Origin of the sequence: Brachybacterium sp. 107, assembly GCF_052379725.1 — a bacterium.
In the GTDB taxonomy this organism is placed as follows: Bacteria; Actinomycetota; Actinomycetes; order Actinomycetales; family Dermabacteraceae; genus Brachybacterium.
Window position 1 is genome coordinate 57,672 of sequence record NZ_JBQSYW010000004.1, and the last position, 55,915, is coordinate 113,586.

A 55,915-nucleotide genomic window follows, 5' to 3' on the forward strand; every position below is an offset into this window, starting at 1 on the left:
GTCCGCGAGGGACTCGCCCTCGGCGAGGGTCGGCTGCGCGAGCTCGTCGATGCCGGAGTACGACAGCGCCTCCTGGACCTCCGAGTCCTGACGGAACGCGAGGGCGCGCTCCTTGAGCATCAGGTACATCTCCATGTTGGCCGCGGCCGAGTCGTACTGGCCCGTCTCGTGCTCGGTGCGCGAGGGCTTGAAGTCGAAGTGACGGGCACCCTCGTAGGCGCCGGGCTTGGACGGGAAGCCGTTCTCGAGCAGGTCCACGGTGAAGAAGGCGCTGATCAGGTCGCCGTGACCGAACACGAGGTCCTGGTCGTACATCGGGCCGTGCTGGCCGTTGAGGTCGATGTGGAAGAGCTTCTCGCTCCACAGCGCCTGGGCGAGGCCATGGGTGTAGTTCAGGGTCGCCATCTGCTCGTGGCCGGTCTCGGGGTTGATGCCCACGATGTCGCCGTGCTCGAGCTGCTCGATGAAGGCCAGCGCGTGGCCCACGGTGGGCAGGAAGATGTTGCCGCGGGGCTCGTTCGGCTTCGGCTCGAGGCCGATGCGCATGTCGTAGCCCTTGTCCTTGATGTAGCCGGCCACGGTGTCCAGGCCCTCGCGGTAGCGCTCGAGCGCGGCGAAGAGATCCTTCGACCCGTCGTACTCCGCGCCCTCACGGCCGCCCCACATGACGAAGGTGCTCGCACCGAGCTCGGCGGCGAGGTCCACGTTGGCCAGGACCTTGCGCAGGCCGAAGCGGCGCACGTCGCGGTCGTTGGAGGTGAACGCGCCGTCCTTGAACACGGGGTGGGCGAAGGTGTCGGTGGTGACCATCTCGATGACCAGGCCGGTCTCGTCGGTGACGGACTTCAGCTGGTCGATGATCGTCTGGCGCTCCGCGGGGGTCGCGTCGAAGGGGATCACGTCGTTGTCGTGGAAGGTGAAGCCCCAGGCGCCGAGCTCGGAGAGCTTGCGGATGTGGGCGCTCAGCTCGAGCGGCGGGCGGGTGGCGGCGCCGAACTGGTCCTGGGCCTGCCAGCCGGTGGTCCACAGGCCGAAGGAGAACTTGTCGTCGCGGGTGGGGGTGGGTGCAGTCATGGTCGAACTCCTCTGTACGGACAGCAGTCTGGGATCCCTCACGGCGCGAGGTGTCGCACTACGATGCCCTGAGCCGATCCAGCAGTTCTGCGGAACGGGCATCCTCGAGCCGCTTAGTATGTTTGAGTTACTAACATACGACGATTCGTCGCCGGATCACAAGACGGCGCCGCGGGTTCGTACGACGGAAGGGCCTCCCCCATGCAATCGACGCACCTCCGAGAGCACAACCTCTCGCTCGTCATGCGCGCCGTCGTGAACGCGGCCGACCCCGTCTCCCGCGCCACGCTCGCCCGCTCCACCCAGCTCACCAAGCCCACCGTCTCCAAGCTCATCGAAGAGCTGATCACGGCAGGTCTCGTGGAGGAGCACGCCCCGGTCTCCCAGGGCAGCGGCCGGCCGATGGTGCCCCTGCAGCCCGCCCAGCACACGGTGCTCGGCATCGGGCTCGAGATCGCCGCCGAGCACATCTCCTGCCTCGGCATCGATCTGGCCGGCGGAGAGCTCAGCTCCCACACCGAATACCTCGAGGTCACGGCGAGCAACGTCCCGGAGGCCGTCCAGGCCTGCGCGCGACTGCTCGAACAGGTCCGGGCCGAGGCGGGCCCCGCCACACTGGTCGGGGTCTGCGTCGCCGTACCCGGGCGCATCTCGCCCGACGGGGAGAGCGTGCTGTCCGCCCCGAATCTCGACTGGGCCGACGTCCCCCTCATGCGCGAGCTCCAGACCATCCCCGCCCTGGTGGGCGTGCCGGTCCTGGTGCAGAACGACATCCGGCTGTCGGTCCTCACCGAGATCGCCCGTCGGCCCGACGAATCGTTCATGTACGTGCGCGGCAGCACCGGAGTGGGCGGGGCGATCGTGCTGGATGGCAAGGTGCTCGAGGGCGTCCACGGCTGGGCCGGGGAGTTCGGGCACACCGTGGTCGAGCCGGGCGGCGCACTCTGCCGCTGCGGCCGCCGCGGCTGCCTCGAGGCGTACGTGTCCTACCACGCGCTGCGCGAGCGCGCCGGGCTGCGACGGGACGTGCTCATCGACGAGCTGGTCGAGGAGCTATCCCGCAGCACCGACCGGGCAGAGGTGATCGGCACGATCGGCCGCTCCCTGGGCCTGGCCGTCGCGAACGCGCTGAACATCCTGGATCTCTCCACCGTGATGCTCTCGGGCTACCTGGGCCCGATCGCCGAGGAGATCGCCCCGTTCATCCGCGAGACCGTGGACCTCCACGCCCTGGCCGCCGAGGTCGACGAGATCGTCATCGAACGCTCGGACGACCTCGCCGCGCCCGCGCTGTGGGGCGCGGCGCGAGCGGCGATCTCCCCGCTCCTGGATCACCCCGGCGACTGGATCGCCCGGTCGACGAACCTGGCCGGCTGACCTCCCCCGGCCGGCGGTCCCGGTCGGCCCGTCGACCCTCCTCCCGCCGACACGGATATCGATTGCGCATCCCGTCTTGACCGCACGCCCCCCGGTTTGTAAGTTAGCGACACTTACCCCGGTGAGTCCCGTCACACCCACTGGCCGCTGCACCCCGTCACCGTCGACATCAGGAGTAGGTCATGAAGAACATCCAGCTTTCTCGCCGGTCCGCCTTGGGCGCCGCCGCAGGGCTCTCCGCACTCAGCCTCGCCGCCTGCGGGACCTCGGGCCCCGGGGGCTCCGGGGGCGGTGGTGGCGGCGACTCCGCCGGCTACTGGGCCCTCAGCGGCGAGCCGAACGAGACCATCACCAAGGACACCGTCACCGCGTTCAACGAGCTCGACAAGGGCACGATCGAGCTGACGTTCTTCCAGAACGACGCCTACAAGCAGAAGATCCGCACCGCGATCGGTGCCGGTGAGGCGCCCACCGTCATCACCGGCTGGGGCGGCGGCGGCCTGCGCACCTATGCCGAGGAGGAGCAGGTCGACGATCTCACCGACTGGCTCGGCGAGAACACCGACGTCAAAGACAGGTTCATCGAGTCGGTCTGGGCCGCGGCCACCGTCGACGAGCAGGTCTACGCGATGCCCACGGGCGCCGCCCAGCCGATCATCCTGTTCCACAACAAGACCGTGCTCGAGGACATCGGCGCCGAGGCCCCCGAGAGCTGGGAGGATCTCCTGGGCGCCATCGAGAAGGCGCACTCCGCAGGCGTCGCCCCCATCTCGCTCGCCGGCCAGTCGCGGTGGACCTCGATGATGTGGATCGAGTACCTCCTGGATCGCGTGGGCGGCCCGGACGTGTTCGCGAAGATCGCCGCCGGGGAGCCGGATTCCTGGCTCGACGACGCCGTGGTCGAGATGGGCAAGAAGGTCGAGGAGCTCCTGGAGGCGAAGGCCTTCGTGGAGGGCTTCGAGTCCATGGCCGCCGACTCCAACACCGACCAGGCGCTCATGTGGTCCGACAAGGCCGCGCTGATGCTCCACGGCGGTTGGACCTACGGCGGCATGAAGTCCGGGGGCGGCTCGTTCGTCCAGGACGGCCGTCTCGGCTACGGGCCCTTCCCCACGATCGAGGGCGGCAAGGGCGAGCTCACGAACCTCGTGGGCAACCCCGCCGGCTACGTCTCGCTGTCCTCCACGGCGACCGACGAGCAGAAAACGGTCGCGAAGGCCTTCTTCGCCGAGGGGCTCATGACCGACGCCGTCTCGGAGGCGCTCATCGAGTCCGGCTCGGTCCCCGTCGTGAAGGGCCAGGACGAGGCCCTCGCCGCGAGCGACGACGCCGACTACCTGCAGTGGGTCTACACCTCGATGCAGGACGCCCCCTCCTTCACCCAGTCCTGGGACCAGGCGCTGCAGCCCACCGCGGCCGAGGAGCTCCTGGTCAACACCGAGCAGCTGTTCCTCGGGAAGCTCTCTCCCGAGCAATTCGCCGAGAACATGAACGCCACCCTGGAGGCCTGAGCATGGTGTCCTCCGCCGATCCGACGGCGGTCACGTCGATGCCCGGGCGCCGCCGCGCGCCCGGGCAGGGCGCCGCCGAGAGTCCGTCGACGGCCTGGCGAACGCGGCGGGAGCGACTGATGACCTCCCACGTGCTCTTCGCCCTCCCCGCCCTGCTCTTCTTCCTGGTCTTCGCGGTGCTGCCGCTGCTCGGCGTGGTGGTGCTGTCCTTCACGTCATGGAACGGCATCGGCGCGATCGAGTTCACGGGGCTCGTCAGCTGGAAGGACGCGCTGACGCGCGAGACCACCTGGCACGGTCTGCTGCTGGTGCTCTTCATGATCGCGGCCACCTGGCTGCTGCAGACCCCGCTGAGCATCCTGCTGGGCACCTTCCTCGCCGGGCAGCAGAAGTACCGCAACGTCCTCGCGGTGCTGTACTTCCTGCCGATGCTGCTCTCCTCCGCGGCCATCGCGATCACCTTCAAGTCGCTGCTGGACCCGAACTTCGGCATCCCCAGCGGGCTGAACCTGGGCTTCCTCAAGCAGAACTGGCTCGGGGACTCCACGCTCGTGTGGATCGTGCTGCTGGCGATCATCGCGTGGCAGTTCATCCCCTTCCACACGCTGATCTACCAGGGAGCCGTGCGGCAGATCCCGCAGACGATGTACGAGGCGGCACAGATCGACGGGGCCGGGCGGGTGCGGCAGTTCTTCTCGATCACCCTGCCCCAGCTCAAGTACACGCTGATCACCAGCTCGACGCTGATGGTGGTGGGCGCCCTGACCTACTTCGACATCATCTTCGTGCTCACCCAGGGCGGGCCCGGCAAGTCCACCCGGATCCTGCCGCTGGACATGTACCTCACCGGATTCCGCGGCAACGAGATGGGCGTCGCGAGCAGCCTGGCCGTGATCCTCGTGGTCATCGGACTGGGCCTGGCGCTCGCGGTGCAGCGGCTCGGCGGCAAGGATGCCTCCGCCAGCCAGATGGAAGGAGCGTGAGATGAGAAGGAACTGGATCGGAGGCACTTTCGGCTGGCTCTGGCTGGTCATCGCCATCCTGCCTCTCTACTTCGTCGTGATCACGAGCCTGAAGTCGATCAACACCTACTTCGGATCGAACCCGGTGATGCCCTCGCCGAAGCTCGCGGTCGAGAACTTCACCGCGGTGCTCGAAGCGGACTTCACGATGTACCTGCTCAACAGCGTGCTCGTGGCGCTCGGGACGGTGATCCCCCTGGTCGGGATGGCCTTCATGGCGTCGTTCTCGATCGTGCGCAGCGGCCATCGCTTCTTCGGCCCCGTGCGGAGCCTGTTCCTGCTGGGCCTGGCTATCCCGGTGCAGGCCACGATCGTCCCGATCTACCTGTTGATCATCCGGATGCACATGTACGACTCCCTCGTCGCGCTCATGCTGCCGGGCATCGCCTTCGGCCTGCCGCTGAGCGTCCTGATCATCTCCAACGCGCTGCGGGACGTGCCGCGCGAGCTGTTCGAGGCGATGGACATCGACGGCTGCACCGAGTGGCAGAAGATGTGGCGCCTCGCGCTGCCCATCTGCCAGCCGGCGATCGTCACGGTGGCCGTCTACCAGGCGCTCATGTCATGGAACGGCTTCCTGTTCCCGCTGATCCTCACCCAGAGCCCGGACAAGCGCACGCTGCCCCTGGCGCTGTGGAGCTTCCAGGGCGAGTACGCCACGAACGTCCCGGTGGTCATGGCCGCCGTGATCCTCTCGTCCATCCCGATCATCCTGCTCTACGCCTTCGGTCGCCGGTACCTGGTCAGCGGCATGACGGCCGGCTCCAGCAAATGACCTGACTCCCGCCGACGACGGGCCCGGTCCCGGCCGCGCCATGGCGCGAGCCGCTCTTGACCCGCCGCCGTTCCCTTTATAAGTTAAAGACCCTTACCAGGGCCGGTCCGCCTCGCCCCGAGGCCTCTCCGAGTCACCGTCGACACCGTCGACACCGAGCGCAGACCACCACCACGACCCTGCGCCACCTGCTCGTCGGCCGCCAGGAGTGTCCGGAGCACCCGTTCCGGACGGCCCCGGTCCCGCCCCACCATCCGCTCTTCGAGGAGTCGTGACACCAGCAGTGACCGCCCCATCCCCTTCCCCCCGACCGCTGCGCGTCGGCATGGTCGGCTACGGCTTCATGGGTGCCGCCCATTCCCACGCCTGGCGCACCGCCCACCGTTTCTTCGACCTCCCGCTGACCCCCGTGCTGCGCACCCTCGCCGGGCGCACCGAGAGCGCCCTGGTCGCGGCCGCCGAGCGCTACGGCTTCGAGCAGACCACCACCCGGTGGCAGGACCTCGTCGAGGATCCCGAGATCGACGTCATCGACATCTGCACCCCTGGTGACACACACTTCGAGATCGCGATGGCCGCCCTCGCCGCCGGCAAGCACGTGCTGTGCGAGAAGCCGCTCGCCAACTCGGTCGAGGAATCGGCGGAGATGGCCGCCGCAGCGACCGAGGCGAGCAGCCGCGGCATCCGCAGCATCTGCGGCTTCTCCTACCGCCGCACCCCGGCGCTGGCCTACGCGCGCCAGCTCGTCGCCGAGGGGGCGGTGGGCGAGATCCGCCAGGTCCGTGCTCAGTACCTGCAGGACTGGCTCTCCGACGCCGACGCCCCGATGACCTGGCGCCTGGACAAGGACAAGGCCGGCTCCGGCGCGCTCGGCGACATCGGCGCCCACATCATCGACCTCGCCCAGTGGATCTCCGGCCAGGACATCACCGCGGTCTCCGGCATCCTCGAGACCGTCGTCCCCACCCGTCCCGCGGCCGGGGACATGCAGGGTCTCGGCGGCAAGGGCGACCTCTCCGGCGAGCGCCAGCAGGTCACCGTCGACGACGTCGCCCTGTTCACCGCCCGCTTCGACAGCGGGGTGCTCGGCTCCTTCGAGGCGACCCGCATGGCGCAGGGCCGCAAGAACGCCATGCGCGTGGAGATCAACGGCTCGACGGGATCGATCGCCTTCGACTTCGAGCGCATGAACGAGCTGGAGATCTACGACGCCACGGCCGACGCCGGCCGGCAGGGCTTCACCCGCGTGCTCACCACCGAGCCGGAGCATCCCTATGCCGCGGCCTGGTGGCCCACGGGCCACGGCCTGGGCTACGAGCACACCTTCACGCACGAGATCGCGGACCTGGTGCGGGCGATCGGCGAGGGCACCGACCCCTCCCCCTCCTTCGAGGAGGCGCTGCAGGTGCAGCGCGTCCTCGCCGCCGTCGAGGCCAGTTCGGCCGACGGCTCCCGCTGGCGGGGTGTCGACCCGTCGGCCCCCGACACCACCGCACAGACCTCACAGACCACCACGTCGCAGGAGCGCACCCGATGACAGACCCCCAGACGACCGCCTCGACCAGCACCTTCGTCGTCGCCCCGCCGAGCGACCGCACGGCCCTCGTGGTCCGCGGCGGCTGGGACGGGCACCAGCCGGTCGAGGCGACCGACCTGTTCATCCCCTTCCTCGAGGAGAACGGCTTCACGGTACGGATCGAGGACTCTCCCGCGGTCTATGCCGACGCCGAGTACATGGCCACGGTCGATCTCATCCTCCAGTGCAACACCATGAACACCATCGAGAAGGAGGAGTTCGAGGGGCTGCGCGCGGCCGTCGAGGCGGGCACCGGTCTGGCCGGCTGGCACGGCGGCATCGCCGACAGCTACCGCAACAACTCCGACTACCTCACCCTGATCGGCGGCCAGTTCGGCTGCCACCCCGGCAAGCACCCCGATGAGCGCACGGGCGAGCAGGCCGACAACTACGTGCCCTACACGGTGAACATGCTGCCGGCCGCCGCCGAGCACCCGATCACCCGGGGCATCAGCGACTTCGACCTGGTCACCGAGCAGTACTGGGTGCTCAGCGACGACTACATCGACGTGCTCGCGACCACCACGCAGAAGGTGCGCGAGTGGGACCCGTGGGACCGCCCGCTCACCTCCCCGGCGCTCTGGACGCGCCAGTGGGGCGAGGGCCGGATCTTCGTCTCCACCCCCGGGCACCGGGTCGAGGTGCTCGAGGACGAGAACGTGCGCACGGTGATCGAGCGCGGCCTGCTGTGGGCGGCGCGCGGCAGCGAGCAGCCCTACGGCGAGCACCGCACCGGCGGACACGCCGCGACCGCACAGGGCGTCGAGCGCTCGGACGATGCGCACGGAGCCACCCGATGAGCGCGGCGGCAGCGCCGATGCGGATCGGCATGATCGGCTGCGGGGTCATCTCGCGGCAGTACCTGGCGAGCTTCGACGAGCTGCCGGACGTGCAGCTCGTCGCGGTCGCGGATCTCGATCCCGCCCGCGCCGAGGCCGCCGCCGAGGGGCGGGAGGGTGTGCGCGTGCTGAGCGTCGACGAGCTCCTCGCCGACCCCGAGGTGGACACGGTCCTGAACCTCACCATCCCCGCGGCGCACGCCGACGTGGACCTGCGGGCGATCGCCGGCGGGAAGAACGTCTACTCGGAGAAGCCGTTCGCGGTGACCACCGAGGAGGGCGCCGAGGTTCTCGCTGCGGCGCGCCAGGCCGGGGTGCTCACCGGGAGCGCGCCGGACACCGTGCTCGGCACCGGCACCCAGACCGCCCGGGTCGCGATCGACGCCGGCGAGATCGGCACCCCGATCGCGGCCGTGGCCACCATGGTCACGCCGGGCCACGAGCGCTGGCACCCTCAGCCGGACTTCTACTACGTGCCCGGCGGCGGCCCCCTGCTGGACATGGGTCCGTACTACATCCACTCCCTGGTCACCCTGCTGGGTCCGGTCGCCGAGGTGATCGGGGCGGGCAGCCGCCTGCGCACCGAGCGCACCATCGGCTCGGGCCCCCGCGAGGGCGAGATCATCCCCGTCACCACGGAAACGCACGTCACCGGCGTGCTGGTCCATGAGAGCGGCGCGCTCACCACGCTCATCATGAGCTTCGACGGCGTCGCGACCGCGGCCCATCCGATCGAGGTCCATGGCACCACCGGCTCGCTCGCCGTGCCGGATCCCAACCGCTTCGACGGCGACGTCGAGGTCAAGCGGCTGGGCGGCGAGGACTGGGAGACCCTGCCCGTGACCGGCGGCTACGAGGGCGTCGCGCGCGGCATCGGGTTGCAGGACATGGCCGTGCGCGGCGAGGCGCTGCGAGCCAGCGGCGAGCTCGGCCAGCACGTGCTCGAGGTGATGAACGCGGTGCTCGAATCGGCGCGCAGCGGCGCCCGCGTCGAGGTCGCCAGCACCGTGGCCCGTCCCGAGGCGGTCGAGCTGCAGGACGTCCGCGTCACCGCCTGAGCATCTGGTCCGTCAGCGGCACGGTCTATGTGCCAGGCCGTGCCGCTGCGACCGCTCAGAGGTTCCAGATGACCGGGACCAGCACGATCTTCACGACGATGGAGAAGGCGAAGAGCGTGGCGTAGGCGGTCTCGATGCGCTCGTCGGCCTTCTTGGAGTTCGCGGCATCCAGCACCGCGGGCTGTCCGAGGAACCCGGCGACGGCGCCGGCCGCGCGCGGGGCGGAGAGGTCCAGGATCCAGCGGGCGGCGACCAGCAGCACGACACAGCTCAGCACGGCGATGATCGCCGAGAGCGCGGCGGCCCGCCACGCGTCGGGCGAGGTGAGCACCGCGGCGACATCCGGCCCTGCGGTCAGGCCCAGGCCGGCGAGGAAGAGCAGCAGGCCCAGCTGGCGCAGCGTGATGTTGGCGCTGCCGGGCAGGGCCCACACCACGGGACCGGTGCGGCGCAGGGCGCCCAGCACCATGCCCACCAGGAGCGGCCCGGCGGCAGGCCCCAGGGAGAAGCTGCCGCCGCCGGGCATCGGCAGGGTGACCAGGCCCAGTGCGAAGCCGAGCACCAGCCCGAGGCCCAGGGAGAGCACGTCGAGCTCGCTGGCCTTGCGGTCGGAGTCTCCGAGCAGCGCATGGACGTCGTCGAGCTTGGAGCGGTCCACGACCACGGCGATGCGGTCCCCGGGCTCGAGCACCAGGTCGTCGCGGGCCAGCAGCTCGAGGTCGCCGCGCCGCACGCGGGTGACCACGGCCCCGAAGCGCACCGGCAGGTTCAGCTCGGCGATCGACCGCGAGGCCAGATCGGGGTTGGACACGGTGAGGCGGGTGAACTCCACGAGCGAGCGGTCATGGGCGACGTGGCGGTCGCTGCGCTCCCCGAGCACCTCGGTGACGGCATCGACCGCCTCGGGCATGCCCACGGCGACCACCTCGTCACCTGCCAGGAGGTCCTCCCCCGGCACGATCACGCGCACGCGGCCGTCGCGGCGCAGGTAGGAGAAGCGCACCTGCTGCTCGTGCCACTGCGGGACGTCGCGCAGGTTCACCGGATGCAGCACCCGCACGGTGGTGGAGTCCAGGCTGGTCCCGGCGAGCGCCGGGGTGTCCTTGCGGCCGGGCCAGCTGCGGGAGACCACGGTGGAAACCAGCACGATCCCCACGATCACGCCGATCGGATACCCGAAGGCGTAGCCGACCGACGGGGCCGACGTGCCGGTCACGCGACCGGCGGCATCCAGGGCCGGGGCGGCGGTGAGCGCACCGGTGAACAGGCCCAGCGAGAGGTCCTGCGCGAGGCCGAGCAGGCGGCTCAGCACGATCGTGGCGACGGCGGCGAGGACGGTGCTCGCTGTGGCGGCGGCCAGCAGCGGCAGCTGCTTGCTCAGAGAGCTGAAGAACGCGGCGCCGGCGGAGATCCCGACGGTGTACACGAACAGGGCCAGGCCCAGGGACTGCACGATGTCCATCCCGGCGCCGAGATGCGGGGCGGCCGCCGAGAGGGCGAGGCCGGTGAACAGGGCGCCGGCGGCGCCGAAGCGCACGCGGCCGAAGGGGATCGCTCCGAGCACGGCTCCCGAGGCGACGACCAGGAACAGCGTGAGGAGCGGGCTCCCCTCGAGGACGTCGATCACGGTGAACCTTTCCAGGGCCCGGCAGGGCGCACCGGGCCGGTGCGCGTGGAGCGCGGGCACCGCAGTGTGGAGTGGCCCTCCACGATAGTCGCGGCCCGCCCGCCCGGGAATCGGAGATGTCCGAGGTCACGACGGGAAGAGGTCACGGCAGGACGAGGCGACGACGAGACGACGGGACGACGGCACGGCAGAACGAGGCGACGACGGGACGGCCGACGGTGCGCGCTCAGCCGAACGACAGCGGCAGCATCTGGCCTCTCGCACCGAGCGCGTCCAGCTCGGCGCGCTCCTCGGCGGTGGCGGGCCGCCGTCCGGTCGCGACGCGGAGCGCGTCGGCGTCCTCCCAGCGCGCGGGCAGCCGGACCCGCAGGCGGCGCTCGACCATCTCGCGGGCCGCCGCCAGGCTCTCCGTGCTCGGGAGGCCGACGGACGGGAGATGCGCGGCCAGGTCCAGGTGGTGCAGCACCGCCTCCAGGACGTACGCCCCGAGGTAGTCCCGCACGGTGAGCGTCATCCCCTGGGTGGCCACCGGCAGCTCGGGATGGGCGAGCTGCGCGGCCCGGCCTGCGGCGGCGCCGAGGTCGTCGAGATGTGCGCGCAGCAGGGCAGGGTCCTCGTATGCCGCGGCGAGCCGTACGACGAGCGCATCTCCGGGGGCGGTGCCGTCCGGCGGGGTGGCCGAGGGCGTCCAGTAGCTGAGGGCGTCGTGGCTGGGGGCCGTGTCCGCCGGGGTGGAGAGGGTGATCAGCAGATCCTGCGCGTCGATCACCAGGTGGGAGACGAGGTCGCGCACCCGCCAGCCGCGACAGCCGGAGGGCTCGTCGAACGCCTCGTCCGGGAGGGCGGCGACCGCGGTGCACAGGGCCGACCAGGTCTGGGAGAAGATGTCCACGTCAGAACGGTAGCAAGCGCGTTCCCCAGAGCGCCCGGGTCCCTGGCAACATCCGGCACATGCCTGCCGCACGGGGCGTGGTGCAGGACACTTCACAGCATGCCCCCTGCTGGAAAGGCATCACCCATGCTCAATGTCGCTGTCATCGGTACTGGCTCCATCGCCGACGCCCACCTCCGCGCCTATCTCGACGCCGCCGACCAGGTGCGCGTCGTGGCGCTGGCCGATCTCACGGTCGAGAAGGCGGAGGAGGCGCGCGAGCGCTTCGGTCTCACCGACGCCCGCACCTACGCCGATGTCGGCGAACTGCTCGCGGCCGAGGATCTCGACCTCGTCTCCGTGACGACTCCCCCGTCGGCCCATCGACCCGTGACGGTGCAGGCGCTCGAGGCCGGCGTGCACGTGATCGTCGAGAAACCGATGGCGCCCTCGCTCGAGGACTGCGATGCGATGCTCGAGGCGCAGCGACGCAGCGGGAAGCTGCTCTCGGCCATCGCGCAGAACCGGTTCCGCACCGAGATGATGCGGCTGAAGGCGGTGCTCGACAGCGGGAAGATCGGCCCCGTCGCCCACACCCGGATCGCCTCGGAGTGGTGGCGCGGCACCTCCTACTACGACCTGTGGTGGCGGGGCACCTGGGCCTCCGAGGGCGGCGGCTGCACCCTGAACCACGCGATCCACCACATCGACCTCGCCCTGTGGCTGCTGGGGACCCCGCAGGCGGTGGTCGCGATGATGACCAACGCCGCCCACGCCAACGCCGAGGTCGAGGACCTCTCCGTCGCGATCCTGCAGTACGAGCGCGGCCTGGCGGAGCTGACCAGCTCGGTCGTGCACCACGGCCAGCGCCAGGAGATCGTGGTCCAGGGCGAGCGGGCGCGTGTCTCCCAGCCGTGGGAGGTGGTCGCCGAGACCGCCCAGCCCAACGGCTTCCCCACGCCGGACGGGAATCCCCCGCTCACCGATGAGCTCGAGGCTTTCGCGGCCTCGGTCCCGCCGCTCGAGCACACCGGGCACGCCGCCCAGCTGCGCGACGTGATCACCGCGATCGAGGCCGGCACGGAGTCGATGATCACCGGCGAGGACGGCCGAAGGGCGGTCGAGCTGGTCACCGCGATCTACGCCTCCGCCATCGAGCGCCGCACCATCGACCTGCCGCTCGCCCCGGAGGACCCCTACTACCGCTCCGGCACCCTCGTGGAGCGGGCCCCGCACTTCTTCGAGAAGAGCGCCTCGGTGGGTGCGCTGGACGGCGCCATCACCGTGGGCGGCTCCTCCTAACAGCGGCTCCCGACCCCGCCACCACTCTTCCTGACCACCCCGTTGAAAGGACCCCCATGGCTGTCTCCGAAGGAGCCAACTACGCCCCCGCTGCGATGCCGAAGCCTGTCGTCGAGCCCGGCGAGTTCGTCTTCGCCGTCATGCATCTCGACCACGGCCACATCGGAGGGATGACGCAGGGCCTGATCGGCGCCGGCGGCACCCCGAAGTGGGTCTACGACCCCCAGCCCGAACGGGCCGACGCCTTCGCCGAGCAGTTCCCCGGGGTGCAGATCGCCGGCAGCGAAGAGGAGATCTTCACTGATGACGAGGTGCTGCTGGTCGCCGCCGCGGCCGTGCCCGCGGACCGCGCCGCGCTGGGCATCCGCGTCATGGAGGCCGGCAAGGACTACTTCACCGACAAGACCCCGCTGACCACCCTCGACCAGCTGGCCGAGGCCAAGGCCGCCGTGGAGCGCACCGGCAAGAAGTACATGGTGTATTACTCCGAGCGCCTGCACGTCGAGGCCGCGGTGCTCGCCGGCCAGTACATCGACCGCGGGGCGATCGGTGAGGTCATCCAGGTCCAGGGCATGGGCCCGCACCGCATGGGCGACCCCTCCACCCGCCCGGACTGGTTCTTCGAGCGTGCTCGCTACGGCGGCATCCTCACCGATATCGGCTCGCACAACTTCGAGCAGATGCTCACCTTCACCGGTTCGGACGACGCCGAGATCCTCTCGAGCTCGATCGGCAACTTCGGCCACCCGGACCATCCGGAGCTCGACGACTACGGCGATGCCCACATCGCCCTGTCCTCCGGCGCCTCCGGCTTCGTGCGCGTGGACTGGTTCACCCCGGCCGGGCTGCGCACCTGGGGCGACGGCCGTACGTTCATCCTCGGCACCGAGGGCTACATGGAGCTGCGCAAGTACGTCGACGTCACCACCGACAACGGCGGCGGCCAGGTGATCCTGGTCGACGGCGAGGGCGAGCATCGCATCGATGCCACCGGCAAGGTGGGCTACCCGTTCTTCGGCGAGCTCATCCTCGACGTCCTGCACCGCACTGAGAACGCCATGACCCAGGACCACGCCTTCAAGGCCGTGGAGCTGGCGCTGAAGGCCCAGGAACAGGCCCGCGTGCTGCGGGCGCCCGGCGCCTGACCCCGCGCGGCCCCGCGCCGCACACAGCACCTGCCGACGGTCGTCGCCCCCTCCGGGACAGCGACCGTCGGCTTTTTCATGCCGTCAACATCTCGACGTGTTTTCATTCAGCTTTCGGTGTTCGATTGGTGCCTGGTACTGGCTTGACCTGACAGTGCGGCCGGGCACACCGTGACACTCTCGACAGAAGTTTCCGAAATCTTTTCGGCGTTGTCGCCGAACTTGCGAACTGGAGCAACAATGAAGCCTGTCACCCGCCGTGCGACTCTCGCCGGCCTCGGGATCGCCGTACCCGCCCTGGTCACCCTCAGCGCGTGCAGCGGCGGCAAGAAGCCCGCCGGTGGCGGCGGCTCGCCATCGAGCCTGTCCGTCTGGGCCCTGACCGGCGCCAAGCAGGACACCTACCAGGGGTCCTTCGACGCCTGGGACAAGGCGAACCCCGACGACCCGTTCTCCGTGGAGTTCTTCGCGAACGACTCCTACAAGGAGAAGATCCGCACCTCGATCGGCTCCGGCAACGCGCCGACCCTGATCTTCAACTGGGCCGGAGGCACGCTCGAGGACTACGTCGCCAACGAGTCGGTCGTGGACCTCACCGGCAAGGTCGACGACATCCTCTCGCGCTCGATCGACTCGATCGCCAAGGTCGGCGAGGTCGACGGGAAGCAGTTCGGCGTCCCGAACAACGACACCCAGCCGGTGGTCCTGTACTACAGCACCGAGCTCTTCGACAAGCACGGCGTCACCCCTCCCACCACCTGGGCCGAGCTGATGACCGCCGTGGAGACCTTCGTCGCGGCGGACGTCATCCCGATCGCCCTGGCCGGCCAGAGCGTGTGGCCCGAGCTCATGTACATCCAGTACCTCACCGACCGCATCGGCGGCGAAGGGGTCTTCGAGAAGGTGCTCGCCGGCGAGGCCGACGCCTGGTCCGACCCCGCGATCACCTCCGCCCTGGAGTCGATCGTGCAGCTGGTGGACGCCGGCGCCTTCGGCTCGAGCTTCGGATCCGTCGCCGCGGACGCGGGCGCCGATGCGGCCCTGGTCCACACCGGCCAGGCCGCGATGCTCCTGCAGGGCAGCTGGGTCTACGGGACGTTCAAGCAGGACGCCCCCGACTTCGTCGCCGGCGACAAGCTCGGCTTCCTCAACTTCCCCGCGGCCGACGGCGGCACCGGCGACCCGGCCAACGTGGTCGGCAACCCCGCCAACTTCTGGTCCGTCTCCGCCGACGCGGACCCGGAGGTGCAGGAGCTCGCCATCAAGTACCTCAACGAGTTCAACCTCAACGAGGACATGGTGGACAGCTTCCTGGGCATGGGCGCGATCCCGGCTGTCAAGGATCTCGAGGACAAGCTCCCCGACCTCGACGACGGGAAGTTCCTGTCCTTCGCCTACGACATGGTGACCAACGCTCCGCACTTCCAGCTGTCGTGGGACCAGGCGCTGCCCGCGGCCCCGGCCCAGGAGCTGCTCACGAACCTCTCGCAGATCTTCCTCGGTGAGAAGAAGCCGGCCGACTTCGTGAGCGCGATGAACGCGACCCTGGACTCATGACCGCGGCGCAGTCCCCAGCACCACGGCCCGCCGCCTCGAAGCCCGCTGCACCGTCCGCTCCCGGAGAGGGCCGCGCGCCCTCCCCGGGGGCGTCCCCCCGTTCCTCCGCTCGGAAGAGCCTGCGCACCGCGCCGAGCAACTGGATGCTGGCGCCGGCCCTGGCGTTCTTCGGCGTCTTCGCCCTGCTGCCGCTCGCGGGCGTGGTCGTGCTGTCGTTCTTCGCATGGGACGGCCTGGGCACCCCGTCGTTCGCCGGCTTCGACGCCTGGTTCTCGGTCTTCCAGAACCCGGTCACCCTGAACGCGATGAAGCTGACCTTCCTGATGACGGCCCTGAGCTTCGTCGTGCAGTTCCCCCTGAGCCTGCTGCTGGGGGCCTTCATGGCCGGTCACCAGCGCTACCGCGAAGCGTTCTCGGTGCTCTATTTCCTGCCCCTGCTGTTCTCGGCAGCGGCGACCGGCATCGCCTTCAAGGCCCTGCTGGACCCGAACTTCGGCCTGTCCCGAGCGTTCAACGCCGACTTCCTGAAGCAGGACTGGCTGGGCTCGCCGAACCTGGCGTTCTACACGCTGATCATGGTCATCTCCTGGTCCTTCGTGCCCTTCCACTCCCTGCTCTACCAGGCCGGGGTGCGACAGATCCCGACGTCGATGTACGAGGCGGCCACGCTCGACGGCGCCGGGCGCACCCGGCAGTTCTTCACCGTGACCCTGCCCCAGCTGAAGTACACGATCGTCACCAGCTCCACGCTGATGCTGGTGGGTTCGCTGACCTACTTCGACCTGATCTTCATCCTCACCGGCGGCGGTCCCGGCAATGCGACGCGGGTGCTCCCGCTGGACATGTACCTGACCGGCTTCCGCTCGTACCAGATGGGACCCGCGAGCGTCATCGCCGTGATCCTCATCGTCGTGGGGCTGCTGCTCTCCCTCGGGCTGAACAAGGTCTCGGGCGCGGACAAGATGGAAAGCCAGATGGAGGGCGCCTGAGATGAGAACCCGTAATCCGAACGTCCTCGGCGGCGTCCTGGGCTTCGCCTGGCTCCTGGTCATCATGGTGCCGATCTACTACATCGTGATCACCAGCATCCGCCCGCGCGAGGACTACTTCAGCTCCAACCCGCTGTCGCTGCCCAGCGAGTTCACCCTCGAACCGTTCCGCTACGTGCTCGAGAACGACTTCCTGCGCTACTTCACCAACAGCGTCATCGTGACCGTGGTGACCGTCGTGGCGGTGGTCGTGTCCTCCCTGATGGCCAGCTATGTGATCGTGCGCAGCCGCACCCGGATGGCCCGCTTCAGCCAGCGCCTGTTCCTCATGGGCATCGCGATCCCGCTGCAGGCGACCATCATCCCGATCTACTACCTGATCGTGCAGCTGGGGCTCTACGACACCCTCTGGGCGCTGATCCTGCCCAGCGTCGCGTTCGCCATCCCGATCACCGTGCTGATCCTGACGAACTTCCTGCGCGATGTGCCCAAGGAGCTGTACGAGTCCATGACCGTCGACGGCGCCTCGGACATGCAGATGTTCCGCCGCCTGGTGCTGCCGCTCGCGAAGCCCGCGATCGTCACCGTCGGCATCTACGACGCCCTGCAGGTGTGGAACGGCTTTCTGTTCCCGCTGGTGCTCACGCAGAGCTCCGAGATGCGGGTGCTGCCGCTGTCGCTGTGGGCCTACCAGGGCGAGTTCACCACGAACATCCCGGCCGTGCTCGCGGCCGTGATGCTCTCGGCGCTGCCGATCCTGGTGCTCTACATCGCCGGCCGACGCCAGCTGATCAGCGGGCTCACCGCCGGCTTCAGCAAGTAGGACTCGTGGCCGGCTCCCGTGGACGTGCGTCCGGGAGCCGGCCACGTCGTGCGGGGGAGGCCGACGGCGATCGCCGTCGGCCCCTCGCGTGTCCGTCGGCCCCCGCGCGCGCGGTCGGCCTCCGTGCGTGCCGTCGGTCGTCGTGCGTGCCGTCGGCCGTCGGCCGTCGGCCGTCAGAACAGGCTCGCCACCCCGTAGATGACCAGCACCAGGGCGAAGGCGACCACGGATTCGATCGCCTGCTGGACGGTCCAGACCCGCAGCGTGGTCTTCACGTCCATGTCCAGCAGTCGGCCCACCAGCCAGAAGCCCGAGTCGTTGACGTGGCCGGCGAACACCGAGCCCGCCGCGAGGGCGAGCACCATGCAGGCGGTCTCGAAGGGGCTGAACCCGCCGGCGATGATCCCCGGCGCGACGAGCGCCGCAGCGGTGGTCAGCGCGACGGTGGCCGAACCCTGCGCGAGGCGCAGCGCGACGGCGATGAGGTAGGCGGCCAGGATCAGCGGGATGCCGAGCTCGGAGAGCGACGCGGCGAGCGCATCGCCGATTCCGGTGGCCTGCAGGACGCCGCCGAACATGCCGCCGGCGCCGGTGATGAGGATGACCGCGCAGACCGGGCCGAGGGCGTTGTCCATCGTCTTCTCGATGGTGGTGCCGCTCTTGCCACGGCGGAAGCCGAGCACGATCACGGTGAACAGCGCCGTGATGAGCAGCGCGATCGGCGTCTCGCCGAGCATCCGCATCGCCTGCACGACCACCGAGTCCGGATCGACGGCTCCGACGCTGCCGAGGGCGTCGAAGCCGGTGTTCAGCAGGATGAGGATCAGCGGCAGGATGAGGATCAGCATGATCGTCCACGGGGCGGGCGGGTTCTCGACCTCCTCCTCGTCACCGGTGAGCCCGGCGAAGGCGGCGTCCGGCACGTTGATGCGGAAGCGGTTCGCGACGACCTTCCCCCACAGGTGACCGGAGATGTACCAGGTGGGGAAGGCCAGCACGAGGCCCAGGAGCAGCACGTACCCCAGGTTCGCCTCGAGGAACGCGGTGGCGGCGACCGGCCCCGGGTGAGGCGGCAGGTACACATGCATCACGGACAGCGCCGCGGCCACCGGGATGCCGAAGGCCAGCAGGTTCCCGCCGAGGCGGCGCGCCACGGCGTAGACGATCGGCACCATCAGCACGAAGGCCGCATCCATGAAGATCGGGAAGCCGATGAAGAGCGCCGCGACGCCCAGGGCGAAGGGAGCGCGCTTCTCGCCGAACAGCCTGATCATCCACTCCGCGAGCGCTCGCGCGCCGCCCGAGGTCTCGACCATCGCGCCGAGCATCGCGCCGATCGCGACCAGGAGGGCGACGTTGGAGAGGGTGTTGCCGAAGCCGAAGAGCATGGTCGGGACGACCTGGCCGGCAGGGATCCCGGCCACCACCGCGGTGAGCAGGCTGACGATGATCAGCGCGAGGAACGCGTGGATCTTCAGCTTCATCACCATGACGAGCAGGAGCGCGACGGCGACGACGGCGACGGTGATCAGGCCGCCGGCGCCGAGCCAGCTCTCCCATCCGGTCTCTTCTATCCAGTCCAGTTCCACGGGAAGGTCCTCTCGGCTCGATGGGGGTCGTCGGATCGATCGGGATGGTCAGATCGATCGAGGTCGTCGGTGCGGTTCTCTCCGCACGGGCGGTCGTCAGCGCGGGCGGTCAACGCAGCGGGCAGTACGGGCGGTCGGCGCAGGGATCAGCACTGGCAGTCCGCGCAGGCGGTCCTCGGCACAGGGTCAATGCCAGCGGTCAGTGCCAGCGGTCGGGAGCAGGGGTGCGGCTGGGTCGGCTCACCATTCGGCGAGCGAGCCGTCGCGGTGGCGCCAGATGGGGTTGCGCCAGCGGTGGCCGATCTCAGCGCGCTCACGCACGTAGTCCTCATCGATCTCGATGCCGAGACCCGGGCCCGTCGGGATGCGCACCATGCCGTCCTCGTAGGCGAAGACGGAGCGGTCCTTCACGTAGTCGAGCAGGTCGTTGGCCTCGTTGTAGTGGATGCCGAGGCTCTGCTCCTGGATGAAGGCGTTGTAGGCGCCGGCGTCGATCTGCAGGCAGGTGGCCAGGGCGATCGGGCCGAGCGGGCAGTGCAGGGCGAGGGCGACGTCGTAGGCCTCGGCCATCGCTGCGATCTTGCGGGTCTCGGTGATGCCGCCGCTGTGGGACGGGTCGGGCTGGATGATGTCGACGGCGCCGCTGGCCAGCACGCGCTTGAAGTCCCAGCGGGTGAACAGCCGCTCCCCCAGCGCGATGGGCGTCGGGGTGGCGCGCAGGGCGTCGAGCACCGAGTCGAGGTTCTCGCTGAGCACGGGCTCCTCGATGAACAGCGGATGGAACGGTTCGAGCTCGCGCAGCAGCACCTTCGCCATCGGAGCGTGCACACGGCCGTGGAAGTCGACGGCCACCCCGATGTCGTCCCCGACGGCCTCGCGGATCGTGGCGACGTTCTCGACGGCTCGGGTCACCGTGTCCCAGCTGTCGATGAACTGCATCTCCTCGGTGCCGTTCATCTTCACCGCGCTGAAGCCCCGCTCCACCGCGTTCTTGGCCTGACGGGCGGTGTCCGAGGGGCGGTCGCCGCCGATCCAGGAGTAGACGCCGATGCGGTCGCGGACCCGACCGCCCAGCAGCTGGTGGACGGGCATGTCGTGCGCGCGGCCCTTGATGTCCCACAGCGCCTGGTCGATGCCGGCGATCGCGCTCATGAGGATCGGGCCGCCGCGGTAGAAGCCGCCGCGATACATGACAGTCCAGAGGTCCTCGATGTTCTCCGGGTCCTTGCCCACGAGATAGTCGCTGAGCTCCTCGACCGCCGCGCACACCGTCGCGGCACGCCCTTCGACGACCGGCTCGCCCCAGCCGACCACGCCCTCGTCGGTATCGATCCGCACGAACGCCCAGCGCGGTGGGACCTGATAGGTGGTGACCGTGCGGATCTTCATCGTCGATGCTCCTCGGACGTGCAGTGCGGGCGGGCCGTTCAGGCGGGCCGTTCGGGGGCAGGACATGCCGAGCCGTCCGACGGACGGACCCGCCCGTCGGGCGGCCACGGTCGGCCAGGGTGCCATATCCGCAGGCCGTCGTGTGCGACCGTCTTCCGCACGGCGTCCCGGCGGCGGGCCAGATCGCAAGGACCGTCGGCTCGGGTCACGGGCCTCAGGTGCGGATCGCAGCCCGGCCCGTCACCTCGCCAGTGCGGCGTAGTCCTCGCTGAGGCTCATGTAGCGGGTGTCCCAGACCTCCATGCCCGGGATGTCTCCGCCGGTCACCGTGCCGACGAGCCGATCGAGGTACCACTCCCAACCCGGACCCACGTGCTGGATCATGTCGATCGGCACGTCATGGTGGCGCAGCCGCACCTGGGTGACCGGCTCGGTCCCCGCGTCCGCCGCAACATGATCCTCGTCGGCTCCGACCGCGTCGTCGAGCTCGACGGAGAGCCGCCAGGTGCCCTCGCCCATCGAGGAGCTGACGGTGAGCAGCTCTCCCGCGTCGCAGGCGTGGATCGTGTACTCGCTCGCCGAGGCCTCGCCGGGCTCGGCGTTCATCAGGACCTGCACCCGGCCCGTCGTCGGATCGCCGGCGAAGGTGCCGAACCAGGTCGCCAGCAGGTCGGAGCGGGTGAGGTGGTCCCAGATCCGGGCGCGTGGGGCGAGCACGGAGCGGGTGAGGACGAGGTCGTGACCGTCTCGATCGAGGCTTCCGGTGATCGCCATCTGTCTGCTCTCCTGATCGTCGGTGCGGACAACTCCGCGGAGGCTGCCCACGGTAGTCGGCGCGCGACAGGACAGCAGCGAGGTGAGCAGGGACCGCCTTGATAGGATGTTACGAGTCCCGAAACCATCGTTCCGCATGTCGAAACGCAGTGTCGGGAGCCGTGCATGACAACGACCAGGAGGAACCCGTGCCGTCCTCGGACAGCCTTCCCACCCTCGGCCGGGCGAGCGCCCGCAGCCTGCCCCTGCTCGGCGCCTCGGCCCCTCAGGACCCCGCTCGGGCCGGCATCATTCACCTGGGACTCGGCGCCTTCCATCGCGCCCACGGCGCGGTGCACACCGCCCGTGCCCTCGAGGCCGTGGAGGGCGACTGGGGCATCATCGGCTTCGCGAACCGCTCCCGCGCCGTGGTCGACCCGATGGCCGCGCAGGACGGCCTGTACAGCGTGCTCGAGCTCGCGGATACCGGCACCCGCGCCGACGTGGTCGATGTGCACCGCGGTTTCGGTGTGATGGCCGAGGATCCCGGCGCTGTGGTGGCCGAGATCGCGACCGCCGCCCGCCGCATCCTCACCCTGACCGTGTCCGAGGGCGGCTACTCCGTCTCCCCGCGCACCGGCCGCCTCGACGTCGAGGCCGCCGGGATCCGCGCGGACCTCACGGATCCCACCGCCCCCCGCACCGTGATCGGCCTGCTCGCCCGAGGCCTCACCGAGCGAGCGCCCAGCGGTGAGCCGTTCACCGTGCTGCCCTGCGACAACGTGTCCTCCGCGGGGCAGACGGCCCGGCGCATGGTCACCGAGTTCCTCGAGCACTCCGGTGCCACCGAGGACGTCCTGACCTACGTGCGCGAGCAGGTCGCCTTCCCCGACGCGATGGTGGACCGCATCGTCCCGGCCACGACCCCGGGCACCTCCGATCAGGTCGCCGAGCTGCTGGGCGTGCGCGACGGCGCCCCGGTGCGCGCCGAGAAGTTCTCCATGTGGGTGATGGAGGACCACTTCCCGGCAGGCCGCCCCGCCTGGGACCTGGGCGGCGCGATCATGTCGGACGAGGTGGGCAAGTACGAGCAGGTCAAGCTGCGGATCCTCAACGGTCCGCACTCACTGATCGCCTACCTCGGTGCGCTCGACGGCCGCGCCACGATCCCCGCGAGCTTCGAGCAGGACTGGATCGCGGAGTCCACGCTCGCGCTGATCCGGGGCGAGAACCTGCCCACGATCGACCTCCCCTCGGGCTTCGACGTCGAGGAGTACATCGAGGACCTCACGCACCGCTGGCACAACCACGACCTGGGCCATCGCACCCGCCAGGTGGGATCCGACGGGTCGATGCGGCTGCCGCAGCGGGTCCCGACCCCGGCGCTGTTCCATCTCGAACAGGGACGGATGCCGGCGCTGCTCGCGCTCACCGTCGCCGCCTGGTTCGCCTGCGTCGTCCCGCCGCGCGGGTTCGAGCCCGGCGAGCAGGCCCGGGCGATGAGCGATCCGGATCAGGACCGTCTGCAGGAGGTCGCGGCGCGCGCCACCACCCCGGCCGAGCACGCCCGCGCCCTGCTCGAGAGCGGATGCCTGTCCGAGCAGCTCGCCGAGCGCGAGGACTTCGTCGTCGCCGTCGGCGAGCTGCTCACCACGATCGTCACGTCGGGACCGCGCGCCGCGGCCGCCGACGCCCTCGCCGCTTCCCTGAAGGAGAACCGCTGATGAAGGCCCTGACCATCCATGCTGCCGAGGACATCCGCTGGGAGGACGCCCCCGACGTCGAACCGAGCGGGGACGAGGTGCGACTGCGGATCGCGTACGTCGGCATCTGCGGCTCCGACCTGCACTATTACTTCCACGGCGCGAACGGCGCGTTCGTCATCACGGAGCCCCTGATCCCGGGCCATGAGCTCTCGGCCGTGGTCGACCTCGACCCCCGCGGCGAGTTCGCCCCGGGCACCCCGGTGACCGTGCACCCGGCCCGGTACGGAGCCAGCGCGCCGGGCATCGAGGACCGCCCGCATCTGTGGCCCGGCGGCGATTACCTGGGCAGCGCGAGCGTCACCCCGCACCGCCAGGGCGCCGCGGCCCAGTACATGGTCATCGACCGCGCGAACCTGCGCCGGCTCCCGGAGTCGCTGCCCCTGCGTCGGGGCGCGCTCGCGGAGCCGCTCGCCGTCGCCCTGCACGCCGTGACCGTCGCCGGCGACGTGACGGGCAAGAAGTGCCTGGTCCTGGGCTCCGGCCCGATCGGTCTGCTGGCCGTCGCGTCCCTCCTGCACCGCGGCGCGGCCTCCGTCGACGTGACCGACGTGCGCCCCGAGCCGCTCGAGCGGGCGAGCGCCCTGGGCGCCTCGCGGACGATCCTGGTCACCGAGGAGAGCCCCGAGGACAACGCCTACGACGTGGTGCTCGAGTGCTCCTCGGCCCCCGTGTCGCTGTCCTCGGGCGTGCGCGCCGTGCGCCCCGCCGGGATCATCGTGCAGGTCGCGATCCTCCCGAACACGGACATCCCCGTGAACCTCGCCGCGCTCGTGGCCAAGGAGGTCCAGCTGCGCGGCACCCAGCGCTTCGACACCGAGATCGACGAGGCCATCGAGGTGCTCGCGGCCGACGACCGCTTCGACGCCGTGGTCACCCAGGTCATCCCCGCCGCGGACGCCGTGGAGGCGTTCGCGACCGCGAAGGATGCCTCCCGCTCCGCCAAGGTGCTGCTCGAGCTGTGAGGATCCAGGGCCGGCGCTGTGCGCGTCGGCCCTCCTTCCCCACCGCATCCGCCGCCCACGGCGGGTAGCCTCCGTCGTCCACGTCGCGCCCGCCGCCCACCCCGTCCGTACCGACCTCCCCGAGGAGCCCGCCATGACCCGCACCGAACGCCCCACGCTTCCCGAGCGCACCGCGGCCGCCCGCCTGATCGTCGTGATCCGCGGCGAGCGCGCCGACCAGTACGCACCCGTGCTGGAGACCCTCGCCGGCGCCGGCATCCGCTCCGTCGAGCTGACGCTCTCCACCCCGGGCACCCTCGACGAGCTGCCCGACCTGCTGGAGCGGTTCGGCGACCAGCTCGACATCGGCATCGGCACCGTCACCGACCCCGCCGACCTGCGGCGGGCGGCCGAGCTCGGCGCGCACTACATCGTCACCCCCATCACCCGGGCAGACCTCCTCGACGCGGCCGCCGAGTCCGGTATCGCGATCGTGCCCGGCGGCCTCACCCCGAGCGAGCTGCACACGGGCTGGGCCGCCGGCGCGGCAGCGGTCAAGGTGTTCCCGGCGAGCGTCGTGGGTCCCGGCTACCTCAAGGACCTGCGCGGACCCTTCCCGGGCATCCGCGTGATCCCTTCCGGCGGCGTGGACCTCGAGGCGGCGGGCGCCTGGCTGCAGGCCGGGGCCGACGCCGTCTCCGTGGGCGGCCCGCTGCTCGGCGATGCCCTCAAGGGCGGGGACCTCGGCGCCCTCGCCGACCGCGCCGCCCAGTTCGTGGGCGTGACCACCCGCGAGGCCGGGGCATGAGCGGCGCCCCGTCGGCCGCGTCGGCATCTGCCGCGTTGGCCGCCCCATCAGCCGCACCGTCGCCCGCCCCGTCGGCCGCGCGCGTGGTCGCCGTCGGCGAGACCATGGCGATGATGCGCAGCGGCACGATCGGCTCGCTCGCCCACCTGCCCTCGGTGGACATCTCCCTGGGCGGCGCCGAGTCGAACCTCGCGATCGGCCTGCGCCGCCTCGACATCCCCGTCGCCTGGGTGAGCCGGGTGGGCGATGACCCGCTGGGCACGCGGGTGATGCGGGAGATCCGCGCCGAGGGCGTCGAGGTGCACTGCACCGTCGATCCGGAGCGGTCGACGGGCCTGATGCTCAAGTCCCGACCCAGCGGCACCACAACGCGCGTGGACTACTACCGCGCCGGGTCCGCCGCCTCCGCGCTCACGCCGGACGACATCCCCGACGGCCTCATCGAGCAGGCGGACATCCTGCACCTCAGCGGCATCACCCCGCTGCTGTCGGAGACCGCGCATGCCACCAATGTCGCGGCCGTGCATCGGGCCGTCGCGGCGGGAGTGCAGGTCAGCCTCGACGTGAACTACCGCTCCCGCCTCGGATCGCGGGAACTGCTCGCGGAGCGTCTGGGCGAGATCCTCGAGCACGTCGACATCGTGTTCGGCGGGCCGGAGGAGCTGTCGATCATCGCCCCCGCCTCAGGCGGTGCAGGTGTCGGCACCGCTGCCGCTGCCGCTGCCGACGAGTCCGACCACCAGGCCCTGCTGCGGGCGCTGGAGGCCGACGGCCGCCAGGTGGTCGTGAAGCTCGGGGCCGACGGGGGCGCCACGCTCGCGGACGGTGAGATCCAGGAGGCTCCCGGGCATCGGGTCGACGTGGTCGACACCGTCGGCGCGGGGGACGCCTTCGTAGCCGGGTACCTCAGCGCCCAGCTCGACGGGCTCGACGTGGCCGCGCGGCTGGCCCGCGCGAACGCCTGCGGGGCGCTGGCCTGCACCACTCCCGGGGACTGGGAAGGGGCGCCGCGACGGCGCGACCTCGACGCCCTGCTCGCCGGCGGCGCCGGAGATCCCGTGATCCGCTGAGGCTCGAACGCCGGCCCTGGCGCATCGACCTCGGCGTCGGCGTCGGCGTCGGCGTCGGCGTCGGCGCGGTCTACCGAGTGTGACCTTTCCGCGCAATGGAACGTCAGACAACAGCTCCAAGGTCGCACTGGGCGCCGGGCGCCGGGCGTCGTGAGACGCACACAACCAGTTCGCATCCCTCACTTGTTTTAGTTCGCATTGCAAACTACTCTGACTCGTCGTGATGACTTCCGATGACGCTCCTGGCGAGCTCCCCCAGCACCTCGCCCTGGTGTGCAGCCAGTTCTCCCGGCTCGCCGCACGCCGCTCCGAGGTGGGCGTCGGCACGGTGTCCTGGCGCGTGGTCGCCACGATCGAGCGTCACGGGCCGCTGCGCCTGAGCGAGATCGCCGACCGCGAACGGGTCTCCCGCCCCACGGCGACCACCGTCATCAAGCGGCTCGAGGAGGAGGGGCTGGTGCGCCGGGAACCCGACCCGACGGACTCCCGCTCCTCCCTCGTCAGCACCACGGAGCAGGGCGCCCGACAGCTCACCGCCTGGCGCTCCCAGCTCGCGACAGGCGTCGGCGCACTCCTGGAGCCGCTTCCCGCCGAGGACATCGCGACCCTCGAGCGCGCCGCCGAGATCCTCGCCGGGCTCGTCGACTCGCACGACGGGTGACCCCGACCGGAGCCCGTCCCCGCTCCACGCCGCAGCTCATCCCGCCCCCTTCACGTCGACCCGCTCCCCCGGACCATCTCCGGGCTCGACCCGTCGTCCCCCTCCGACCGAAGGACCTCACCGCATGACCGTGCACACCACCGGTTCGACCGCTCCGCAGGGCACGACCCCGCCGCCCCCGCCGCGGAAGCCGGCCGCCCAGAACGCCGCCCCCACCCTGCGCGAGGCGTTCCGCCAGCCCAAGTCCGTGTGGGCGATCGCCTTCGCCGCGACCGTGTCCTTCATGGGCATCGGCCTGGTGGACCCGATCCTCCCCGCGATCAGCACCCAGCTGAAGGCCACCCCGTCGCAGGCGATGCTGCTGTTCACCAGCTACCTCTTCATCACCGCGATCGCCATGTTCTTCACCAGCTGGTTCGCCTCGAAGATCGGGGTGAAGCGCACGCTGCTCATCGGCCTCGTGCTGGTGGTGCTGTTCGCGGCACTCGCCGCGGGCGCAGGCGGCGTCTGGGAGATCATCGGCCTGCGCGCCGGCTGGGGCCTCGGCAACGCCCTGTTCATCTCCACGGCCCTGGCCGCGATCGTCGGTGCCACCGCCGGCCCCAGTGCCGGCGCGATCATCCTCTACGAGACCGCGCTCGGCATCGGCATGGCGCTCGGCCCGCTGCTCGGCGGACTGCTCGGCAACGTCTCCTGGCGCGCCCCCTTCGCCGGCACCGCCGTGCTGATGGGCGTCGGCTTCCTCGCGATCATGGTGCTGCTGAAGAAAGAGGCCAAGCCCGCGCACGTCGCGCCGCTGGCCTCGCTGCGCGCCCTGTCCCACCCGGCGCTGCGCACGCTCGCCCTCACCGCGATCTTCTACAACTTCGCGTTCTTCACGCTGCTGGCCTACTCGCCCTTCCCGCTCGAGGCGGCCGCCGCCGCGCACGGGATGGAGTTCGGCGCCCTCGGCATCGGCGGCGTGTTCTTCGGCTGGGGCCTCGGCCTCGCGATCACCTCGGTGTTCGTCGCCCCGGTCCTCACCCGGAAGCTCGGGCTGATCCCCACGCTGCTGACCGTGCTCGGCCTGCTCGCGGTACTGATGCTGATCATGAGCATCTTCCACACCTCGATGACCGGACTGATCGTGCTCATCGTGATCGGCGGACTGCTGCTGGGCATCATGAACACGGCGCTGACCGAGACCGTCATGGAGGCGACCGACCTGCCCCGCGGCGTCGCGAGCTCCGCCTACTCCGGCGTGCGCTTCCTCGGCGGCGCGATCGCTCCCGCCATCGCCGGGCCGCTCGCCGCCGCGACCGCCGCCGGCGCTCCGTACCTGCTCGCCGCCGGGGCGCTCGTGGTCTCGATGCTCATGCTCGTGATCGGCCGACGCCACCTCGCCGCCGTCGGCACCCACCACCAGCTCACCCCGGTCGAGGAGGCCGAGGCGATCACCGTCGGCGACGAGGTGTGAGCGCCCGGCCCTGACCCGGGCCGAAGCGTCCCGATCCACCGGCCCGGGTCGGGAGCGAGCGCGCAGGCCCGCCGGCCCGGGTCGGGAGCGAGCGCGCCGGCCCGCCAGTACCGAGGCGCGCGGACCCCACCGGCACCAGGTCGCGACACGCCCGCCGAATCCCTCGATCCGTACCGCTGGCGGTACAGATCGAGGGATTCGGTGTGCGTGTCACACTCTTCGCGGCGAGGACCCGCCCCACGAGAGCGTGAGTGGGCCCCGCCAGACGGGAACGTGAGTGGGCCTCGCGCGGCGGGAGCGCGACGGGTCGGGCCGTCAGAGGCCCAGCACGGCCGTGGCGATCGTGAAGTAGATGATCAGGCCGGTGGCGTCGCAGAAGGTGGAGATGAAGGGGTTGGAGAACACTGCCGGATCGGCCCCGACCCGCTTCGCGACGAGCGGCATCAGGCCGCCGACGATCGCGGCCATGGTGCAGATCGACAGCAGGGTCAGCCCCATCACCGTGCCGATCGGCCAGCCGTAGACCAGGCCGGAGACCACGAACCCCAGGGTGCCCAGCACAGCGCCCAGCGTCGCGCCCACGCGCAGCTCCTGCCAGACCACACGTGGCAGGTCCCGCACCCTCACCTCGCCCACGGCGAGCGCACGGGTCACGGTGGTCGCCGCCTGGTTGCCGGTGTTGCCGCCGGTGCCGGTCAGCAGCGGGATGAACAGCGCCAGGATCACCACCTGGTCCAGCCGGTCCTCGAAGACCTCGAGCACCTGGACGGTGAGGATCGCGGAGATGGCCAGCACGAGCAACCAGACGATGCGGCTGCGCACGATCCCCACGATCGGGGTGGACAGGTAGGCGCGGGGCAGCGGTTCGGAGCCGCTGGTGCGGGCGGAGTCCTCGGTGTTCTCCTGCTCGATGATGTCCACGGCATCGTCGACGGTCACGATCCCCACCAGGCGGTTCTCGCTGTCCACGATGGGCATGGCCAGGAGCTTCGCGCTGAAGAAGCGTCGGGCGGCGTCCTCGCGGTCGTCGGTGGCGGTCGCGCGGACGGCGTCGTGCGCGATGTCGCCCACGAGCGCGTCCTCGTCGGCGAGCAGCAGCCGGCGCAGCCCCACCACGCCCAGCAGAGTCCGGGTCCTGTCGACCACCGGCAGCAGGTAGATGGTCTCGGGCTCCTCCGCGTGGGTCCGCACGTGGGCCAGCGCCTCCCGGACCGTGAGCGAGGGGTGCAGGGTGAGCACCTCGGGGGACATGTACCGCCCGATGGCGTGGCGCGGGTAGCCCAGCACCGTGGTGGTCATGGCCCGTTCGTCCGCATCGAGCCCGTGCATGAGCCGCTCGGCGACCGAGGCCGGCAGCTCGTCCAGCAGGGCGGCACGGTCGTCGGGGTCGAGGTCCCCGATGATCTCGGCGACCTGCGGGGTGCGCAGGGCGGAGATCAGCTCGGCCTGGTGATGGGAGGGCAGCGACTCGAAGACGCTCAGCGCGGTGTCCTTGTCGAGCACCCGGAACAGCACGGCCGCTTCGGTCTCGGGACGGGACTCGAGCAGATAGAGCAGTTCGCCGGCAGGCAGCAGATGCGCCTCGCGGGCGAGCTGCTCGAGCTGTTCCTCGTCGTGCGGCTGCGCGCGCAGCATCGAGAGGACGGATTCGACGGTCGCCTGGGTCTCTGTCACCGTCTCATTGTGTCCGAGTCGGACGGGCCGAGGGGAATCGTGTCCGGTGGCGCGGGATCACAGGGTCGGCCGACGGGGCGCGGGATCAGAGGGTCGGCCGACGGGGCACGGCCTCTCGACCTCCCGGGATCAGTGCCCGCTGAACCAGAAACCGTCGAAGGAGTCCTTGTAGACCCGGTAGCCATGGCTGGCGGAGTCGTAGCGGTAGGTGGCCAGGATCTTCCCGTCGGCCGACCGTTCGGAGAACTCGTTCGCACGGCCGGAGTTCGCGACCATCGGCTGGTCGATCCCGCCGTCACCGAGGCGGAACACGTTGGAGACCACCGAGGAGTACGGCAGCTCGACGGCGTCGTCCTGCCGGTAGGTGCCGGCGTTCTCGTCGACGAGATAGCGCAGGGCGTGGCTGACCCCGTCGTGCTCATCGGTGGTGGCGTCCTCCGGGCCGACGTCCTGCCAGTCCGCGTCGTCGCGCGTGCCCACCCGCCAATAGTTGTTGTTGAACATCTCCAGGTAGAACTGGCCCGCCTCCAGGGCGTCGTCGTCGAGGCGTCGCACGCTGTGCTGGCCGGCATTGCCGATCACGGTGCCCTCGGGGGCGAGGAAGTGCTCCTCGTAGCCGGTGCCCTCCCAGAGCGCGGCCACACCGATCATCCAGCGCACGGTGGGGTCGGCTCCCGGGTCGAGGGCGTCGTCCAGGGCGATGATCGTGGAGGTCTCGCGGGCCGAGAGGTACATGACGCCCTCGCGGACGTCGATCGAGTTGACGTGGATCCAGTCCTTGCCCTGGACCGCGGACCCGCCGGCTTCGCCCTCCTGCGCGTGGGCGAGCTTCTCGTACTCGGGGAGGATCGCCTGCAGGTCGACCACCTGGGCGACGTCCCCGGAGGCGAGATCCACCCGGATCACCCGGTCCTCGACCCGCTCCGAGGTCGAGTCCGACGTGAGGACATAGGCGACGCCGTCGACCACGACGAGATCGTGGTGGACGCTGTGGTCCCCCAGGTCGATGAGGGTGTGGGCGTGCCCGAGCGGATCGAGCATGCCGACCTGGCGGGACCCGGTGGTGATCACGAGGTCCCCGTCGGTCACGACGACGTGGTGCGCGGCGGTGTCGCCGGAGCTCACCTCGGCGCGCATCGTGCCGGCGTTGTCGACGAGGTAGGTGTTGTTGCTCTGGGCGGTGACGCCGCTGAGCGCGAAGAGCCCCGGGGTGAGGGCATCCGGATCGGCGATCTCGGCGGTCACGGCCGTGCCATATCCGGACTCCGTGGCGGGGGCCTTGATCCGCAGTTCGCCGCTGGTCCTGCCGCTGGCCTCGCCACCGGCCTCGCCACCGGCCTCGGGCGTCCAGGTCAGCGACAGGGTGTTGTGGGCGCCGGGGACCAGGCCGATGACCAGGCCCTCGAAGCCGGTCCGGCCATGGTTGGCGGCCGTGCGGGCGAAGTCCTCGGTGGCCGCGGCCCGGGAGAGGACGTCGAGCTGCCCGCTGGCCGCGTCCTCGAAGTAGACGTACAGACCGGTGCGGGTGCTGCCGTAGGGGTCGAGCACCAGCAAGGGGTCCTCGCGGGTCCAGTCCTTCTCCGCCTTCTTGGCCTGCAGCGCCTCGTGCCGCGCCTGCTGGGTGGTGGCGTCGTACAGCGGCGGGGCGTCCTGGTCCTCCGCGAGGTCGTAGCCGACGGTCCAGACCATCCAGTCGCCGCGCGAGGCAGGGTCCTCGCGGTAGACGACGCTCAGCTCGGCGACCTCCTCCACGTCGGGCTCCTGCGGCCCGGGCCCGGTGTCCTCGTCGCTGCAGGCGGCCAGCGCGAGCAGGGCCAGCGAGCTGCCGGCGCCGGCCAGGGCCGTCCGACGCCGGATCGGGACGCTGTCCCGGGACGGATCCGTGCGTGAGGCATCACCACCGGCATCGGCACCGGCACGGGCACCGGCACCGGACGTGGCAGGGAGATCGGGGGCAGGATCGACGAGCATGCCCCTCACCCTGGGCATGCCGTGCCCGGAAGTCCGCCGGAAGGTCGGCGCACCTCAGCTCACCAGTCGTGCACGGACCCGTCGCGCAGGCGGTTCACCGGCAGGTAGGCGGGCACGTACTCGTGGGCGGCCGCCGCCTCCTCGTCGAGCTCGACGCCGAGGCCCGGGGTCTCGCCCGGGTGCAGCAGACCGTTCTCGAAGCGGTAGCTGGTGCGGAACACCGACAGGGTGGTCTCGGAGTGCGGCATGTACTCCTGGATGCCGAAGTTGTGGATCGCGAGGCCCAGGTGGAGGTTCGCGGCCATCCCCACCGGCGAGACGTCCGTGGGCCCGTGGAACCCGGAACGGATCCCGTAGACCGCGGCGAAGGCCATGATCTGGCGCAGGCCGGTGATGCCGCCGGCGTGGGTGGCCGAGGATCGCACGTAGTCGATCAGGCGCTCGGTGATGAGGGTCTGGTAGTCGTACACCGAGTTGAAGACCTCGCCGATGGCCAGCGGCGTCACCGAGTGCTGGCGCACCAGGCGCAGCACGGCCTGGTCCTCGCCGGGCGTGCAGTCCTCGAGCCAGAACGGGTCGTAGGGCTCCAGCGACTTCGCGAGCTTCGCGGCCTCGATAGGGCTCATGCGGTGGTGGCCGTCGTGCAGGAGGCGCAGCTCGGGGCCGAACTCCTCGCGCACGCCCGCGAACACGGTGGGCAGGTGGCGCAGGTAGGCGCGGGTATCCCAGGTCTCCTCCGTCGGCCGCAGCGGGGCTCCCTCCTCCGGGCGGCCCGCGGGCTCGTACTCGTACTTCCCGCCCGGCTCGGAGTCGTGCACGCCGTAGATCTGGTCCAGCCCCGGCACTCCCGCCTGGATCCGCACCGCGCCGAAGCCCTGCTCGACGTAGCCGTGGATGGCCTCGTTGAGCTTCTCGATGGTGGTGCCCGACGCGTGCGCATAGGTGAGCAGCCCGGTGCGGGAGGCGCCGCCGAGCAGCTTGTACAGGGGCTCGCCAGCCTTCTTCGCGGCGATGTCCCACAGCGCCATGTCGATCGCGGCGACGGCGGCCATGGTGACCGGGCCGCGGCGCCAGTAGGGGCTGCGGTAGAGGTACTGCCAGGTCTGCTCGATGGCCGATTCGTCGCGGCCGATCAGGGTGGGCGCCACGTGATCGCGCAGGTAGGAGACGACCGCGAGCTCGCGGCCGTTGACCGTGCCGTCGCCGAGGCCCACGATGCCGTCGCTCGTGGTGACCTTGACGGTCACGAAGTTGCGGCCGGGGCTGGTGACGTTGACGTCGATGCGTTCGATGCTCATCGGGTGCTCTCCTGGGTGGCGTGGCGGGTATCAGTGTGGTCGATGGAGGGGAGGCAAGCGCGGGCGGGCGCTGTCACATGGCGGGGTTGGGGTCGGTGAGGTCGCGCCCGGCGACCTCCTTCATCCAGATCGCGGCGAACAGGGCGCAGCCGCTGAAGAACATGATGATCACGGCGACGGGGATCCAGGAGCCGGTGGCGCTGACGATCGCGGCGGCGATCACGGGGGTCGCGCCGGTGGCGACGATGGCGGCGACCTCGCGCACCACGCCGGTCGCCTGGTAGCGGTTCTTCGCACCGAAGATCTCGGGGAGGGTCAGGTTCTCCATGGACGCCAGGGACATCACGCCGAGGTTGTGCAGGACGACGTAGCCGACGATGACCTGCCAGGTCTGCCCGGAGACGATCAGGAGCACGCACGGCAGGGCGGCGACCAGGCCGGCGGCGCTCATGATCGTGTACATCGTCTTGCGCCCGTACTTGTCGCCGAGCAGGCCGACCACGGGAACGGTCACGAACGCGACCAGCGAGGAGATGATGACGACCTCGGTGGAGAGCTGCTTGTCCAGCAGCAGGAACACCGTCATGAAGGTGATGAGGTAGGTCTGGATCATTCCGGAGTTGCCGGCCTGGCCGAAGCGCAGCAGGAACGCGACCGCGACGGACTTGACCGTCAGCGATGGGGCCTGCTTGAACTCCGCGGCCTCGGAGGGCGCCTCACCGGCGGCGATCTCCTCGTGGCCCACGGCCTCACCATCGACCACATCGCCGCGGGCCTCGAAGACGGGGCTCTCCTTGAGGTTCAGGCGCACCCACACGGCGAAGACCATCACCAGGGCGCTGGCGATGAAGGGGATCCGCCAGGCCCAGTCGAGCAGCTGCTGCTCGGTGACGACCACCAGCAGCACCGCCCAGATCGCCGAGGCGAACAGGGTGCCGCAGTTGGTGCCGAGCGCGACCAGGGAGGCGACCAGCCCGCGGCGTTTGACCGGGGCGTACTCGGAGAGCATCACGCCGGCGCCGGAGATCTCGGCGCCCGCTCCGAACCCCTGCAGCAGGCGCAGCAGCACCAGCAGCGCCGGGGCGAGCAGTCCGACCTGGCCGTAGGTGGGCAGCACGCCGATCAGGGTGGTCGCGGTGCCCATGAGCACGATCGTGTAGAAGAGGACCTTGCGTCGGCCGATCCGGTCGCCCATGCGCCCGAAGTACCAGGCGCCGACGGGGCGGGCGACGTAGCCGACGCCGTAGGTGGCCATCGCGCCGATCACGGCCATGCCCGGATCCGCGGAGGCGAAGAACACCTGGCTGAACACCAGGGCCGCGGCCAGGGAGTACAGCTGGAAGTCCATGAACTCCAGGGCGGTGCCGAGCCAGCCGGAGATGGCGGCGCGCACAAGATCGCCCACCGAGCGGACGGGCTGGGTCGCCTCGACGGTCGGGTCACCGGGGGTGACGGATGGGGCGGCCGAGGCGTCGGTCGGACTGGTGCTCATCGTGCTCCTTCGCGCGGCCCGCGCAGTGCGGGCGAGCCGGGCCGACGGGCTGAAATACCTCGTCGGACCCTGTATCGTTTCGGTATGCAAAACGTCTGTTTCGAGATGCGCGATAAGCATAGGGCTCCCGACCGGGGTCAGCAACGCCGTCCCAGCACCGCCGGACGAGGGGACAATGAGACCCATGACGTCGACCTCTGAGCCCACCGCGAGCACCGGGACCCCTGTGGGCACTGCGACCCCTGCAGGCGCTGCGACCCCCGCGGACGCTGCGACCCCCGCAGGCGCTGCCACCCCTGCGAGCACCGAGCCCACCACCTCCCCCGTCGGCAGCGTGGACAAGGCGCTGATCCTGCTCGAGATCCTCGCCGAGGCCGGGCCCGAGGGGATCACGCTGCGCGATGTCGCGGAGTCCAGCGGCTTGAACAAGGCCTCCGTGCACCGCCTGCTGCGCGCCCTGATGCACCGGGACTTCGCCGAGCAGGTCGCTCCGGATCAGCGCTACCGCCTGGGCGGCTCGATCGCCCTGCTGGCCGGGCAGTTCGAGCGCGGCGAGAACCTGGCGATGCTGTTCGCGCCGGCCCTCGCCGCGATCTCCCATCGCACCCAGGAGCTCGTGCACCTGGGCCGGCTCGACGGCGCCAACGTGCTCTATCTCGACAAGGTCGAACCCGAGCGCACGGTGCGCGTCTGGTCCAGCATCGGCAAGCGCGCCCCGGCGGCCCGCACCGCGATGGGCCGGGCGATGCTCGCGGCCGACGGGGTCCGCGGGAACGCGCTGACCGCGTACGCGCAGGCCACAGCGGTCGACACGGGCGAGCCGGGCCAGGTCGTCGAGCCCGCGCGCCTCACCGACGTCATCAAGGAGACCCAGCGGCGCGGATGGTCCCGCGAGGTCGAGGAGAACGAGAAGGGCATCGCCTGCGTGGGCGTCGCGCTCGTGCGCCCCGGCGGCCGCTCCGTGGCCGTCAGCGTCACCGGTCCGATCGAGCGGATGGGCGCCCGACGCCGCACCGAGGTCGCGGAGCTGCTGCGTGCGGAGCTCTCAGGCCTGGCTCCCGCCGGCTTCGATGTCGCCCCGCTGGCCTGAGAAGCGCTCGACCAGGGCCCCGACGACGGTGCCGACCAACAGCGCCGCCACGATCGCGATGAGCTGCGCGGTGCTCGGGATGCCGGACGCGCCCGTCCCGCCGGCCCTGCCCAGGAGATCCCCGATCACCGCGTAGCCGATCACCAGCGCGGCCACGACTCCGGCGGCTGCGACGCCGATCTGCAGGGCGCGCACCCGTCCCCCCGCGGCAACCAGCGCGCCGACCACCACCACCACGACCACGGCCTCCATCACGGCGCCGGCGCCCACCACGAGGACCGACTGCGAGAGCCCGAGCAGCGCCCGAAGGGTCTGACCGGCCTCGCCGAGTCCGATCAGCACACAGGCGAGGATGCCCACGACCGCGGTCACCCGCGATCCGTCGGACCTGACCACGATGAACACGGACGCGGCGTTCGCGAGCGCCAGCCCCAGCAGAAGACCGGCCGACGAGGCGAGCACGGCCGCGTCGTGGAGGTGCAGCACGTACTCAGCGATCGCCGCGAGGACGCCGAGCAGCAGGGCGAGTCCCAGCGCCAGCCCCGCCCCGCTCCAGGCCCGACGGGGCGCCGCGATCACGCCCGCGGCGAGGGGGAACGCGATCGGCAGGGCGAGCAGCACGGCGGTCAGCGCGACCGCGAGCAGCTCGAGAGGCTCCAGGGCGAAGGACATGCCCACATCGTCCCCCCGATCCGGGCGGCACGGGGGTGGTGTGCGGAAACCGTGACCTGCAGGAGTCCTGCCCGTTGCGCCCCGCCCGTCGCACCCGTCGGCCGCAGCCCGCCCGGTATGGCACTCTGATCCCGTCTTCCGCCCACCGGCCCGCCCCCGACTCTGCCTAAAGGAGACCCGCTGTGTTCGACGTGGAGATGATCGACTTCTTGAGGCACAGGGTGCCCCTCCTCATGGGCATCGGCCTGCTCGTCCCCGCCGTCGCGGTGCTCGGCGCCCTGACGCGAGGAGTCACAGGGTCGATCGCGCTGGTGCGCTCCTACCGCCTGACGAGCAGGACGGGGCTCGCCGCGGAGGGCAGGGTGGTCAGCAGCTCCGAGCATCGCACCCGTCTCCCGGGCGGCTTCGAGCGCCACATGGTCGAGACGATCGCGTTCACCACGCAGTCCGGGGTCGCGGTGCAGGGCGAGGCGGCTCATTCCGACGTCGGGATGGAGGACCGCACCGGGCAGACGGTGACGCTGCGGTACGACGAGCAGAACCCGACGCGCTTCGTCGCTCCGACCGACATCAGCGACGCCGCCGAGATGCTCTGGGGCCCGCGCGCCAGGGAGGTCGGCAAGCAGCTCGCCATCGGCGTCATCGGGCTGCTGCTCGTGGTGTGGGTCGCGCGCCTCCTGCTGAGCGTCCTGTAGGGCGGGTCCACGGTCGGCTCCGCGGTCGCGTCCACGGTCGGTCCCGCGGCCGACTCCAGGGGCGGTTCCAGGATCGTTCCTCGGCCGGCTCCTGGGCCGGGTCCTCGGCCAACTCCCGGTCGCGACACTCATCTGCATGCACGCCGCCGCAGGACAAAGCGGTTAAGCCTTGGTAAAAAAGGTTGCCCAGGGGGTTCCACTCCCCCGGAACGTCTGTAGGCTTGCTCACACCATCAACGTGGCTGTAAGTCCTGCGGGCGCGCCGCTCCCTCCACCCAGATCGTGAGTATCCGTGTCCGCAACACTGCGCATCGCTGCCCTGTCCGCCTGGCATGTCCATGCCGAGGAGTACGCCCGGGAAGCCCAGAACCACCCCGAGACCGAGCTCGTCGCCGTCTGGGACGACGACGCCGAGCGCGGCAAGGCCCTCGCCGAGACCGTGGGCGTCGAGTTCGTCGCCGATCTCGACGAGCTGCTGGCCCGTGAGGATCTCGACGGCGTCACCATCACCACCGCCACCACCGTGCACCGCGAGGTGATCGGGAAGGTCATCGCCGCCGGGAAGCACGTCTTCACCGAGAAGCTGCTGGCTCCCTCCCTCGCCGAGTGCGACGAGCTGCTCGAGGCCGCTCGCGCCGCCGGCGTGCAGGTCACCGTGTCCCTGCCGCGCCTCGCCCACGGCTACACCGTGGCCCTGCGCGAGGTGCTCGACGGCGGCTCGCTGGGTCGCCTCAGCTACTCCCGCGTGCGCCTGGCGCACAACGGTTCCACGGCCGACTGGCTGCCGCCGCGCTTCTACGATCCGGCCGAGGCCATCGGCGGAGCGTTCAGCGACCTCGCCGCCCACCCGTCGTACCTGACCCAGCTGATCCTGGGCACCGACGTCACCGTCGCCTCGGCCACCTACACCGATATGACCGGCCGTGGCGTCGAGGACAACGCGGTGGTCACCGTGACCAGCCCCGACGGCGCCATCGGCGTGGTCGAGACCGGTTTCGTGACGCCGTTCAGCCCCTTCTCGATCGAGGTCCAGGGCACCACCGGCACCCTCACCTACGGGCTCGGGGCCGACGGCGCCATGGTCCTGGACACCGGTGACGGGCCCACCGTCATCGAGGTCCCCGAGGACATCCCGAATCCCTTCGCCCAGTGGGTCCAGGCGATCCGCACGGGCGAGGAGACCACCGAGAACCTCGAGCGTGCTCGCGCGCTGACCGAGCTGGTCGTGGCGGCCAACGCCGCAGCGTCGGCCTGAGACCGATCGGGCGAGCTCATCCCGCTCGTCCCGCGTGTCCACCACCCTGCCCCGACCGGCACTTCCCACGTGCCAGACGGCGCAGCCCCTGACCCGCAGCAGCACCCGCACCACCCAGCAGCACCCATCACCCTCCTGAGGAGAACCCCATGACCAGCACCGTCCAGTCCCCCGTCCGCATCGGCCTCATCGGCGGCGGCGGCATCGCCAACGCCCACCTCAAGGGCTACGCCCAGATCCCCGACCGCGTGAAGATCACCGCGATCGCGGATGCCAGCGAGGAGGCCCTCGCCAAGCGCGTCGAGGAGACCGGCGCGACCGGGTACAGCGACTTCACCGAGATGGTGAAGGACCCCAACATCGACGCCGTCGACATCTGCCTCCCCCACCACCTCCACACCCCCGCGATCATCGCGGCGGCCGAGGCCGGCAAGCACATCCTGTGCGAGAAGCCGCTGTGCCTCACCCCGGAGGAGGCCACCACGGTCAGCCAGGTCATCGAGAAGTCCGGCGTGACCCTCATGTGCGCCCACAACCAGCTGTTCATGCCGGCCGTGGCCAAGGCCAAGGAGGTCATCGACTCCGGTGCCCTCGGCCAGGTCTACGAGGTGCGCACCACCGACTCCTTCTTCAACGACTTCGACCCGGAGTCGATGGGCTGGCGCGGGCACGCGGCCACCTCCGGCGGCGGCGAGCTCATCGACACCGGCTACCACCCCACCTACCTGATGCTGCACCTGGCCGGGGCCACCCCCGTCAGCGCCTTCGCGATGCTCTCCACCCACCGTCTGAAGTTCATGGAGGGCGAGGACTCCGCCCAGGTGCTGGTGCGCTTCGACAACGGCGCCGTGGGCCAGATGGTCACCTCCTGGGCCTACGCCGCCGCGCCCGGCACCGACCGCTTCTCCGCTGTGGGCGAGAAGGGCTCTCTGAGCTCGGACGGCTCCACCCTGCGCGTGCAGCTGCGCGGCGAGGAGGTCCAGGTGTTCGAGCACGAGGACGTCGACACCTTCGCCGCCGAGATCGCCCACTTCGTGGACGTGCTCACCACCGGCGAGCGCCCGATCAACAACCAGGTCGAGGGCGTCAGCGTGCTCGGCGTGATCCTGGCGGCCTACGAGTCCTCCAAGACCGGCCAGGTCGCGGACGTCATCAGCCTCTGACCGAACGGGCGGGCCCGGCAGAACCACCAGTCCCGCCAGTCTGCCGAGTCCGGCGGGCCCGGCCGGGCGGGCCAGCCGAGCCCGCCGGGCCCGCCGGGCCAGCACCCCGGTAATGCGGCTCCAGGACCGATGTTTCGCGCATCATCGGGCCTGGAGCCGCATTTCTGGCTCTCCTGCGCCCCGTGCGTCCGCACCCGGCTCGTCCGCACACCGTTCCCCCGCCATCCTCTCCTGGCACCGACCGATAGGGAGTCACCCGCCTCGTGAGCACTCCCGAAGGCCCCGGCATGTCCGACCCTGCATCCCCCGGCCCGGCGGGCGTCCCGTACAGCACGCTGATCTGGCTGGCCGTGGCCACCTTCACCACTGGGATCGACGGGTACGTCCTGGCCGGCCTGCTGCCGGACATCGCCGCCGACCTCGACGTCACCGCGGCCCTCGCCGGTCAGCTCGTCTCCGTCTTCGCCCTCACCTCCGCCGTGGCCGGCCCGATCCTCGGGGCCACCACGAGCGGCTGGGAGCAGCGCCGCGTGATCATGGCGGCGCTGTCGACCTTCATCGTCGGCAACCTGCTCAACGCGATCGCGCCCACGTACTCCCTCGCCCTGGGCGGGCGCGTGATCGCGGCGCTCGGCGGGTGCCTGCTGGGCGCGGCCGTGACCGGGTACGTGGTGCACCTCGTGGCGGAGCGCCACCGGGGCCGGGCGCTGTCCTTCGTGCTCGGCGGGTGGATGACGGCTACCGCGCTCGGCGTGCCCGTCGGCCTGATCCTCGGCCAGACCAGCTGGCGCCTGCCGCTGGTGCTGGTCTCGGTGGTCGGCGCCATCGCCCTGATCGGGATCGGCCTGCGCCTGCCTCCGCTGCGCTACCCGTCCTCGACGCTGGTCGCCCGGCTGAAGCCCCTCGCCCAGCCTCGCCTCGTGGCCGGCCTGCTGGTCTCCACCGGGGTGCTGTGCGCGAGCTACACCTGCTTCACCTATGCGGTACTGATCCTGGAGCCGACGCACCCCGCCGGCTGGATGATGATCGTGATCATGTGCGCCTACGGAGTGGCGAGCATGGTCGGCAATGCGATCACAGGTCGACTGGTGGATCGTTTCTCGCCGGTGCGGGTGCTGACCGTGATCCTCTGCGGCCTGCTCGTGAACGCCCTGTTCGGGACGCTCGCGTTCTCCCTCGCGGCGCCAGCGGCCTTCGCGGTGCTCAGCCTGGTCTGGTTCGTGCTCGCCGGCATCGGCAACGGCGGGCATGCCGTGCCCCAGCAGGCCCGCCTGGCGGCGATGACCCCGGGGACCGTCGCCGTGGTCATGGCGCTGAACGCCAGCGCGATCTCGCTCGGCGGCGCGCTGGGCGGCGGCGTGGGCGGGATCGCCCTGACGACGGGGCTCGCGCCCGGGCGCCTGCCGCTGATCGCCGCCGCTGTCCTCGCGATCACGCTGCCGCTGCACCTGCTGGTGGCCCGGTGGTCACGCGCAGGTGCAGCGGTAGCAGCAGCAGCAACAACAACGGATAGCCAATCCCCCGCGGGCTGAGCCGCCCGACGTCTCTTCGCGCCACCTCGCTGGATCTCGCTAGCCGTCATCCGTCGAGTGCGACCTTGGCACTGTCTCGAGACCCTGAGAACAGCGTCAAGGTCGCACTCGCCGTTGGAAGGCTCCCCGCTCAGGCCATCCTTCTCCGGGACCGTCATCCTGGCCGTCATTCCGGCTGCACCTCAGCGCCCCAGTTCCCCAGGACCTCAGTACCTCAGTACCTCAGTGCCTCAGTGCCTCAGTGCCTCAGTCACGGTGCGTCCAGAGGTCCCGCAGCAGGGCGATCTCGGCGAGGTGGTGGATGAGCTCGCGGTTGATGTGCGCGACGAGCGTGGCGCGGGAGTACTCGGCGTAGTACGGCCCTTCGGCCTCCCCCACGGCGACCTGCAGGTCCTCCGTGCTCCAGGAGCGGACGCCCGTGATCCAGCGGTCGTACCCGGCGTCGAACTGGGCCAGCGCCTCCTGGGCGGTCGCCGCGTAGTCCCAGGTCATGTAGTCCGCCGACGGCCCGCCGAAGTGGGCGTTGCTGCGGGCTCCGAGCACCCCGACGACGATATGTCCGAGGCGCCACGCGATCGTGGTCAGCGGTGTGGGTTCGGGCTCGGGGAACTCGAAGTCGATGACCATGTCCCCGCTGCCGCCCTGGATGGACGTGGGCGGAGCCTGGCCCTCGGGGGTGCGCGGGTGGACGGTCCAGGCCTTCCCGTCGGCCGACGGATCGAAGAAGTACTCCTCGTCGCTCAGCCCGTCGAGCCGGGGGCGTAGGAATTCGCGGACATGGAACTCGATCTGATCGATCAGGACCGTGGGCAGGTCGCCGTCCTTGCCCGGTACCGGGTCGGCGCTCTCGGTGGGTGCGTCGCTGCTGGTCATCGTGCTCTCCTCCTGGATATCAGTCGTCGGCGGTCGGTTGCCGGTCGTCGGTCGTCGGTCGGGGGTCGGTCGTCAGCGGTCGGTCGTCGGTCGTGAGACCGCCCCTCGGGCCCGGGCTCACCAGCCCTCGGGCGGCCAGGTCTGCCCGGCGGCGAGGGCGTTGAGCTCGTACGTGCCCCTGCCGTCGATGCTCTCGCGCAGGATGTCCGCGTGGCCGGCGTGGCGGGCGTTCTCCTCGACCAGGTGCAGGGCGTACCACCGCATGCTCCAGGTCGTACGTCCCTCGAACCAGGGCTGATCCGGGACCGGGCCCCGGGTCTCGGGATCGGTGCCGCGGATGGCGTCCGCGAGGTCCTGTCCCGCCGTCCGGAGCAGTTCGGTCAGCGACTCCGCGGTGTCCTCCTCGCGGGCGGCCTCCGGGGCGAGGCCGCCTTCGGCCTGGTACTGCTCCGGGGCGCGGTCGGGGGCCGCTCCTTCCCCGGGGGCCGCGGCGATCGTCCGCGCCGCCGTCTCTGCCATGAGGAGGACGTGCCGGGACAGCGCACCGAGGCTCATCCCCGAGGCGCTCGGGACCTGGCGGAGCTGCTCGGGGCTCAGGCTGTGAAGGGCCGTGGCGACCTGCTCGATCTGCTGCTGGGCGAAGGTCGCGAGGTTGTCGAGCTCGTCGGTCGTCTCTGCGGTGAGGAACGGCATGGTTCGGTTCTCCTTCGGTGCGGGCGGCGGGAGTCCGCGACGCCCTCTTGTGCGGTCGAGAACCACCTTCCTCCCTGAAGCGGACAGTTTCTGTCCGCGAAGACGGGCACACTCTTCCCATGAGCAACGTGACCACCCGAGCCCTGCGACTGCTCGCCCTGCTCCAGTCCCGCACCGTCTGGACCGGGCCGGAGCTGGCCGCCGAGCTCGCCGTGACCGAGCGGACCGTGCGCCGGGACGTGGACCGGCTGCGCTCGATGGGATACCCGGTGCTCACGTCGGCGGGGCACGGCGGCGGCTACCAGCTGGGTGCCGGGCGGGAGCTGCCGCCGCTGCTGCTGGGATCGCAGGAGGCAGTGGCGGTCGCGGTGGGACTGCGGCTCGCCGCCGCCTCGGGCCTCGAGGGGCTGGACGCAGAGGCGCTGCGGGCACTCGCGGCCCTGGATCGCATCCTGCCGCCGACGGTCCGCTCGGAGGTCTCCGCCGTCACCGACGCCCTGGGGGTGGTGGCCCGGCCCGTCCCTGCTGCGAGCGCCGCCGTGCTGATCGCCCTGGCCACCGCGGTGCGGGACGGGCTGCGGGTGCGCCTGGACTACGAGAAGGGGGACGGCGAGCGCGGTGAGCGCCGCATCGAGCCGCGACGGGTGCTGTCTGTCGACGGGCGCTGGTACCTGTTCGCCTGGGACCTGGACCGCGAGGACTGGCGCACCTTCCGCCTGGACCGCATGCAGGCCGTGCACCCCAGCACCTTCCCGATCACGCCGCGACCCACGCCGAGCATCGAGGCCACCGTGCGCCAGTCGATCACCGTGGGCGGGTACACGACGGAGGTGGTGGCCCGCATCCGTCGGCCGCTCCACGAGGTCGAGAAGCTCATCCCGGTGCGGGCGGCGACGGTCACGGCCGACGGGGAGCACGCCTGCATCGTGCGCGCCGGATCCGACAGCGGGGATCTGCGCTGGGTGGCCATGCACCTGATCAGCCTGGGCGGTCCGATCGAGGTGATCCAGCCGCCCGAGCTGCTCAGCGTGCTCGAGGAGATCAGCGCCTGGGCGGGCGTCGCCACGCTCGCGCCCGACGCCCGCTGAGCCACCGCGCTCCCCGGGGCAGAGGCCCGCCCGGACCAGAGCCCGGAGGACCCGAGCTCAGAGGACGAGCAGTGCCAGCGCCGAGACCACGGTGAGCACCAGGATCAGCTTCTCGAAGACGCCCTGCGGGATCCGCCGCGCGATCTTCGCCCCGCAGTACGCGCCGATCAGCACCAGCGGCACCAGCATCAGGTCCATGACCAGGGTGTCGCGGGTGATGAGGCCGAGGCCGGCGGAGAAGGGCAGCTTGATGACGTTGACGATCGCGAAGAACCAGGCGGAGGTGCCCAGGAAGGTCAGCACCGGCATCCGCATCGCGTAGAAGTACATCGACATCACGGGTCCGCCGGCGTTGGCGACCATCGTGGTGAAGCCGCCCAGCACCCCGTACCCGGCACGGCTGAGCGCGACCCCGGCGCCCGACGGGGCGACTGCCGGATCGGTCGCGTCGCCGGCGTCCGCGGCCGCGGACGGATCCGCCGACTTCTTCACGCGAGCCGAGCGCCGCCGCCACACGGTCACCGCGATCAGCACCAGCAGGATCACGCCGATCGTGGTGCGCACGGTGTCCCCGCCCACGGTCGCGAAGAAGATCGTGCCGAGCACGATGCCGATGAGCACGCTGGGGATCAGTCGCACCAGCGTGCGCACGTCGGGCTCGCGCCGATAGACCCATAGCGCGGTCGCGTCGCCGACCATGAGCAGGAGCAGCAGCGCGGCGGTGGATTCCTTCGCCGGCAGGGCGAGCGCGAAGAGGCCGACGGCGATGGTGCCGCCGCCGGGCATGGCGGTCTTGGACAGGCCCACGACGAGCGCACCGATCATCACCAGCACCCAGGTGGCGGCGCCGAGGGTGGGGATCAGGGCAGCGAGGTCGGACACGAGAACTGAAGCTACCAGTGCAGAACATCGCGCCCCGCGCCCGTCCGCGACCCGGGTGCCGACGACCAGATCCAGCGAGCCAGAGGACTGCCACGTTCTGCCACGGCCGCAAGCGGCCCGAATGGGCGCAGAACAGTGGCATTTGCGTGGCATAGGGGTAGCCATGCGGGGACAAGTCCGAGTATCGTAGAGGGCATAGACCTCAGAACGGAGGCACCCATGGTCCCCACGACATCCTCTGCCGCACCCTCGACCGGTGCTGGTGCGATCCATGACTCGGCCTACCGTCGTGCGATCGCCCTGGACATCCGGGAGCTCACCCGGCGCCTGAACGCCTCGCTGGGTGGAACGCTGGTCTCGGCTCTGGCCGGCTCCTCCGATACGAAGTCCTCCCATAGGTGGGCGAAGGCAACAGGTCCTCAGCCGCGACCGGAGACCATCAAGCGCCTCGTCTTCGCCTACGAACAGTGGCAGAAGGTGGCCGAGGCGGAGGGGGAGCACGTCGCTCGGGTGTGGTTCATCGGAGCGAACCCCTGGCTGGGCTATGACACTCCGGTGAATGCAATCCGCGAAGGTCGCCTCCCGGAGGTTGCGACGGCCGCTGAGGCGCTGGTCGACGACACGTTCAGCGGCTGACGCGCGCTCATGCCCGCACCAGATGAGCGGATCTGTTCGCGGACCGGGCTCGCCCTCGTGGCGAGCCCGGTCTCCGCTCTGCGCATCGCCCGCGAGTCCTACGGCCCTCTCGACCCCGTTGCTCGAGCTTCGAACAGCGGCCCTGAGGCGTGGAGCCGGTACGACACACCCGGGCGGACGATCTACGCGTGCGCTGACCGGGTCACCGCCTATATGGAGCTGCTGGCGCCGTACCGTACCGACGTCAGCAGAGAGCGCCGCGCTCTCCAGCCGATCGCGGACGCCCTCGGGAAGAATCTCGACGAGCTCTGGCGCGACATCGTCGCCGAGTGGGACGAGACCGGGTCGATGAAGGCCAGCTGGCTCCCCCGCACCTTCCGGGAAGGGAGGCGGGTCTATGCCCTCGCATTTCCGGCTGGCTCGTGGATCGACAACACGGCCACCGAGACGATCACCGCCCTCGAGGACTTGCACGAACATCCCTGGCCGACGGCCGACGGCGAACTCGAGGAACCTCTGACGCTCGCTCACCTCACCGGGGACGACCGGACACTGACAACTGCGATCGCCCGCGTGCTTCGTGATGAGGTCACTCTCGACGACGGAACGCGCCCCCTGGGGGTCAGGTTCCTGTCCAAGCACGGACACCCGGCCACGGGCACGGGGCTCTGCTGGGCGTACTGGATGCGCGATGTCGACAGCGGGGTGCCGGAGCCTACAACCATCACGCACCACGCCTCGATCGGGGAGCACGACCCCGATCTCGCAGCAGTACAGGCCTACTGCAGGATCAGGGCTCGCTGAGCTCGCCGATCGGGACGAGGCAGGGCCTCCATGCATCGCCGCAGGGCACCAGGACCTGTGCCCTGCTCCTCGGCATCCGGGACGGCAGGTGCCCTCAGGCGATCCAGCCGAAGTGGGCGACGCCGGAGCCGTCGGCGCCGGCACGAGCGGAGCTGATCACGATGGCCATGGCGGCGGAGCCGGGGTCGATGACGCCCTTCGAGGCGTCGCCGACGTAGCTCGCACGGCCACGGCGGGCGGTGGTCTGCGCGGTGGCGGTGGCCCCCGCGACAGCGGCATCCTCCGCCGCGAACAGGGCCTCGACGGCGCTGGTCTCCGCATCCGCCTCGAGGGCCGCGCGCAGGGCGGCGACGGCCGGGTCGAGGGAGTCGATCATCGTCTTGTCGCCCACCTTCGCCTCGCCGTAGCGCTGCACGGTGGCCTGGCCGGCGGCGAGCGCGTCCGTGAACTGGGAGATGGTGGGGGCCTCGGCGCCCGCGGCGCCCGATTCCTCCCCGGCCTTCGCGAGGTCGCGGAAGAACATGCCGAAGAGGGGGCCGCTGGTGCCGCCCACGCCGAGCCACGCCATGTACAGCGCGGTCAGCCATTCGCGATAGCTGCTGGGCGGCTCGGCCTCGAGGTTCGCGTCGAGGTGCTTCATCGCGGTGCGCACGTTGGTGCCGAAGTCGCCGTCGCCGGCGCGGCGGTCGAGGTCGCCGAGGTCGTCCGCGGCGCCCTCGAGGGCCTCGCGCAGGGTGAGGACGAAGGCGCGGCCGAAGCCGGCGGGGAGGGTCCTGCTGAAGGTCTTTTCGGTCATGGCGTGTTCCTTACCAGGTCAGGGCCGGGGTGCGGACGGGGGCGTCCCAGAGTCGGCGCAGCTCGTCGTCCAGGGGCATCAGGGTGATCGAGACGCCGTGCATGTCCATGCTGGTCACATAGGAGCCGACGAGCGAGCGGCCGATCTCGATGCCCGCCTCGCCGAGGCGGTGGTGCAGGGCGCGGGCGACGAGCTGGAGCTCGAGGGGGTAGGTGGAGCCCAGGCCGTTGACGATCGCGAGGACCTCGTCCCCGCGGTGCAGGTCGAGCTCGGCCAGCAGCGGCTCGAGCAGCAGGTCGGTGAGCCCGTTCGCATCGGTGAAGGAGGCGCGCTTCGCGGCCCGCTCCCCGTGGATGCCCACGCCGAGCTCGACCTCGTCGTCCCCGAGGTCGAACTGGGGGCGGTCATCGCCCGGGTGCGTGCCGGCGGCGAGCGCCAGGGACATGGTGCGGGCCGACGCCGCGACCCGGCGCCCGATCGCGGCGACGTCGGCGAGGCTCGCGCCCTCCTCGGCGGCCGCGCCGCACACCTTCTCGACGATCACGGTGGCGGCGGTGCCGCGCCGGCCGGGGCCGTCGTCCCCGCTGTCGGTCGCGACGTCGTCGTCCACCAGCACGATCTCGGTGTCGATCGCGTCGTCGCCGCTGATCTCCCCGGCGATGCGGAAGTTCAGCACGTCGCCGGTGTAGTTCTTGACGATCTGGACCACGCCGCGGCCCGCGTCGGCCGCCTTCGTGGCCGCCAGGACCTGCAGCGCGGTGGGGCTGGCGAACACGGCGCCGGCGACCGCGACGTCGAGCATCCCGGTGCCCACGAACCCGGCGTGCAGCGGCTCGTGCCCGGATCCGCCGCCGCTGACCAGGCCCACCTTGTCGCGGGCGGGCTCCTTGCGGCTGAGGAAGCGGTGCTCGGCGTTGAGCTCAAGCTGCGTGGGGTGGGTGAGGGCGAGGCCTTCGAGGGCCTCGGGGATCAGATCATCCGGGTCGTTGAGGATGCTGCGTCGCATGGGCGCTCCTTGGCTGGGCACGGGGTCATGACCAGGCTACGCCGGGACCCACCGGTGATCGTGGTGCCGTGCACTCCGGCGCCTGGTCCGATCCCCTTTCAAAGCCTCGTGGCCTATGGTCCGGGATATGCGACTTCTCCTCATCCGCCATGGCCAGACCCCGAACAACATCCTCGGTGCGCTCGACACCGCTTGCCCCGGCGCCGGGCTGACCGAGCTGGGCCGTGAGCAGGCCCGGGCGCTCCCGACCGCCCTCGCCGAGGAGAGCATCGCCGGCCTGTACGTGTCTCCGCTGGTGCGCACCCACGAGACGGCCGCGCCGCTGGCCGAGGCGCTCGGGCTCGAGGCCCACGTCACCGAGGGGTTCGAGGAGATCCCCGCGGGGGACGTCGAGATGCACCGCGATGCCGAGTCGGTCGAGGCCTACCAGCAGACCCAGGCGATCTGGGGCGGTCGCGACTTCGACCATGCGCTGCCCGGCGGCGAGGACGGGCACACGTTCTGGGCCCGCTACGAGGGGGCGCTGCGCGAGATCGCCGCGAACCATCCGGAGGACGCGACGGTCGCCGTGGTCAGCCACGGTGCGGCGATCCGAGTGTTCGCGACGCTCGCCGCGGGCCTCGAGCCGTCCACCCGCGACGGACGCCCCCTGCACAACACGGGCATGGTCGCGCTCGAGGGTCATCCGGATCAGGGCTGGCAGCTCGCCGACTGGGTCGACGGGCCGCTGGGCGGCGCTCACCTGCTCGGCGATGTCCGCCACGACGTCACGGCCGACGAGAACGCCGACGCCGCCGTCTGACCGCCCTGGCCGGTCCCGGGCGGGAACTGAGGAGGCCGCCGCAGCCCCGTCATACGGGGTCGCGGCGGCCTCTCTCGGCTCAGGATCACCAGCGGGGGTGGATCGCCTCGCGCAGCAGCTCGTCGTAGGTCTCCCGCACGGCGGCGTCGAACGTCTCGAGCACGGCCTGCTGCTCGGCGGTCGGCTCACTGCCGGCGGCGGCGTTGCGCTGTGCCTGCGTGGCGCTGCTGGCGCCGGGGATCGCGGCGGTGACGCCGTCCTGGGCGATGATCCAGCGCAGGGAGGCCTCGGGCAGCGGCATCACGCCGTCGAGCGCCTGCTCGAGGCGGGCCACGGCCTGCAGCCCGATCTCGTAGTCGACGCCGGAGAAGGTCTCGCCCTGGTCGAAGGCCTCGCCGCCGCGGTTGAAGTGGCGGTGGTCGTTGTCGGCGAAGGTGGTGGACGGGGAGAACTTGCCCGTGAGCAGGCCGGAGGCCAGGGGCACGCGCGCGATGATCGCGACGCCCTTCTCGCGGGCCTGGGGCACGACCTCGTCCAGCGGCTTGAGGCGGAACGGGTTCAGGATGATCTGGATCGAGGCGAGGTGCTCGCGCTCGAGGCTGATCAGCGCCTCCTCGCAGGTCTCGACGCTCACGCCCCACGCAGCGATCTTCTTCTCCTCGACCAGGGCGTCGAGCACGTCGAACACCTGGTCATCGCGGTAGATCGCGGGCGGCGGGCAGTGCAGCTGCACGAGGTCGAGGGTGTCGGTGGCGAGGTTCTGCCGCGAGCGCTCCACCCACGCGCGGAGGTTCTCCTCGGTGAAGGACTCCGGGGCGAAGGGATCCGCCCGACGCGACGCCTTGGTGGCGACGAACAGCGGGGCCGACGGGCCCGCAGAGCCCGCCGCGCGCTGACGCAGCTGGCCCACGAGCCGCTCGCTACGGCCGTCCCCGTAGACGTCGGCCGTGTCGAAGAAGGTCACGCCGGCCTCGAGCGCAGCATCGAGCACGGCGTTCGCGGAGTCCTCGGAGACATCGCCCCAGTCGGCGCCGATCTGCCAGCAGCCCTGCCCGATCACGGACAGCGGGTGGCCCAGGCGGGAGGGGGTGCGGTACTGCAGGGACATCATCGACCTCAGTTCGTCAGGGCGCCGCTGAGCAGCGACGCCAGGTGCACGGCCAGTCTTCCAGACGGCGACCGAGCGCGAGAGCTGCTCCGGGGCCGGGGGTAACCTGCGGGTATGGAACTGGACCGCACCATCGTGCAATGCAGCAAAGGCGCCTGCTACGAGACCGTGTGGTTCCCGCTCGTCTCGTTCAAGGCCATCCGCCTGGGTAACCGCCGCTTCCAGAAGTGCCCGGTGCATCAGCGCTGGGAGCTCGCGCGGATGGTGCCCGAGGAGGAGTGGACCGAAGAGGTCATCGCCGAGGCCGCCAAGCACCACGACTCGAACATCGTCTGACGCCTGAGCGCCTGGCTGCTCTGTCGCCCGCGCCACCATGCCTGCACCAGACGTCCGGACGGAAATCCGCTGTCCTCACGATTGGCGCGGGGAGGGGGATGGCCCATCGGCGACCGCGTCGGCACCCAGGTCCGCCAGTAGACTCCACGGCATGCCGGGGGAACACCAGTCCGAAAAATCGGGGACGTACGACGAAGATCGAGCGGCGCGTGCGGCGTCGCGGGCAGCCGCCGGGGACAAGGACGCCTTGGAGGAGCTCGTCACGATCCTCGAGCGCTCCAGGACCGTCCACCGCATGGTGGGATCGATGCTCCTGGACCAGAACGCCGTCGACGACGTGTCCCAGGAAGTGCTCATGTCCGTCATGAAATCCATCCGCCAGTACCGCGGCGACGGCAAGGTCTCCACCTGGCTGCATCCCCTCGTGAGGCGTCGCGTCGCTGATCATCTGCGCACGCAGCGGCACGTCGCCGCGCTGGACGAGGCCCAGCTGCCCGCTCAGCGATTCAGCTCGAGGGTCGCCTCTCGCGCTGCGATCCGCACGGCCATCTCCCAGCTGCCGGAGAAGTATCAGGCGCCACTGATGCTGAAAGAGATCGAGCAGCTGCCCGTCGCCGACGTCGCCGCCCGGCTCAACCTCTCCGAGGGCACGGTGAAGGCACAGCTCAGCCGCGGCAGAGCGCGCCTCAAGCAGATCCTCGGGGAGCCCTGGTGAGGGACCACATCGGGCGCTACGAGGTGATCGACCGCCTCGGAGCAGGTTCATTCGCCACGGTGCACCGCGCCCTGGACCTGCGCCTGGACGATGAGGTCGCCGTGAAAGTGCTCGCGGAGAACCACACGGTCAATCCGGAGATGCTGGAACGCTTCATCGGCGAGGGGCGGGCCCTGCGACGAGCGCGCAGCCCTCATGTCGCAGCCGTCCACGACATCGGCGAGCTGCCCCACAACCAGCCGTACCTCGTGCTCGAGCTCGCCGACCGAGGCACCCTCGGGGACCGCGTGGAGGCGCTGCGTGCGCAGGGGTGGAAGGCGACGTCGCACGACGTCCTCCTCGTCGCACGATCCTTGACCGCTGCGCTCGGCGCCGTGCACAGAGCGCGGCTCGTGCATCGGGACCTGAGCCCCTGGAACCTCCTGCTCACCTCCCGGCCCGCCCCCCATGCTTCGAGCGGTGCGGTCCCGGGTGGTGGCGCGCTGATCTCCGCGGAGGAACGCCTGCTGCTCGTGGACCTCGGCATATGCAAGGACCTGGCTCGCAGCTCGGGCATGACCGTCGCCGCCGGCACGTCGGGATTCCGACCCCCTGAGCAGGAGCGTCACGGTCAGGTCGATGCTCGCGCGGACGTCTGGGCGATGTCGGCGGTGCTGCAGTGGATCACGGACGGTGCGGCACTGCCGGCCGCCTTCCACCGCGCTCTGGCCCGGGGGATGGCCGAGAACCCTCGGCGTCGGCCCGGCGACGCCGAGGCGTGGCTCGAGAGCATCGAAGCGGCGCTTGCCGAGCCTCCCGCCGCACCGGCGGAAATGGCGGAGAACGATGCGCCTGCTGCTCCGGCGCCTCGTCGCCGTCTCCTGACCCTCCTGGCCGTCGGGCTCCTCGTCGTGGGCCTCGTCGCAGGCATCGGTCTGGGCAACCTGATCTGGGACGACGCGCCGGTCGCCGCCGCCGACGGGGCCTTGATCGCGATCGAGGGCCCCGAGGAGGTCGCTGTCGGCGACACGGCGACGTTCACCGCGGACGTCACGGGCGCCGACACCTGGGTGTGGGTGCTGCCGGACGGCAGATTCATCGTCGACGAGAGCACTGTCTCCATGACCGCAGCCAGCCCGGGAAATGCCGACGTGGTGCTGCGTTCCCTCAGCCCGAACGGCACGACGCTCGAGATCCATCACCGGCTTCATGTGGACGAATGAGAAGAAGTTCAGATCCGATGCAACCGAATCGTGCTCCGACGCGACTCATAGGGGACAGCACATTCAGATGAAGGGGAAGATCATGCGCAGCACCACCACGAAGCACATCGACCGACGCGCGTTCGGCGTCGCCATCCTCGGGACGCTCGCTCTCAGCGCGTGCAGCTCGGGCTCGCGTGCCGGCTTCGAGAAGAGCGACGGGTCCGGGTCGAGCGATGGGGGCTCCGGGGCCAGCGACGGTGGCGCCCCGACGCCCGACGCGACGGCGGGCCTGCCGCGGCTCGAGGAGGGCTTCACAGCGGAGGAGTTCACCAAGGACGTCACCGCCTCGGAATCCCTCCACCCGAAGAACAGCACCGTTGTCACGCCCACTGGCGTGCTGACCATCGACGGGGTGCAGGAGATCGCCACCGTCACCGCCGAGTCGGTGGGCCTCGAGGCGGAGACGGACGCGGACGGAGATGCGCTCGACTTCGCTCCGGCCGACGGCGAGGTGCTCCGCGCCGTCGATCTCTCCTTCGCGCCCTCCGGCGATACCGACGGGCTGCAGGAGCCGTCCTCCCCGATCACCGACCTCACGATCAGCGCTCGCGGTTCCCAGGCTCATCTCGCGGAGATCGACGGCGACTACAGCGCTCGCGTCCTGATCTCGGTACCGAAGGACGGCTCCGCGTCCCTCGTCGTCTCCAGCGAGGGGCACAATCAGATGGTCGACCTGCTCACCGGGGAGAGACAGGACGATCCGGTCGCCGCCGTGTACTACCGAAGCGATCGCGTCCAGGAGCCCCACCACACGTTCCCCGTCTCCGTGGATCCGTTCCCCGTGCTGTACGACGGCGAGGCGGACAGCGAGACCACCACGACGACGTCGTTCCAGGCGACCACGCTGGAGCTGACCGCGTGGACTGAGAAGAACGGCTGGGCCGAGCCCGGTGGCGCGTGGCTCGTGATGACGTGGCAGTCGGAGATCACCATCGACACCGAGATTCCCGGCCTCATCAAGGCCACCGGCTTCTCGGCGACGGCGACCGTCACGGTGGACGGGGAGTCCACCACCGACGAGGTCCACGACGACGACCTCATGCTCAGCCCGTCAAGCAACAGCGAAGAGCGCACCATGGTCGTCGCGGTCCCGGCGGACGTCTCCAGTGCGACGGTCAGCATGAGCGGAGGGTTCTCCCTGCAGATCGACTCCGGCGCCTACGAGATCAAGGGCTCCCTCGACCGGGAATTCTCGTCAAAGGAGCTCACGGTCGATTTCCCCGACGGCGGGTCCGGGGAGAGCGTCCAGCCCTCCGACGGCGGGGGTTCCACGCCCGACACGCAGCCCTCCGACGGCGGCGGGAACTGATCGACTCAGGGCACGACAGGATCTCCGGAGGAGGGAGCAGGCATGGCGCGCATCACGAAAGGCTGGTTCGGGCAGTACCACCTGGTCGACGTCGAGAAGGACCTCGAGAAGGCCGCGAGGAACAGGCAGTTCCGGCAAGACATGGCAGCGACCTCGAACTCCTTCCAGTCCGGGATGGAGAGCAGTGCGAGGACCGGGGCGCTGGCCGGGCTCCTCGTCACAGCGGTTGCCGGCATCGTCGCAGTTCTGGGCATCCGGAAGCTGTTCACGGTCCCGAAGGCACGCTACGTGGTCTTCTCTGCAGCGATCTTCCTCATCATCGCGCTCGAGGGCAGCGATCTCTTCGGGTTCGTGGCGGCGTGCGCCACGACTGCAGCGTTCGTGGTCTGGTACGTGAAGCCCCGCTGGACCGCTCTGCGCCATGTCGAGCATCTGCCGAAGCACTTCTTCAACCCCAGACCCTGGGGGCTCGGCATGGCACTGCTCCTCACGCCGCTCTTCGCGCTGTTCGTCGCAGCCATCGCGCGTCCGCTCGGCACTGCGCTGGTCAACGTCGGCAACACGGGCATCTATGAGTACAACGTCTCCGTGATCCTCGTGGCGATCGTGGCGTACCCCGTGGGCTTCGCCCTGGCGTTGCTCTCCACCCGGGTGTACACCTCGTCGATCCTGCCGATCCGGCTTCGGAGACAGCAGGGCGCGGCCAGCTCGGCAAAGGAACGCTGAGCCTTCAGGCGTCAGCCAGCGCTGGTCAAGGTCCTGTTCGGGCGGTGAGGGAGCGTGCGAAGTATGGCCAGTCCCGCCAGCACAGCTGAGGGAGTTGCTTGGTGCGGCAGCGCTGGGAGCTCGCGCGGATGGTGCCCGAGGAGGAGTGGACCGAAGAGGTCATCGCCGAGGGCTTCTAGGATCGGCGCATGCCGTCGACTCTCGCAGTGGTCCCGCAGCCCCATTGGGTCAACGGGTGGTTCCTCCGGATCTTCGCCCGCCCGGTTGTCCTCGTCGACGGGACCGAGCACTCCGGCCGATGGGGACAGCCGACAGAGGTCCATGTCGAGCCGGGCCTCCATGCGGTCGCGGTCGGTGCCCGCTACCGGGGTACGTCCGGGACGCTCGGGCTCGATGAGGCGGAGGTCGACGTGGACTCGGGCCGACGGCTCCTCGTCACGGCGACGAACGGGTTCTTCAACCACCAGCCCTTCACGGTGGCGGTCCCTCACCAGACGTAGCCCTTTCAGTTCTCACGCCAGGGGCCCGGTCCACCGTGTCTCCCCGTCGACGACGACGTCGGTCGGGCTCATGCCGAGCCGCTCGGCGACCCGCTGGGACGCCTCGTGATCCGGGTGGATGTGGGCGATGACCTGCGTGACTCCTCGAGCGCGGAGGTCGTCGGCGAGAAGCAGGGCGGCACGGCCCGCGTATCCGCGGCGCTGCCACGGCTGGCCGATCACCCAGGAGATCTCGGCTGTCCGCTGACCCGTCGGACGGGTCGCCTGGACGAAGCCGACGGCTCGCTGGGCGTCCCCGACGACGACGATGTCGTTGAGCCACTCCTCGGTTCCGTCGGCAGACCTTCCCCGTGTCTGGATGGCATACAGCCTCTCGAGGTCAGCTGTGCTGGGCGGCTCCCCGCCCGTGTACCGATAGAGGTCAGGGTGCGCGAGAACGACCGCCATCTCGGCGGCGTCCGTGACACGCAGGGGGCGGAGTGCGACGGTCTCCGTCATGACGGGTCCTCTCTCCACAGCGGGATGGAGATGGTCGTCGACGCGCCCTCCGGCTCAGCTCCCCAGAGGCGCAGCCGTCGCGCCGCGCAGCTCGAGCCGGGGCGTGCGGGACTGACGCTCACGTTCAGCGGAGGGTAGCTGTGCATGTGTGGAGCGTATGCGGCACTCATGCCAGCGGCACCCGGTTTATCGCCTGTCCGGTAGCTCCGGGAAGAGAACCGAGGCCGTGGGCGTTGCTCCCACTGGTGCTGCACCGTCCGGTGCCGCCTGCCCCTGAAAGGTGCCTCATGCCCGTCCCGCTCTCGATCCTCGACCTCGCCACCGCCGGCCGCAACCAGACCATGGCGCAGGCACTGGAGGGCACGGTCGCCCTCGCCCAGAAAGCGGAAGAGACCGGATACGAGCGGGTCTGGTACGCCGAGCACCACAACATGGCGTCTATCGGGTCCTCCGCCACGTCGGTGCTGATCGCCCACGTCGCGGCGCACACTACGACCATCAAGCTCGGAGCGGGCGGCATCATGCTGCCCAACCACGCCCCGCTGGTGATCGCCGAGCAGTTCGGCACCCTCGAGACGCTCCACCCGGGGCGGATCGAGCTGGGACTGGGCCGGGCGCCGGGCACCGACCAGAACACGATGCGCGCACTGCGCCGCAACGGCGCCGCTGCCGACACCTTCCCCCAGGACGTCATGGAGCTCCAGGCGTACCTGCGGGGCGAGTCCCAGATCCCGGGAGTCAACGCCTATCCGGGCAAGGGCACCGACGTCCCGCTGTACATCCTCGGCTCCTCGCTGTTCGGCGCCGGTCTGGCTGCCGCCCTCGGCCTGCCCTACGCGTTCGCCTCGCACTTCTCCCCGGGAGCGCTGCACGAGGCCATCGCGCTGTACCGCCGTGAGTTCACGCCCTCCGAGCAGCTCGAGAAGCCCCACGTCTTCGCCGCCTACAACGTCATCGCGGCCGACGACCAGGCCGACGCCGAGCGCCAGCAGCACGAGATGATGCGCAGCCGGGTGGCGCTGCTGCTGCAACCTGGCACCGAGTACACCGACGAGCAGGCCGATGAGCTGCTCGCCGC

52 protein-coding genes (2 of these 52 only partly in view) are annotated in these 55,915 nt (G+C 70.5%); 34 read left to right on the forward strand and 18 right to left on the reverse strand.

What is annotated here, in order from left to right:
* Positions 1-1,074, reverse strand: partial view of a xylose isomerase gene (gene xylA, locus ACT3UL_RS06715; protein WP_444577347.1) — the 5' portion only. The gene continues 120 nt to the left of window position 1, outside the view; 1,074 of the gene's 1,194 nt are visible here — the first part of the coding sequence; the start codon lies at positions 1,072-1,074; its stop codon lies off the left edge, out of view.
* A gap of 201 nt (positions 1,075-1,275) precedes the next feature.
* Here xylA and ACT3UL_RS06720 point away from each other — a divergent pair, with 201 nt between their 5' ends.
* The 7 genes from ACT3UL_RS06720 (at position 1,276) to ACT3UL_RS06750 (ending at position 9,232) form a co-directional block, all read left to right on the forward strand.
* On the forward strand, positions 1,276-2,451 hold the full coding sequence (locus ACT3UL_RS06720) for an ROK family transcriptional regulator (protein WP_444577348.1): 1,176 nt from the start codon (positions 1,276-1,278) through the stop codon (positions 2,449-2,451).
* 182 nt (positions 2,452-2,633) lie between these two features.
* Positions 2,634-3,962, forward strand: coding sequence for an extracellular solute-binding protein (locus tag ACT3UL_RS06725; RefSeq protein WP_444577349.1), 1,329 nt, complete (start codon positions 2,634-2,636; stop codon positions 3,960-3,962).
* Positions 3,963-4,081: 119 nt separating this feature from the next.
* Entirely contained in the window at positions 4,082-4,945 is an 864-nt protein-coding gene (locus tag ACT3UL_RS06730; protein ID WP_444577351.1) for a carbohydrate ABC transporter permease, read from the forward strand.
* Between the two features lies 1 nt (position 4,946).
* The gene (locus tag ACT3UL_RS06735) at positions 4,947-5,759 is read left to right on the forward strand and encodes a carbohydrate ABC transporter permease (protein ID WP_441448515.1); all 813 of its coding nucleotides are present in this window, start codon (positions 4,947-4,949) and stop codon (positions 5,757-5,759) included.
* Between the two features lie 325 nt (positions 5,760-6,084).
* Complete coding sequence (locus ACT3UL_RS06740; RefSeq protein WP_444577530.1) at positions 6,085-7,296, forward strand: Gfo/Idh/MocA family protein; 1,212 nt, start codon at positions 6,085-6,087, stop codon at positions 7,294-7,296.
* Positions 7,293-8,135: a ThuA domain-containing protein gene (locus ACT3UL_RS06745; RefSeq protein WP_444577353.1), complete on the forward strand. Its 843-nt coding sequence runs from the start codon at positions 7,293-7,295 to the stop codon at positions 8,133-8,135. The genes ACT3UL_RS06740 and ACT3UL_RS06745 overlap by 4 nt, the downstream gene beginning before the upstream one ends.
* A 17-nt stretch (positions 8,136-8,152) precedes the next feature.
* The gene (locus ACT3UL_RS06750; protein ID WP_443336719.1) at positions 8,153-9,232 is read left to right on the forward strand and encodes a Gfo/Idh/MocA family protein; all 1,080 of its coding nucleotides are present in this window, start codon (positions 8,153-8,155) and stop codon (positions 9,230-9,232) included.
* 55 nt (positions 9,233-9,287) lie between these two features.
* On the opposite strand, the gene ACT3UL_RS06755 is transcribed toward ACT3UL_RS06750, so the two are convergent.
* Positions 9,288-10,859: an aspartate:alanine exchanger family transporter gene (locus ACT3UL_RS06755; RefSeq protein WP_444577355.1), complete on the reverse strand. Its 1,572-nt coding sequence runs from the start codon at positions 10,857-10,859 to the stop codon at positions 9,288-9,290.
* Between the two features lie 226 nt (positions 10,860-11,085).
* Complete coding sequence (locus ACT3UL_RS06760; RefSeq protein ID WP_444577356.1) at positions 11,086-11,751, reverse strand: maleylpyruvate isomerase N-terminal domain-containing protein; 666 nt, start codon at positions 11,749-11,751, stop codon at positions 11,086-11,088.
* Between the two features lie 99 nt (positions 11,752-11,850).
* Here ACT3UL_RS06760 and ACT3UL_RS06765 point away from each other — a divergent pair, with 99 nt between their 5' ends.
* The 5 genes from ACT3UL_RS06765 to ACT3UL_RS06785 all read left to right on the forward strand — a co-directional run bounded on the left by ACT3UL_RS06765 (position 11,851) and on the right by ACT3UL_RS06785 (position 17,546).
* Positions 11,851-13,032: a Gfo/Idh/MocA family protein gene (locus ACT3UL_RS06765; RefSeq protein ID WP_444577357.1), complete on the forward strand. Its 1,182-nt coding sequence runs from the start codon at positions 11,851-11,853 to the stop codon at positions 13,030-13,032.
* A 56-nt stretch (positions 13,033-13,088) separates the two neighbouring features.
* Positions 13,089-14,177 (forward strand): Gfo/Idh/MocA family protein, encoded by a 1,089-nt coding sequence (locus ACT3UL_RS06770; protein ID WP_444577359.1) that lies wholly within the window; start codon positions 13,089-13,091, stop codon positions 14,175-14,177.
* A 240-nt stretch (positions 14,178-14,417) separates the two neighbouring features.
* The gene (locus ACT3UL_RS06775; RefSeq protein ID WP_443404179.1) at positions 14,418-15,734 is read left to right on the forward strand and encodes an extracellular solute-binding protein; all 1,317 of its coding nucleotides are present in this window, start codon (positions 14,418-14,420) and stop codon (positions 15,732-15,734) included.
* 143 nt (positions 15,735-15,877) lie between these two features.
* Entirely contained in the window at positions 15,878-16,723 is an 846-nt protein-coding gene (locus ACT3UL_RS06780) for a carbohydrate ABC transporter permease (protein ID WP_444577532.1), read from the forward strand.
* Position 16,724: 1 nt separating this feature from the next.
* Positions 16,725-17,546, forward strand: coding sequence for a carbohydrate ABC transporter permease (locus ACT3UL_RS06785; protein WP_193118681.1), 822 nt, complete (start codon positions 16,725-16,727; stop codon positions 17,544-17,546).
* Positions 17,547-17,719: 173 nt separating this feature from the next.
* Here ACT3UL_RS06785 and ACT3UL_RS06790 read toward each other — a convergent pair whose 3' ends face one another.
* The 3 genes from ACT3UL_RS06790 to ACT3UL_RS06800 all read right to left on the reverse strand — a co-directional run bounded on the left by ACT3UL_RS06790 (position 17,720) and on the right by ACT3UL_RS06800 (position 21,298).
* On the reverse strand, positions 17,720-19,129 hold the full coding sequence (locus ACT3UL_RS06790; RefSeq protein WP_444577534.1) for a GntP family permease: 1,410 nt from the start codon (positions 19,127-19,129) through the stop codon (positions 17,720-17,722).
* A 246-nt stretch (positions 19,130-19,375) separates the two neighbouring features.
* Positions 19,376-20,524, reverse strand: coding sequence for a galactonate dehydratase (gene dgoD, locus ACT3UL_RS06795; RefSeq protein WP_444577361.1), 1,149 nt, complete (start codon positions 20,522-20,524; stop codon positions 19,376-19,378).
* A 240-nt stretch (positions 20,525-20,764) separates the two neighbouring features.
* Positions 20,765-21,298: an SRPBCC domain-containing protein gene (locus ACT3UL_RS06800; protein WP_444577362.1), complete on the reverse strand. Its 534-nt coding sequence runs from the start codon at positions 21,296-21,298 to the stop codon at positions 20,765-20,767.
* A gap of 188 nt (positions 21,299-21,486) precedes the next feature.
* Between ACT3UL_RS06800 and ACT3UL_RS06805 the strand changes: the two genes are divergently transcribed.
* The 6 genes from ACT3UL_RS06805 (at position 21,487) to ACT3UL_RS06830 (ending at position 27,979) form a co-directional block, all read left to right on the forward strand.
* Positions 21,487-23,001, forward strand: coding sequence for a mannitol dehydrogenase family protein (locus tag ACT3UL_RS06805; protein ID WP_444577363.1), 1,515 nt, complete (start codon positions 21,487-21,489; stop codon positions 22,999-23,001).
* Entirely contained in the window at positions 23,001-24,005 is a 1,005-nt protein-coding gene (locus ACT3UL_RS06810) for an L-idonate 5-dehydrogenase (protein ID WP_444577365.1), read from the forward strand. The genes ACT3UL_RS06805 and ACT3UL_RS06810 overlap by 1 nt, the downstream gene beginning before the upstream one ends.
* A gap of 133 nt (positions 24,006-24,138) precedes the next feature.
* Positions 24,139-24,792, forward strand: a complete 654-nt coding sequence (locus ACT3UL_RS06815) for a bifunctional 4-hydroxy-2-oxoglutarate aldolase/2-dehydro-3-deoxy-phosphogluconate aldolase (RefSeq protein ID WP_443351753.1) — start codon at positions 24,139-24,141, stop codon at positions 24,790-24,792.
* Positions 24,789-25,862, forward strand: coding sequence for a sugar kinase (locus ACT3UL_RS06820; protein WP_444577367.1), 1,074 nt, complete (start codon positions 24,789-24,791; stop codon positions 25,860-25,862). Before ACT3UL_RS06815 ends, ACT3UL_RS06820 begins: the two co-directional genes overlap by 4 nt.
* Positions 25,863-26,085: 223 nt before the next feature.
* Complete coding sequence (locus tag ACT3UL_RS06825) at positions 26,086-26,523, forward strand: MarR family winged helix-turn-helix transcriptional regulator (protein ID WP_443416157.1); 438 nt, start codon at positions 26,086-26,088, stop codon at positions 26,521-26,523.
* Between the two features lie 124 nt (positions 26,524-26,647).
* Positions 26,648-27,979, forward strand: a complete 1,332-nt coding sequence (locus tag ACT3UL_RS06830; protein ID WP_444577369.1) for an MFS transporter — start codon at positions 26,648-26,650, stop codon at positions 27,977-27,979.
* Positions 27,980-28,294: 315 nt separating this feature from the next.
* On the opposite strand, the gene mgtE is transcribed toward ACT3UL_RS06830, so the two are convergent.
* The 4 genes from mgtE to ACT3UL_RS06850 form a co-directional block, all read right to left on the reverse strand.
* Entirely contained in the window at positions 28,295-29,653 is a 1,359-nt protein-coding gene (gene mgtE / locus ACT3UL_RS06835; RefSeq protein ID WP_444577371.1) for a magnesium transporter, read from the reverse strand.
* A gap of 129 nt (positions 29,654-29,782) precedes the next feature.
* Positions 29,783-31,624 carry an aryl-sulfate sulfotransferase gene (locus ACT3UL_RS06840; protein ID WP_444577373.1) on the reverse strand — a complete coding sequence of 614 codons (1,842 nt, stop codon included), beginning with the start codon at positions 31,622-31,624 and terminating at the stop codon, positions 29,783-29,785.
* 59 nt (positions 31,625-31,683) lie between these two features.
* Positions 31,684-32,922, reverse strand: coding sequence for a D-mannonate dehydratase ManD (gene manD, locus ACT3UL_RS06845; protein WP_444577374.1), 1,239 nt, complete (start codon positions 32,920-32,922; stop codon positions 31,684-31,686).
* Between the two features lie 73 nt (positions 32,923-32,995).
* Complete coding sequence (locus tag ACT3UL_RS06850) at positions 32,996-34,414, reverse strand: MFS transporter (RefSeq protein ID WP_444577375.1); 1,419 nt, start codon at positions 34,412-34,414, stop codon at positions 32,996-32,998.
* A 184-nt stretch (positions 34,415-34,598) separates the two neighbouring features.
* Between ACT3UL_RS06850 and ACT3UL_RS06855 the strand changes: the two genes are divergently transcribed.
* The gene (locus ACT3UL_RS06855) at positions 34,599-35,504 is read left to right on the forward strand and encodes an IclR family transcriptional regulator (protein WP_444577376.1); all 906 of its coding nucleotides are present in this window, start codon (positions 34,599-34,601) and stop codon (positions 35,502-35,504) included.
* Here the strand turns inward: ACT3UL_RS06855 and ACT3UL_RS06860 are convergent.
* The gene (locus ACT3UL_RS06860) at positions 35,460-36,176 is read right to left on the reverse strand and encodes a hypothetical protein (protein ID WP_444577378.1); all 717 of its coding nucleotides are present in this window, start codon (positions 36,174-36,176) and stop codon (positions 35,460-35,462) included. The two genes, ACT3UL_RS06855 and ACT3UL_RS06860, sit on opposite strands and share 45 nt — an antisense overlap.
* 182 nt (positions 36,177-36,358) lie before the next feature.
* Here ACT3UL_RS06860 and ACT3UL_RS06865 point away from each other — a divergent pair, with 182 nt between their 5' ends.
* The 4 genes from ACT3UL_RS06865 to ACT3UL_RS06880 all read left to right on the forward strand — a co-directional run bounded on the left by ACT3UL_RS06865 (position 36,359) and on the right by ACT3UL_RS06880 (position 40,821).
* On the forward strand, positions 36,359-36,871 hold the full coding sequence (locus ACT3UL_RS06865) for a DUF3592 domain-containing protein (protein ID WP_444577379.1): 513 nt from the start codon (positions 36,359-36,361) through the stop codon (positions 36,869-36,871).
* 292 nt (positions 36,872-37,163) lie between these two features.
* Positions 37,164-38,126, forward strand: a complete 963-nt coding sequence (locus ACT3UL_RS06870; RefSeq protein ID WP_444577380.1) for a Gfo/Idh/MocA family protein — start codon at positions 37,164-37,166, stop codon at positions 38,124-38,126.
* A 149-nt stretch (positions 38,127-38,275) separates the two neighbouring features.
* The gene (locus ACT3UL_RS06875) at positions 38,276-39,289 is read left to right on the forward strand and encodes a Gfo/Idh/MocA family protein (protein ID WP_444577381.1); all 1,014 of its coding nucleotides are present in this window, start codon (positions 38,276-38,278) and stop codon (positions 39,287-39,289) included.
* Positions 39,290-39,576: 287 nt separating this feature from the next.
* Complete coding sequence (locus tag ACT3UL_RS06880) at positions 39,577-40,821, forward strand: MFS transporter (RefSeq protein ID WP_444577382.1); 1,245 nt, start codon at positions 39,577-39,579, stop codon at positions 40,819-40,821.
* Positions 40,822-41,067: 246 nt separating this feature from the next.
* Here ACT3UL_RS06880 and ACT3UL_RS06885 read toward each other — a convergent pair whose 3' ends face one another.
* Together ACT3UL_RS06885 and ACT3UL_RS06890 are read right to left on the reverse strand one after the other, a co-directional pair.
* Entirely contained in the window at positions 41,068-41,694 is a 627-nt protein-coding gene (locus tag ACT3UL_RS06885) for a DinB family protein (RefSeq protein ID WP_444577384.1), read from the reverse strand.
* Between the two features lie 117 nt (positions 41,695-41,811).
* A complete protein-coding gene (locus ACT3UL_RS06890; RefSeq protein WP_444577386.1) occupies positions 41,812-42,387 on the reverse strand; it encodes a mycothiol transferase in 576 nt (191 codons plus the stop codon).
* Between the two features lie 119 nt (positions 42,388-42,506).
* Here ACT3UL_RS06890 and ACT3UL_RS06895 point away from each other — a divergent pair, with 119 nt between their 5' ends.
* Positions 42,507-43,475, forward strand: a complete 969-nt coding sequence (locus ACT3UL_RS06895) for a helix-turn-helix transcriptional regulator (protein WP_444577388.1) — start codon at positions 42,507-42,509, stop codon at positions 43,473-43,475.
* Positions 43,476-43,532: 57 nt separating this feature from the next.
* On the opposite strand, the gene ACT3UL_RS06900 is transcribed toward ACT3UL_RS06895, so the two are convergent.
* Positions 43,533-44,357: a sulfite exporter TauE/SafE family protein gene (locus ACT3UL_RS06900; protein ID WP_444577389.1), complete on the reverse strand. Its 825-nt coding sequence runs from the start codon at positions 44,355-44,357 to the stop codon at positions 43,533-43,535.
* Between the two features lie 219 nt (positions 44,358-44,576).
* On the opposite strand from ACT3UL_RS06900, the gene ACT3UL_RS06905 reads away from it, so the two are divergent.
* Positions 44,577-44,993 carry a hypothetical protein gene (locus ACT3UL_RS06905; RefSeq protein WP_226850691.1) on the forward strand — a complete coding sequence of 139 codons (417 nt, stop codon included), beginning with the start codon at positions 44,577-44,579 and terminating at the stop codon, positions 44,991-44,993.
* Positions 44,994-45,002: 9 nt separating this feature from the next.
* A complete protein-coding gene (locus tag ACT3UL_RS06910) occupies positions 45,003-45,797 on the forward strand; it encodes a hypothetical protein (RefSeq protein WP_343924432.1) in 795 nt (264 codons plus the stop codon).
* Positions 45,798-45,891: 94 nt separating this feature from the next.
* Here ACT3UL_RS06910 and ACT3UL_RS06915 read toward each other — a convergent pair whose 3' ends face one another.
* Positions 45,892-46,593: a DAK2 domain-containing protein gene (locus ACT3UL_RS06915; protein WP_444577391.1), complete on the reverse strand. Its 702-nt coding sequence runs from the start codon at positions 46,591-46,593 to the stop codon at positions 45,892-45,894.
* A gap of 10 nt (positions 46,594-46,603) precedes the next feature.
* Positions 46,604-47,599 (reverse strand): dihydroxyacetone kinase subunit DhaK, encoded by a 996-nt coding sequence (locus ACT3UL_RS06920; protein ID WP_444577392.1) that lies wholly within the window; start codon positions 47,597-47,599, stop codon positions 46,604-46,606.
* Positions 47,600-47,726: 127 nt separating this feature from the next.
* On the opposite strand from ACT3UL_RS06920, the gene ACT3UL_RS06925 reads away from it, so the two are divergent.
* Entirely contained in the window at positions 47,727-48,401 is a 675-nt protein-coding gene (locus ACT3UL_RS06925) for a histidine phosphatase family protein (RefSeq protein ID WP_444577393.1), read from the forward strand.
* A gap of 85 nt (positions 48,402-48,486) precedes the next feature.
* Here the strand turns inward: ACT3UL_RS06925 and ACT3UL_RS06930 are convergent, their stop codons facing one another.
* Positions 48,487-49,503: an aldo/keto reductase gene (locus ACT3UL_RS06930; RefSeq protein ID WP_444577535.1), complete on the reverse strand. Its 1,017-nt coding sequence runs from the start codon at positions 49,501-49,503 to the stop codon at positions 48,487-48,489.
* A gap of 120 nt (positions 49,504-49,623) precedes the next feature.
* Here ACT3UL_RS06930 and ACT3UL_RS06935 point away from each other — a divergent pair, with 120 nt between their 5' ends.
* From ACT3UL_RS06935 to ACT3UL_RS06960, 6 genes are all read left to right on the forward strand, one after another.
* On the forward strand, positions 49,624-49,845 hold the full coding sequence (locus tag ACT3UL_RS06935) for a hypothetical protein (protein ID WP_444577394.1): 222 nt from the start codon (positions 49,624-49,626) through the stop codon (positions 49,843-49,845).
* Between the two features lie 151 nt (positions 49,846-49,996).
* A complete protein-coding gene (locus ACT3UL_RS06940) occupies positions 49,997-50,560 on the forward strand; it encodes an RNA polymerase sigma factor (protein ID WP_444577396.1) in 564 nt (187 codons plus the stop codon).
* A complete protein-coding gene (locus ACT3UL_RS06945) occupies positions 50,557-51,762 on the forward strand; it encodes a protein kinase domain-containing protein (RefSeq protein ID WP_444577397.1) in 1,206 nt (401 codons plus the stop codon). The genes ACT3UL_RS06940 and ACT3UL_RS06945 overlap by 4 nt, the downstream gene beginning before the upstream one ends.
* Positions 51,763-51,844: 82 nt before the next feature.
* Complete coding sequence (locus tag ACT3UL_RS06950) at positions 51,845-53,113, forward strand: hypothetical protein (RefSeq protein ID WP_444577399.1); 1,269 nt, start codon at positions 51,845-51,847, stop codon at positions 53,111-53,113.
* 42 nt (positions 53,114-53,155) lie between these two features.
* A complete protein-coding gene (locus ACT3UL_RS06955; RefSeq protein ID WP_444577401.1) occupies positions 53,156-53,839 on the forward strand; it encodes a hypothetical protein in 684 nt (227 codons plus the stop codon).
* 188 nt (positions 53,840-54,027) lie between these two features.
* On the forward strand, positions 54,028-54,339 hold the full coding sequence (locus ACT3UL_RS06960) for a hypothetical protein (RefSeq protein ID WP_444577403.1): 312 nt from the start codon (positions 54,028-54,030) through the stop codon (positions 54,337-54,339).
* A gap of 12 nt (positions 54,340-54,351) precedes the next feature.
* Here the strand turns inward: ACT3UL_RS06960 and ACT3UL_RS06965 are convergent, their stop codons facing one another.
* Positions 54,352-54,837, reverse strand: a complete 486-nt coding sequence (locus tag ACT3UL_RS06965; protein ID WP_444577404.1) for a GNAT family N-acetyltransferase — start codon at positions 54,835-54,837, stop codon at positions 54,352-54,354.
* A 287-nt stretch (positions 54,838-55,124) separates the two neighbouring features.
* On the opposite strand from ACT3UL_RS06965, the gene ACT3UL_RS06970 reads away from it, so the two are divergent.
* Positions 55,125-55,915 carry the 5' portion of an LLM class flavin-dependent oxidoreductase gene (locus ACT3UL_RS06970; protein WP_444577405.1) on the forward strand. It continues 190 nt past the right edge of the window, so 791 of the gene's 981 nt are visible here — the first part of the coding sequence; it begins with the start codon at positions 55,125-55,127; its stop codon lies beyond the right edge, outside the window.

What these genes read in the sequence shown, in the direction of transcription:
- ACT3UL_RS06720 (WP_444577348.1), top strand. Translation starts at nt 1,276, where the DNA reads ATGCAATCGACGCACCTCCGAGAGCACAACCTCTCGCTCGTCATGCGC.
- ACT3UL_RS06725 (WP_444577349.1), top strand. Translation starts at nt 2,634, where the DNA reads ATGAAGAACATCCAGCTTTCTCGCCGGTCCGCCTTGGGCGCCGCCGCA.
- ACT3UL_RS06730 (WP_444577351.1), top strand. Translation starts at nt 4,082, where the DNA reads ATGACCTCCCACGTGCTCTTCGCCCTCCCCGCCCTGCTCTTCTTCCTG.
- ACT3UL_RS06735 (WP_441448515.1), top strand. Translation starts at nt 4,947, where the DNA reads ATGAGAAGGAACTGGATCGGAGGCACTTTCGGCTGGCTCTGGCTGGTC.
- ACT3UL_RS06740 (WP_444577530.1), top strand. Translation starts at nt 6,085, where the DNA reads ATGGTCGGCTACGGCTTCATGGGTGCCGCCCATTCCCACGCCTGGCGC.
- ACT3UL_RS06745 (WP_444577353.1), top strand. Translation starts at nt 7,293, where the DNA reads ATGACAGACCCCCAGACGACCGCCTCGACCAGCACCTTCGTCGTCGCC.
- ACT3UL_RS06750 (WP_443336719.1), top strand. Translation starts at nt 8,153, where the DNA reads ATGCGGATCGGCATGATCGGCTGCGGGGTCATCTCGCGGCAGTACCTG.
- ACT3UL_RS06765 (WP_444577357.1), top strand. Translation starts at nt 11,851, where the DNA reads ATGCCCCCTGCTGGAAAGGCATCACCCATGCTCAATGTCGCTGTCATC.
- ACT3UL_RS06770 (WP_444577359.1), top strand. Translation starts at nt 13,089, where the DNA reads ATGGCTGTCTCCGAAGGAGCCAACTACGCCCCCGCTGCGATGCCGAAG.
- ACT3UL_RS06775 (WP_443404179.1), top strand. Translation starts at nt 14,418, where the DNA reads ATGAAGCCTGTCACCCGCCGTGCGACTCTCGCCGGCCTCGGGATCGCC.
- ACT3UL_RS06780 (WP_444577532.1), top strand. Translation starts at nt 15,878, where the DNA reads ATGCTGGCGCCGGCCCTGGCGTTCTTCGGCGTCTTCGCCCTGCTGCCG.
- ACT3UL_RS06785 (WP_193118681.1), top strand. Translation starts at nt 16,725, where the DNA reads ATGAGAACCCGTAATCCGAACGTCCTCGGCGGCGTCCTGGGCTTCGCC.
- dgoD (WP_444577361.1), bottom strand. Translation starts at nt 20,524, where the DNA reads ATGAAGATCCGCACGGTCACCACCTATCAGGTCCCACCGCGCTGGGCG.
- ACT3UL_RS06800 (WP_444577362.1), bottom strand. Translation starts at nt 21,298, where the DNA reads ATGGCGATCACCGGAAGCCTCGATCGAGACGGTCACGACCTCGTCCTC.
- ACT3UL_RS06810 (WP_444577365.1), top strand. Translation starts at nt 23,001, where the DNA reads ATGAAGGCCCTGACCATCCATGCTGCCGAGGACATCCGCTGGGAGGAC.
- ACT3UL_RS06815 (WP_443351753.1), top strand. Translation starts at nt 24,139, where the DNA reads ATGACCCGCACCGAACGCCCCACGCTTCCCGAGCGCACCGCGGCCGCC.
- ACT3UL_RS06820 (WP_444577367.1), top strand. Translation starts at nt 24,789, where the DNA reads ATGAGCGGCGCCCCGTCGGCCGCGTCGGCATCTGCCGCGTTGGCCGCC.
- ACT3UL_RS06825 (WP_443416157.1), top strand. Translation starts at nt 26,086, where the DNA reads ATGACTTCCGATGACGCTCCTGGCGAGCTCCCCCAGCACCTCGCCCTG.
- ACT3UL_RS06830 (WP_444577369.1), top strand. Translation starts at nt 26,648, where the DNA reads ATGACCGTGCACACCACCGGTTCGACCGCTCCGCAGGGCACGACCCCG.
- ACT3UL_RS06840 (WP_444577373.1), bottom strand. Translation starts at nt 31,624, where the DNA reads ATGCTCGTCGATCCTGCCCCCGATCTCCCTGCCACGTCCGGTGCCGGT.
- manD (WP_444577374.1), bottom strand. Translation starts at nt 32,922, where the DNA reads ATGAGCATCGAACGCATCGACGTCAACGTCACCAGCCCCGGCCGCAAC.
- ACT3UL_RS06850 (WP_444577375.1), bottom strand. Translation starts at nt 34,414, where the DNA reads ATGAGCACCAGTCCGACCGACGCCTCGGCCGCCCCATCCGTCACCCCC.
- ACT3UL_RS06855 (WP_444577376.1), top strand. Translation starts at nt 34,599, where the DNA reads ATGACGTCGACCTCTGAGCCCACCGCGAGCACCGGGACCCCTGTGGGC.
- ACT3UL_RS06860 (WP_444577378.1), bottom strand. Translation starts at nt 36,176, where the DNA reads ATGTCCTTCGCCCTGGAGCCTCTCGAGCTGCTCGCGGTCGCGCTGACC.
- ACT3UL_RS06875 (WP_444577381.1), top strand. Translation starts at nt 38,276, where the DNA reads ATGACCAGCACCGTCCAGTCCCCCGTCCGCATCGGCCTCATCGGCGGC.
- ACT3UL_RS06880 (WP_444577382.1), top strand. Translation starts at nt 39,577, where the DNA reads ATGTCCGACCCTGCATCCCCCGGCCCGGCGGGCGTCCCGTACAGCACG.
- ACT3UL_RS06885 (WP_444577384.1), bottom strand. Translation starts at nt 41,694, where the DNA reads ATGACCAGCAGCGACGCACCCACCGAGAGCGCCGACCCGGTACCGGGC.
- ACT3UL_RS06890 (WP_444577386.1), bottom strand. Translation starts at nt 42,387, where the DNA reads ATGCCGTTCCTCACCGCAGAGACGACCGACGAGCTCGACAACCTCGCG.
- ACT3UL_RS06895 (WP_444577388.1), top strand. Translation starts at nt 42,507, where the DNA reads ATGAGCAACGTGACCACCCGAGCCCTGCGACTGCTCGCCCTGCTCCAG.
- ACT3UL_RS06905 (WP_226850691.1), top strand. Translation starts at nt 44,577, where the DNA reads ATGGTCCCCACGACATCCTCTGCCGCACCCTCGACCGGTGCTGGTGCG.
- ACT3UL_RS06910 (WP_343924432.1), top strand. Translation starts at nt 45,003, where the DNA reads ATGCCCGCACCAGATGAGCGGATCTGTTCGCGGACCGGGCTCGCCCTC.
- ACT3UL_RS06915 (WP_444577391.1), bottom strand. Translation starts at nt 46,593, where the DNA reads ATGACCGAAAAGACCTTCAGCAGGACCCTCCCCGCCGGCTTCGGCCGC.
- ACT3UL_RS06920 (WP_444577392.1), bottom strand. Translation starts at nt 47,599, where the DNA reads ATGCGACGCAGCATCCTCAACGACCCGGATGATCTGATCCCCGAGGCC.
- ACT3UL_RS06925 (WP_444577393.1), top strand. Translation starts at nt 47,727, where the DNA reads ATGCGACTTCTCCTCATCCGCCATGGCCAGACCCCGAACAACATCCTC.
- ACT3UL_RS06935 (WP_444577394.1), top strand. Translation starts at nt 49,624, where the DNA reads ATGGAACTGGACCGCACCATCGTGCAATGCAGCAAAGGCGCCTGCTAC.
- ACT3UL_RS06940 (WP_444577396.1), top strand. Translation starts at nt 49,997, where the DNA reads ATGCCGGGGGAACACCAGTCCGAAAAATCGGGGACGTACGACGAAGAT.
- ACT3UL_RS06950 (WP_444577399.1), top strand. Translation starts at nt 51,845, where the DNA reads ATGCGCAGCACCACCACGAAGCACATCGACCGACGCGCGTTCGGCGTC.
- ACT3UL_RS06955 (WP_444577401.1), top strand. Translation starts at nt 53,156, where the DNA reads ATGGCGCGCATCACGAAAGGCTGGTTCGGGCAGTACCACCTGGTCGAC.
- ACT3UL_RS06960 (WP_444577403.1), top strand. Translation starts at nt 54,028, where the DNA reads ATGCCGTCGACTCTCGCAGTGGTCCCGCAGCCCCATTGGGTCAACGGG.
- ACT3UL_RS06965 (WP_444577404.1), bottom strand. Translation starts at nt 54,837, where the DNA reads ATGACGGAGACCGTCGCACTCCGCCCCCTGCGTGTCACGGACGCCGCC.